40 protein-coding genes and 2 pseudogenes (2 of these 42 cut by a window edge) are annotated in these 57,671 nt (G+C 38.4%); 30 read left to right on the forward strand and 12 right to left on the reverse strand.

What is annotated here, in order from left to right; all coding sequences use genetic code 11:
• The 10 genes from N4G44_RS02710 to N4G44_RS02755 form a co-directional block, all read left to right on the forward strand.
• Nucleotides 1-2,480 carry the 3' portion of a hypothetical protein gene (locus N4G44_RS02710; protein ID WP_474924517.1) on the forward strand. It extends 685 nt beyond the left edge of the window, so only the last 2,480 of its 3,165 coding nucleotides appear in the window; its start codon lies off the left edge, out of view; the stop codon is at nt 2,478-2,480.
• A gap of 24 nt (nt 2,481-2,504) precedes the next feature.
• Nucleotides 2,505-4,085 (forward strand): hypothetical protein, encoded by a 1,581-nt coding sequence (locus N4G44_RS02715; protein ID WP_474924518.1) that lies wholly within the window; start codon nt 2,505-2,507, stop codon nt 4,083-4,085.
• Nucleotides 4,086-4,096: 11 nt separating this feature from the next.
• A complete protein-coding gene (locus N4G44_RS02720) occupies nt 4,097-4,576 on the forward strand; it encodes a hypothetical protein (RefSeq protein ID WP_474924519.1) in 480 nt (159 codons plus the stop codon).
• Nucleotides 4,577-5,020: 444 nt separating this feature from the next.
• Nucleotides 5,021-5,602: a DUF4840 domain-containing protein gene (locus N4G44_RS02725; RefSeq protein ID WP_474924520.1), complete on the forward strand. Its 582-nt coding sequence runs from the start codon at nt 5,021-5,023 to the stop codon at nt 5,600-5,602.
• Nucleotides 5,603-5,699: 97 nt separating this feature from the next.
• Nucleotides 5,700-6,266 carry an RNA polymerase sigma factor gene (locus N4G44_RS02730; protein ID WP_474924521.1) on the forward strand — a complete coding sequence of 189 codons (567 nt, stop codon included), beginning with the start codon at nt 5,700-5,702 and terminating at the stop codon, nt 6,264-6,266.
• Complete coding sequence (locus tag N4G44_RS02735; RefSeq protein ID WP_474924522.1) at nt 6,259-7,650, forward strand: outer membrane beta-barrel protein; 1,392 nt, start codon at nt 6,259-6,261, stop codon at nt 7,648-7,650. Before N4G44_RS02730 ends, N4G44_RS02735 begins: the two co-directional genes overlap by 8 nt.
• 35 nt (nt 7,651-7,685) lie before the next feature.
• The gene (locus N4G44_RS02740) at nt 7,686-8,648 is read left to right on the forward strand and encodes a T9SS type A sorting domain-containing protein (RefSeq protein ID WP_474924523.1); all 963 of its coding nucleotides are present in this window, start codon (nt 7,686-7,688) and stop codon (nt 8,646-8,648) included.
• A 184-nt stretch (nt 8,649-8,832) separates the two neighbouring features.
• The gene (locus N4G44_RS02745; RefSeq protein WP_474924524.1) at nt 8,833-10,368 is read left to right on the forward strand and encodes a YifB family Mg chelatase-like AAA ATPase; all 1,536 of its coding nucleotides are present in this window, start codon (nt 8,833-8,835) and stop codon (nt 10,366-10,368) included.
• A gap of 365 nt (nt 10,369-10,733) precedes the next feature.
• Entirely contained in the window at nt 10,734-13,832 is a 3,099-nt protein-coding gene (locus N4G44_RS02750; RefSeq protein WP_474924525.1) for a non-ribosomal peptide synthetase family protein, read from the forward strand.
• Between the two features lie 138 nt (nt 13,833-13,970).
• Entirely contained in the window at nt 13,971-15,338 is a 1,368-nt protein-coding gene (locus tag N4G44_RS02755; RefSeq protein ID WP_474924526.1) for a head fiber protein, read from the forward strand.
• A 38-nt stretch (nt 15,339-15,376) separates the two neighbouring features.
• On the opposite strand, the gene N4G44_RS02760 is transcribed toward N4G44_RS02755, so the two are convergent.
• Both N4G44_RS02760 and N4G44_RS02765 read right to left on the reverse strand, forming a co-directional pair.
• Nucleotides 15,377-15,853, reverse strand: coding sequence for a YdeI/OmpD-associated family protein (locus N4G44_RS02760; protein WP_474925038.1), 477 nt, complete (start codon nt 15,851-15,853; stop codon nt 15,377-15,379).
• A gap of 73 nt (nt 15,854-15,926) precedes the next feature.
• Entirely contained in the window at nt 15,927-18,137 is a 2,211-nt protein-coding gene (locus N4G44_RS02765; RefSeq protein ID WP_474924527.1) for a S46 family peptidase, read from the reverse strand.
• Nucleotides 18,138-18,324: 187 nt separating this feature from the next.
• Here N4G44_RS02765 and N4G44_RS02770 point away from each other — a divergent pair, with 187 nt between their 5' ends.
• Nucleotides 18,325-18,657: an META domain-containing protein gene (locus N4G44_RS02770; protein WP_474924528.1), complete on the forward strand. Its 333-nt coding sequence runs from the start codon at nt 18,325-18,327 to the stop codon at nt 18,655-18,657.
• A gap of 112 nt (nt 18,658-18,769) precedes the next feature.
• Here the strand turns inward: N4G44_RS02770 and N4G44_RS02775 are convergent, their stop codons facing one another.
• The 4 genes from N4G44_RS02775 to N4G44_RS02790 all read right to left on the reverse strand — a co-directional run bounded on the left by N4G44_RS02775 (nt 18,770) and on the right by N4G44_RS02790 (nt 23,103).
• Nucleotides 18,770-19,195, reverse strand: a complete 426-nt coding sequence (locus tag N4G44_RS02775) for a hypothetical protein (protein WP_474924529.1) — start codon at nt 19,193-19,195, stop codon at nt 18,770-18,772.
• A gap of 6 nt (nt 19,196-19,201) precedes the next feature.
• Nucleotides 19,202-21,748, reverse strand: a complete 2,547-nt coding sequence (locus N4G44_RS02780; RefSeq protein ID WP_474924530.1) for a beta strand repeat-containing protein — start codon at nt 21,746-21,748, stop codon at nt 19,202-19,204.
• A gap of 4 nt (nt 21,749-21,752) precedes the next feature.
• Nucleotides 21,753-22,235 carry a T9SS type A sorting domain-containing protein gene (locus N4G44_RS02785; RefSeq protein ID WP_073062176.1) on the reverse strand — a complete coding sequence of 161 codons (483 nt, stop codon included), beginning with the start codon at nt 22,233-22,235 and terminating at the stop codon, nt 21,753-21,755.
• A 160-nt stretch (nt 22,236-22,395) separates the two neighbouring features.
• Complete coding sequence (locus N4G44_RS02790; RefSeq protein WP_474924531.1) at nt 22,396-23,103, reverse strand: LytR/AlgR family response regulator transcription factor; 708 nt, start codon at nt 23,101-23,103, stop codon at nt 22,396-22,398.
• Between the two features lie 203 nt (nt 23,104-23,306).
• On the opposite strand from N4G44_RS02790, the gene hflX reads away from it, so the two are divergent.
• The 9 genes and pseudogenes from hflX (at nt 23,307) to N4G44_RS02835 (ending at nt 32,935) form a co-directional block, all read left to right on the forward strand.
• Nucleotides 23,307-24,533 (forward strand): GTPase HflX, encoded by a 1,227-nt coding sequence (gene hflX, locus N4G44_RS02795; RefSeq protein ID WP_040993238.1) that lies wholly within the window; start codon nt 23,307-23,309, stop codon nt 24,531-24,533.
• Nucleotides 24,533-25,162 carry a DUF4919 domain-containing protein gene (locus tag N4G44_RS02800; RefSeq protein ID WP_474924532.1) on the forward strand — a complete coding sequence of 210 codons (630 nt, stop codon included), beginning with the start codon at nt 24,533-24,535 and terminating at the stop codon, nt 25,160-25,162. The genes hflX and N4G44_RS02800 overlap by 1 nt, the downstream gene beginning before the upstream one ends.
• Before the next feature lie 20 nt (nt 25,163-25,182).
• Nucleotides 25,183-26,468, forward strand: a pseudogene (locus N4G44_RS02805) (cation:proton antiporter).
• Between the two features lie 50 nt (nt 26,469-26,518).
• A complete protein-coding gene (locus N4G44_RS02810) occupies nt 26,519-27,238 on the forward strand; it encodes a DNA alkylation repair protein (RefSeq protein WP_474924533.1) in 720 nt (239 codons plus the stop codon).
• Between the two features lie 125 nt (nt 27,239-27,363).
• The gene (locus N4G44_RS02815; protein WP_474924534.1) at nt 27,364-27,990 is read left to right on the forward strand and encodes a hypothetical protein; all 627 of its coding nucleotides are present in this window, start codon (nt 27,364-27,366) and stop codon (nt 27,988-27,990) included.
• Between the two features lie 15 nt (nt 27,991-28,005).
• Nucleotides 28,006-30,027: a zinc ribbon domain-containing protein gene (locus N4G44_RS02820; protein ID WP_474924535.1), complete on the forward strand. Its 2,022-nt coding sequence runs from the start codon at nt 28,006-28,008 to the stop codon at nt 30,025-30,027.
• Nucleotides 30,028-31,218: a hypothetical protein gene (locus N4G44_RS02825; RefSeq protein WP_474924536.1), complete on the forward strand. Its 1,191-nt coding sequence runs from the start codon at nt 30,028-30,030 to the stop codon at nt 31,216-31,218.
• Between the two features lie 75 nt (nt 31,219-31,293).
• Nucleotides 31,294-31,632 (forward strand): DUF6122 family protein, encoded by a 339-nt coding sequence (locus tag N4G44_RS02830; RefSeq protein ID WP_474924537.1) that lies wholly within the window; start codon nt 31,294-31,296, stop codon nt 31,630-31,632.
• Between the two features lie 232 nt (nt 31,633-31,864).
• The gene (locus N4G44_RS02835; protein ID WP_474924538.1) at nt 31,865-32,935 is read left to right on the forward strand and encodes a calcium:cation antiporter; all 1,071 of its coding nucleotides are present in this window, start codon (nt 31,865-31,867) and stop codon (nt 32,933-32,935) included.
• A gap of 67 nt (nt 32,936-33,002) precedes the next feature.
• Here N4G44_RS02835 and N4G44_RS02840 read toward each other — a convergent pair whose 3' ends face one another.
• Nucleotides 33,003-33,383: a group III truncated hemoglobin gene (locus N4G44_RS02840; protein WP_474924539.1), complete on the reverse strand. Its 381-nt coding sequence runs from the start codon at nt 33,381-33,383 to the stop codon at nt 33,003-33,005.
• A gap of 395 nt (nt 33,384-33,778) precedes the next feature.
• Here N4G44_RS02840 and N4G44_RS02845 point away from each other — a divergent pair, with 395 nt between their 5' ends.
• The 8 genes from N4G44_RS02845 to N4G44_RS02880 all read left to right on the forward strand — a co-directional run bounded on the left by N4G44_RS02845 (nt 33,779) and on the right by N4G44_RS02880 (nt 49,811).
• Complete coding sequence (locus N4G44_RS02845; RefSeq protein WP_474924540.1) at nt 33,779-35,158, forward strand: T9SS type A sorting domain-containing protein; 1,380 nt, start codon at nt 33,779-33,781, stop codon at nt 35,156-35,158.
• A 10-nt stretch (nt 35,159-35,168) separates the two neighbouring features.
• The gene (locus N4G44_RS02850) at nt 35,169-35,444 is read left to right on the forward strand and encodes a hypothetical protein (protein ID WP_474924541.1); all 276 of its coding nucleotides are present in this window, start codon (nt 35,169-35,171) and stop codon (nt 35,442-35,444) included.
• Nucleotides 35,445-35,500: 56 nt separating this feature from the next.
• The gene (locus N4G44_RS02855; RefSeq protein ID WP_474924542.1) at nt 35,501-45,556 is read left to right on the forward strand and encodes a SpvB/TcaC N-terminal domain-containing protein; all 10,056 of its coding nucleotides are present in this window, start codon (nt 35,501-35,503) and stop codon (nt 45,554-45,556) included.
• The gene (locus N4G44_RS02860; protein WP_474924543.1) at nt 45,553-46,083 is read left to right on the forward strand and encodes a hypothetical protein; all 531 of its coding nucleotides are present in this window, start codon (nt 45,553-45,555) and stop codon (nt 46,081-46,083) included. The genes N4G44_RS02855 and N4G44_RS02860 overlap by 4 nt, the downstream gene beginning before the upstream one ends.
• Before the next feature lie 646 nt (nt 46,084-46,729).
• Nucleotides 46,730-47,698 (forward strand): T9SS type A sorting domain-containing protein, encoded by a 969-nt coding sequence (locus N4G44_RS02865; protein ID WP_474924544.1) that lies wholly within the window; start codon nt 46,730-46,732, stop codon nt 47,696-47,698.
• A gap of 227 nt (nt 47,699-47,925) precedes the next feature.
• Nucleotides 47,926-48,897: an ion channel gene (locus tag N4G44_RS02870; RefSeq protein ID WP_474924545.1), complete on the forward strand. Its 972-nt coding sequence runs from the start codon at nt 47,926-47,928 to the stop codon at nt 48,895-48,897.
• Complete coding sequence (locus N4G44_RS02875) at nt 48,897-49,385, forward strand: YkgJ family cysteine cluster protein (protein WP_474924546.1); 489 nt, start codon at nt 48,897-48,899, stop codon at nt 49,383-49,385. The genes N4G44_RS02870 and N4G44_RS02875 overlap by 1 nt, the downstream gene beginning before the upstream one ends.
• Nucleotides 49,386-49,499: 114 nt before the next feature.
• Nucleotides 49,500-49,811: a hypothetical protein gene (locus tag N4G44_RS02880; RefSeq protein WP_474924547.1), complete on the forward strand. Its 312-nt coding sequence runs from the start codon at nt 49,500-49,502 to the stop codon at nt 49,809-49,811.
• A 41-nt stretch (nt 49,812-49,852) separates the two neighbouring features.
• Here the strand turns inward: N4G44_RS02880 and N4G44_RS02885 are convergent, their stop codons facing one another.
• From N4G44_RS02885 to N4G44_RS02900, 4 genes and pseudogenes are all read right to left on the reverse strand, one after another.
• Complete coding sequence (locus tag N4G44_RS02885; protein WP_474924548.1) at nt 49,853-50,329, reverse strand: iron chaperone; 477 nt, start codon at nt 50,327-50,329, stop codon at nt 49,853-49,855.
• A 20-nt stretch (nt 50,330-50,349) separates the two neighbouring features.
• The gene (gene gdhA, locus N4G44_RS02890; protein WP_040993259.1) at nt 50,350-51,708 is read right to left on the reverse strand and encodes an NADP-specific glutamate dehydrogenase; all 1,359 of its coding nucleotides are present in this window, start codon (nt 51,706-51,708) and stop codon (nt 50,350-50,352) included.
• A gap of 189 nt (nt 51,709-51,897) precedes the next feature.
• Nucleotides 51,898-53,007 carry a DNA-processing protein DprA gene (dprA, locus tag N4G44_RS02895; protein ID WP_474924549.1) on the reverse strand — a complete coding sequence of 370 codons (1,110 nt, stop codon included), beginning with the start codon at nt 53,005-53,007 and terminating at the stop codon, nt 51,898-51,900.
• A 198-nt stretch (nt 53,008-53,205) separates the two neighbouring features.
• A pseudogene (locus N4G44_RS02900) lies at nt 53,206-53,972 on the reverse strand (rhomboid family intramembrane serine protease).
• Nucleotides 53,973-54,229: 257 nt separating this feature from the next.
• Here N4G44_RS02900 and N4G44_RS02905 point away from each other — a divergent pair.
• Together N4G44_RS02905 and N4G44_RS02910 are read left to right on the forward strand one after the other, a co-directional pair.
• Nucleotides 54,230-55,156 (forward strand): DUF3078 domain-containing protein, encoded by a 927-nt coding sequence (locus tag N4G44_RS02905; RefSeq protein ID WP_474924550.1) that lies wholly within the window; start codon nt 54,230-54,232, stop codon nt 55,154-55,156.
• Between the two features lie 259 nt (nt 55,157-55,415).
• Nucleotides 55,416-56,288: a DUF3078 domain-containing protein gene (locus N4G44_RS02910; RefSeq protein WP_474924551.1), complete on the forward strand. Its 873-nt coding sequence runs from the start codon at nt 55,416-55,418 to the stop codon at nt 56,286-56,288.
• 204 nt (nt 56,289-56,492) lie between these two features.
• Here N4G44_RS02910 and sufD read toward each other — a convergent pair whose 3' ends face one another.
• Nucleotides 56,493-57,671, reverse strand: the 3' portion of a protein-coding gene (sufD, locus tag N4G44_RS02915) for a Fe-S cluster assembly protein SufD (RefSeq protein WP_474925039.1). Its footprint extends 129 nt past the window's final position; only the last 1,179 of its 1,308 coding nucleotides appear in the window; the start codon falls outside the window, past its right edge; it ends in the stop codon at nt 56,493-56,495.

A 57,671-nucleotide genomic window follows, 5' to 3' on the forward strand; every position in this document is an offset into this window, starting at 1 on the left:
CAACTGAGAAAACCAATAGGATCATTGCAGAAAATACTGAAACCAATATCGAAGGTTATACGAGTATCGGGGGAGTAATTGTTCCCATGGCAAAGGCCGCTGCTGTGCCTTTCACTTACCAGCTGTGTCCAAAAGATTTATACAGATATTATGGACTCAATATGTCTTTAAATGTTCCTGATGCCTCTTGGGATATTTCAGGAGTACATCATGAATTAACTAACGTTGCTTTCCCTCTCAAAACAGGAAATGATTTTACAAAATCCAGAAATGGAAATACCATTTTCTTAAATAATCTTTTAGGTCAAGGCATAGAATTCTCACAATTTGAAGGCTCGTCTTTTTATATTGAAATATATTTCACTAATGGTCAGGTAGCTAAATTTAAAACACCGAACATTACTGTTAAATCCTGTATTTCTTCCAGTTTTGAACTTGAAGTAGAAAACACCGAAACTCCTGTTATTATTGATGAGGAACAGAATTTTATTCCTTCAGGCTTCGGATTCAAACAAATCGGAATTGCTGATTATTTGAAAGTTGAGCAGAGTACTCATGCTTATGTGGAAGGAGAAGTGGCTCACATTGAGAATATCATGGCAAGAGAATATCGTGAAAAATCTACCCGGAAGTTAAGAAGAAGCGAAAATACAACAACTTCATCTTCTGATACGGAAATAGAACAACTTTCAGATACCACAACAGCCAACCGTTTTGAAATGCAGTCTGAAGTTTCCAAATTGTTGCAGGAAGCTAATGATTTTGCAGGGTCGGCCAATGCAAGTTATGGAGGAAAAATGTTCTCCATAAGCGTAGGAGCGAACTATGCGAATCATCGTTCAAAAGATGAAAGTACCAGACAGGCGGTTACCCAGGCTCAGGATATTACGGCTAGAGCAATGGACAGAATTGTCACCAAGGTTCATGAAGAAAGAATCGAAAAGATTATTGATGAATTCGAGGAAAACAATTCTCATGGATTTGACAACAGAAAAGGAGATAAAAATGTAGTAGGGGTTTACCGATGGGTGGATAAGCTCATGAAGAACCAGATTTATAACTATGGCAAGCGTATGATGTTTGAGTTCATGGTTCCGGAGCCTGCTAAACTGCATTTATTAGGAATGGTTTCTCAGAAAAATCCAGATCAGGTTAATTTAATTAAACCGGAAGATCCAAGAAGATCCTTGGTAATGCCGATGAAGAATTATGGAGATCTTAGTACCGATGCTGTTTTAAAATACTGGGTGTCAAAATATAATGTTGAAGTGCCTGAAAGGCCGGTAGAAACTTACAGTATAGGAAAATCATTAAGCGGTCAGTTTACAGGTGAGCAAAGTGCTATTCAGCATGCAGCCTTCAAAGACGAGATTCAAATCCCGGACAACTATGTGGCAGTAGGTTGCAGAGTGGGGTACAGTGCATCTGGCGACGGTAGTGAATCGGCCATGTGTATTTTAGTTGGAGATATTGATTTCTATCTTCATGGATATTATTCTCAGCTTGAAGTTCGTAAAAGAGAAACTTTTGCTAAGCCTTATTCTAAAACAGTTCCTATATCAGCTACTTTCTATGAGATTTTCTCCGGGTCAGCGAATTGTGTAGTAGATCTTCAATTGACACAGGAAGCTAGAGATGCTTGGTACCAGAAAGTATTTAAAGCTATTATAGATGGTTATGAAGATGCATTGGTGGAATATAATAATAAGCTTTCTGATGAAAAGAACAAAGCCGTAGAGATTAAAGGATCCAACCCAATGTTCTACCGCCAGATTGAAAATACAATTTTACGTAAAAACTGTATTTCTTATATGGCAGACAGAACCGCGGGGTCTACACATGGATATGGTCTGGATGGACTGACCAGTGGATCGTCTTTCAGTAATTATGAGACAGTTTTAAGCAGCAATCTTGATAAATATACAGCTTTTGTGAAATTTATGGAACAGGCTTTTGAATGGGAAAACCTTTCTTATAACCTGTATCCTTATTATTGGGGCAGTAAGCAGAACTGGATGAATCTTTACCAGTCTGAAGATATCGATCCTTTATTCAGGGCCTTTATGCAAAGTGGTATGGCAAGAGTAGTGGTAACTGTACGTCCTGGATTTGAAGAAGCTGTACAGTTCTATATGGCAACCGGAAAGATCTGGAATGGCGGCGAAGTCCCTGTCATTGGTGATGACCTTTATTTGTCAATTGTTGATGAAATGAAAGAGCCTAAAGGTTTGAAACAAGGAAAAGCATGGATCACAAGACTTCCTACTGCTCTCAATATCCTCCAGGCGGAAAGCATCGGCTTAAAAGTAAAACATGCCCTGCCATTCAGTACAGAGGATCCGGAAGAATTCGAAGTGCCGTCTGATGTGATTACAGAAGAGAAATTCAACTTTGAATCGAATACTAATCTTCTAGGTATTCAGGAACCTGCAACATCTTCTACGAGAGTGATTTCCGGGGATTGGCAGCAGATCAATTAATCATAATTAACCAAAAACAACAATATGTCTAATATAGGAAAAATTATTAGGGTAAATGAATTACCTCCGCAGGGAGAGAGAGAGACAAATGTCATTTATCAAGTAGCTGCACCCGGTGCAGCTACTTATACAGACTATGCCATCGATGAAAATGGGGATATGAAAACTCCGGCATTAGGTGCCGGGACACAGGATATTAGTGATGATCTGGTCAAAATGTCTGATCCTGATCTGGTGTCCGAAGGATTTTTAACTCAGGCACAGTTCAATCAAAATGTAAATGAACAGCTGGAACAAAAACTTAATACTCCGCTGAGTGACGGAAACGTACAGGACTTTACAAAAATTGTAGGGCTGGATGCTAATGGGAATACAGCAAAACTGCCTGCAGGTGATTTAGGAAAAAACGTTGCCAATTCCTCTCTGATTACGGTGCCCGGTGCAGGATTGACACTGGGGGCCAACTGGGAACTGAATACTTCAGGACTTTATTATTCAATAACAGGATTGAGTGATGGTTCCAATGATTCAACAGTCAATATGGTACTTGCACAAAACTCTGTTGGTAGAATTTTCAAAACTAATGCTAAAGAAATGTTCAAAAAACTACCAGCAGTTTTAACACAAGCAGAAAAAGAGCAATTCGGAATCGCCTGGAATAATCAATATAGTAACGGAGCTTTGAATGTTTATTCTATTGCGCCTAATATTTTTAAAAACGATAACGCTGTAAAGTATCTCGTATTACAAGGGTTAAATTTGAATGTCAATCCTGCATTTACTTCGGTCAGATTTATTCTTGTGGGAAATACTATTGGTATCGGCGAGATCGATTGCTTAGGCTTTCAAACTTCAGCAGATGGTAAGTCTATGATCGTGACTATTGAAGGTGACGCTTTACAAGGGGGATCACAGTATAATATCATAATAAGAACTACTTCACCAACGATTCAGACCCATAGATCAGTATCATTCGTCAATGTTGTAGGGAATATAAATAATATTGATATCAGTGCAATTACGTGGGAAACAAAAGCCTATACTGCCGGTCAAGAAAATGTCATTTTCAGTACTAATGGAGGGCTAGTGTCATACAGTTCAAATACAAATAACAAGACATATGCCTATGAACCGAACGTAATCGTTGGAGCAGCCAAAAGTAGTGTGTTATTTGGGGCAGGGTCGAATTTCTATTTAGAAATGAACATAACTCTTTCTACCACTGGTGATGGAGCCGGAGATTTATTTGATTTTTATGCTTATCTGGGTCTACTTCAGAGTACAATTCCCAATACGTTGGCTGATAGTTCATTTATTAGAACTGTGATGACATCTTTCCGCAGTGGGGGTTATCATTCTTCTATTCTATGGAATAATATCATTACAAACCCAAATAAAATAGAGCTGTCAGGAGCTATATTGAACGGAAGTGTAATCATTACCAGAATGGGAAACATATGCACTCAAACAATTACAGTCGGTGGTGTGTCAATTATCCAATCCGTATCCACAACGACAGAAGCGGTGGCCTTATCTCTCGCCATTTCCAACGGGACAATTTCAAAAAATATTAATACATCCATAGTCCAAGCATTTACATTTTAAATACAATTTATATGAACGAACAATTAAACATATCAACGCAAGTACAAACCTTAATCAACGATATCGAAAATGTTGAATTAAATCTTGCAGAATTACCATTATCTGAACATCCAAAGCTTCCACAATTTAATAGGAGTATTCGTGTTCTGGATATTGATGCCAAATCTAAACAGCAGTTTATTAGTTTTAACTATGAACAGGTGCTGAAAGATAAAGAAACCGGCGAAGAAATCAATATTTCTCTTCCTGCACCGGAGTGGGTAGTCTACAAGGACACCTGGAGCTATCTACGCGATCATAACAATAATCCTGTTGAGCAGCCCTTAGCTGAACCTAAAGATGATATGATCGTCGACAAGGTAAAAGTTCCCAGTTATCAGTATATGCTTTGGCTGCTAAAGAATAATAAGGTTGATTTCACAGAGCTTCTGGCTTCTTATCTGGATGAATTTGTGAAAACCCACAAAGAAGAGCTGGATAAACTTTCCTAAGAAGTATTATTAATGGCAGAGCGTAATGCTCTGCCTTTTTAAACACTAAAAAAACATACAATGAGTTTAGAAATATTAAATAATCCTTTACTAGGAAATTCAGTGAATTCCTACTTAAAGAACGATCCTGCAAAAATTTCCAGCTCTTCATTTCCGGTCCTTGCATCTCCCCCTGAACTTAAACAGCTTACACAATTTAAAAGTGATCTTTAATGAACATGTACGGAATTGATATAAGAAGTTAGAGGGAGTCCTAAATACCAAAACCAGCGTGAAATCCACGCTGGTTTTTTTCTCTCAAATTGCAAATTTTATCCACAGTAAATCAACGGATTGCAAAATAATTTCACTTTTTTTCAAATCTCTACGCAAGATTTCCCAAAAACCGGATTTTATAGATGAGTACTCAATACAATTAATGTTTAATGTTAAAAAAATAATGAAATGAAGAATTTAATAGTACTTAAAGTGATTACCGCCGTTTTGGTTATCTCAATCCTCTTTTCCCTGTTCTCATGTATGAATGAGGACAGGATAGAGGTGCCACCGGTAAAGCTTGAAGATGTTAACGGCAATTATAAAGGAAGGCTGATTACGGTACAGGGAGAGCTCAAAGCAGAGAAGATTGTTGACTTTAAAATAAAAAAAGATACATTGACCTTTCCGGAATTTCCCTTGAAAGAAATTGTAACGGCAGTAGTAAAAGACCCTGTAAAAGTACAGAATGCCTTAGCAGCAATGGGAAAAGTGAAATATAACCTCAACTATAGTTCTGTACTAAATGCTGATAAAAACTGGGTAGAGCTCACTTTTGCACCCAAAGATCTTGAACTTCAGATCCCAGTAGACGGAGTCAGTAAAAAAACAGTTGTGACATTGGTAGCGAAACAGAAAGGATATTTTGCAGGATTGGACCACACATTGAGATTTGCCATTGCGGCGGAAAAGATTATGGTAAACGGAACGGCTCTCAGCCCTTTTGAGCCTATTTACTATAATTTTCCATACTGCATAAAAACGAATTAATATTCATAAAATATAGACAATAGATTGTGGTTTGCCGGATGCAGTCTATTTTTGCTTTAAAATTTTAATCGGTATCCAAACCGGATCTTAATCATACATGGAAGAAAACAAGGAGCAGATTTTGATAAGACGCCTTCTCACGAAGGAAGAAGCTGCCTGGAAAGAACTTTTCGGAAACTATTCCGGAAACCTTGCCGGAGTCTGTTCCCGTTATCTTTCAGGTAAGGATGATGTTCATGATGTTCTTCAGAACAGCTTTATCAAGATGTTCCGCTCTATAGAAACATTTGAATACAGGGGCAATGGTTCATTGAAGGCATGGATGATCCGGATTACCGTAAACGAAGCTTTAAAGCATATAAGACAGCATTCCGGCATTACAACAACGGATGATCTTGCAGAATATCCCGATATTCCCAATGATGAAGAACCCGATCTTGAGGAAATTCCTCAGGCAGCTATTATGAAGATGATCCGGTCGCTTCCGGATGGGTACAGAACTGTTTTTAACCTGTTTGTATTTGAGAAAAAAAGCCACAAAGAAATTGCCGGACTGTTAGGAATAGCAGAAAACTCTTCCGCTTCCCAGTTTCATAGGGCAAAAGGACTGCTGGTCCAGAAAATTAAAGAATTTAAAATGTCAAAAAAAGCACAATATGAATAATCAGTGGCTGAATGACCTGCACAGGAAAATGGAAGACCACGAAGAGGATATTCCGGATGGGCTGTGGGATGATATTAAAGATGAACTTTTTTCAGGAGAAGACGATAAAGGAATTGCCGGAGGTTTGCTGTTGGAAAATGATGACAAAAAAGAAGACAAAACGATTCCTGCCGGTAAAACAAAGCCTTTGCTGTACCGTGTTGGCGGAATTGCAGCAGCTATTGCCATGTTGTTCTTTACAGGAAAATTCCTGCTGGAAATGAATGCAGATAAAAAAGGCCCCCAAATATCAAAAAAGGTTGAAAACACAGATCATTTTAAGCAAACCGATATAAAATCGACAGAGAATATAAAAGCAAATACAAGCGATCCAATCAATATTGTTCCCGGTGAGAAATATAGCAGCCAGGGACAGCAGCCAGCAGGGAAAACGAGCATTCATAACATTTTAGATCATGTATTGGGCAAAAAAATAACAGATAGTCCTACAACAATTCCGGGACACGGAGAAAAAGAAAATGGAGCAGCCGTTTTAGCTAAAAAAGAAACTCCCGCTTCCGGCTTTCCTTCAATCAATGAAAATCCGGTACTGAAGAATGAGCAAGCTCCAGGGGAAAAATTTAATAACGAGGAACTTACGGAAAAGTTTGCCGCTAATGATAAGCCTAAAGTTTCTGTCCGAAAATCAAGGAAATGGATGCTGAGCATGCTTACAGGAAATGTTTCGTCAAATTCTTCCGAGCAGAAATTCCCGGGTTACACTTCCATCAGCGGGACTCCTATGGCTTTTGGCGATATGTGGATATCAGGGACAGACCCGGATCCGCTTACAGAAGTCCTTCTGGCTAATCAAAGTAAAGAAGTGGAAGCCAGAATAAGACATAAAGTTCCGGTTACATTTGGAGTGTCTGCATATTATAACCTTGGGAAAAGATGGGGAATAGGAACAGGGGTGAATTATACAAAACTTACGTCTGAACTTCACTCGGGAAGCAATTCAAACTACATAAAAGGAAATCAGAGCGTCCATTATATAGGAATTCCGGTACAGGTCAATTATAATGTGATTCAGAAAGGACGTTTTACAGGATACATTACCGGAGGTGTGCTTGCCGAAAAAGCAGTGTCAGGAAAACTTAAAACCCAATATATAGTAGATAATGAGGTACAGGATACCCAGGAAGAACGGCTCGATATAAAACCCGTACAGGTTTCCGTGAATTCAGCGGTAGGATTACAGGTGAAGATTATCGATAAGATCGGGATATATGCAGAGCCCGGGATTGGGTACCATTTCAAGAATGACAGTCAGCTTAATACCATTTACAAAGAAAAACCTTTAAACTTCAATATGAAATTCGGGATCAGGCTTTTATTAGACTGATGCCTCAAAATACATCAAACCTTAAATATTTACATATGAAACCAAAACTGATTTTTTTGGCTTTCCTTTTCATGGCCCTAATGAATATGAAAGCGCAGTGTAATCCCACCATTACAAGTCCGAGACTGGGCTTAAAATATCCTGATAAAGTTCTGTTCTGCAACACTGAAACAGAAGTGCTTTCAACGCAGGCATTCGGGACTTATCAGTGGTATAAGCAAGAATGGACCTGGCAGACACCGAATAACAATCCGTGGATTGCAATTCCCGGAGCAACTTCACAAACCCTTACCATCAATGGAAATGATGACCAGCTTTATTATTTTAAAGTAGCGGTTACCCAAGGCGACTGTACAGCGGAAAGCCCTGCAATAATGGCAGACGGATTTGCCTATGCACTTCCTGCAATGATCAGCACGATGGCTCCCGGAACCTTTGAGGTGGTAGGAGCGGGAGAGCTTAATGTATGTACAGGAGCGTCCGTAAAGTTCGATGATGCTTTTCCTGATCTGTACGGAAACCATGTCTGGTACAGATGTATTCCCAGCAGCCCGCCGCCTTCCCCGGGAGATCCATGCGTTATCAATGGAGTAACGGGGGATAGTTATGTGGCAACGGAATCGGGAGAATATGGATTTTATGCATGTACAGAATATTGCCCGGATCAGTGTGAATTTTTAGGAACCGGAAACTTTGTTAAAGTGAATTTCGGAAGCTGGGAATTCTGCAGCCTGGGAACTGACGAAGTAAAACGTAAAGAAAATAGCCTGAAAGTATACCCGAATCCTACGGCACAGTTCCTTTATATCGGAAAAGAATCCGATAAGATGTATAAAGAGATTTCTATTATGGATATGTCAGGGAAAATAGTCCTGCAAAAGAAAGATCACCGGTTCAATGATGCTATTGATGTAAGCAGGCTTGTACCCGGCAATTATATTATTCTTTCCAAAGATTCAGAGGGAAAAACCTATAAGAATAAATTCATCAAAAAATAATGGTATATAGATTCCTTAGTTAGTTTTTTTTTAATCAATGGTAAGCCGGTATGGAGACAATCTGTACCGGTTTGTCTTTTTTAAGAATAATTTCTTTTAAAACATATTTCAACCATAAAACTATCCATACAAAAGTGAATTTTTTGAAATAATATATTATTTATTTTTACAAAAAACACCAATCATGTTAGTTAAAATTTATGGCAGTGCAATCCACGGGGTTGCTGCGCAAACCATTACCATTGAAGTCAATGTAGACACCGGTGGAGTAGGGTATCACCTTGTTGGGCTTCCCGATAATGCCATCAAAGAAAGCAGTTACAGAATCTCTGCTGCATTGAAGAACGTGGGATACAAAATTCCGGGAAAGAAAATTACAATCAATATGGCGCCTGCAGATCTCCGGAAGGAAGGGGCGGCCTATGATCTCTCCATTGCTGTAGGCATTCTTGCTGCATCAGACCAGATCCTTGCTGAAAATATTCATGACTATATCATTATGGGTGAGCTTTCTCTTGACGGAAGCCTCCAGCCGATAAAAGGAGTGTTGCCGATAGCCATTCAGGCGAGGGAAGAGGGTTTCAAAGGAATCATTCTTCCTATGCAAAACACCCGGGAAGCTGCAATTGTTGATAATCTGGACGTTTACGGAGTAGAAAATATTAAAGAAGTCATTGATTTTTTTAATGAAGGAAAGCCTCTCGAAAAAGTTACCCTGGACACCCGAAAAGAGTTTCAGGAAAAAATGAATGATTTTCCATTTGATTTTTCTGAAGTTAAAGGCCAGGAAACAGCAAAAAGAGCCATGGAAATAGCAGCTGCCGGCGGTCACAATATCATTCTGATAGGTCCTCCCGGAAGCGGAAAAACCATGCTTGCCAAAAGAGTCCCTGGTATTCTTCCTCCTCTAACATTAAAGGAAGCCCTGGAAACAACAAAAATACATTCGGTGGCCGGTAAAATGGGTGCCGAAACCTCTCTGATGACCATCCGTCCCTTCCGTTCCCCGCATCACACCATTTCAGACGTTGCATTGGTAGGAGGCGGAAGCTATCCCCAGCCGGGAGAAATTTCGCTAGCCCACAACGGAGTTTTGTTTCTGGATGAGATGCCGGAGTTTAAAAGAACAGTCCTGGAAGTGATGAGACAACCCCTCGAAGACCGGGAAGTAACAATTTCCAGAGCCAGATTTACCGTAAACTATCCTGCAAGCTTCATGCTGGTAGCCTCTATGAATCCTAGTCCCAGTGGATTCTTTCCGGATGACCCGGGAAATACCTCATCCGTTTACGAAATGCAACGGTATATGAACAAGCTTTCCGGACCTTTACTAGACAGAATTGACATTCATATTGAGGTACAGAAAGTGGAATTCGAACAGTTGGCAGAAAAGAGAAAAGGAGAAAAAAGTTCAGATATAAGAGAGCGTGTCCTGAAAGCACGCAGTATTCAGAATGAACGGTATAAAGATCTTAATATCAGTTATAATGCTCAGATAGGACCTAAAGAAATTGAAGCATTCTGCAGTCTGGACGAGGCTTCCCTGCAGCTTATTAAACGGGCTATGGAAAAACTGAATCTTTCAGCAAGAGCTTACGACCGAATCCTGAAAGTAGCCAGAACAGCAGCAGATCTGGAAGGTGCAGAAAATATATTATCTCATCATATTTCAGAAGCCATACAATACAGAAGCCTGGACCGGGAGTTCTGGAATGTATAATGTTATCCCGATTAACCTAACTCTTGAAAAAATGCTCTGATTCACTTGATATTTACTCCATTTCCAGAATGAATATTTTTTGACTATAGGAATAATAATGCCTCAGTCTTAATTTGATAAAGTTTAATCATTTTTTGTTTATATTAAATATTATGTTAAATTTGATTACCAAATTATTAAAAATATTGCATTATGAAAGAAGAATTCACCAACACTGCCTGATCATTTAAATTTTGAATGAGGATAGTATAAGAACTAAAGTATTCTTAGCTATTTAACTTGTACCAGATATATTAAAATGTGTCTGGAGGCTGCGCAATGCAGATCATTTGACCCTTTTATCACCAAACCAAACAAAAACTAATATGCCAAATACAATACCAGCACCAGCGGGGAAACCTGCTAGTGTATCTGTTCTTTTATCTACTGAAGACAGAGAAAAACTTCTTAACCATTTTAATGAAACAAACTGGGAGTATCCCAAGGAAGAAACATTGATTTCTCTTTTCAAAAAACAGGTATTGCTTCATCCGGAAAATATTGCTGCTGTTTATCAGGACAATCAGATAAGTTATCGGGAGCTTGATCAGAAAAGCAATCAGCTTGCGAATACTCTTCTGAAAAAAGGAATAAAAGAAGGAATGTTTGTGCCGGTATGGCTGGATCGTTCATTGGAGTGGCTTATAGCCATCCTTGGAATTTTAAAAACCGGTGCTGCTTATGTTCCTGTAGACCCTGCTTATCCGGTAAAACGGGTAGAATATATCCTGGCAGACACTTCAGCAGAAATTATTATTACCGATACTCCGCATGGAAATTTATTAACGACTAAGACTGAAATATTTTATCTGGATTATCAGGAAAGCCTGGACTATTCACCCGCTGAACTGCCTGATATTACTTTACATCAGGATGCATTGGCCTATACCATCTACACATCCGGCTCAACAGGAAATCCTAAAGGAGTTATGGTTTCCCATCATAGCATCCAGCACCTGGCTATATGGCACAATCAGTATTTTCATGTGGATTATACCTCACGGCTTACCCTTGTTGCGGGTCTTGCATTTGATATCTCCGTATGGGAAACCTGGTCAGCACTTACTGCCGGTGCTGCTATTTTTATAGCAGACAATGAAGACAGGGTAGAAGCATCAGCGCTTGTAAAATTTTACCGCAAAAACAGAATTACCCATGGGTTTGCACCTTCGGTTCTTGTGCCGTCTGTTGTGGAGGAAACCCGGACATATAATGATTTAGATCTTCGATACCTTTTTACAGGCGGAGAAAAGCTCAAGCCGGTGCTTACCGGCGAATTGAGTTATGAGTTAATTGATTATTACGGACCTACTGAATGTACAGTCTATGCCACTTTCAGAAAAGTTAAAGACATAAACGGGCAATACATTTCTTCAATCGGTAGGCCAATAGCCAATGCACAGGCTTACATTTTAGGAGAAAACAATGAATTGTTACCTGTAGGAGCCGTGGGAGAACTATATATAGGAGGGACTCTTTTGGCTAAAGGCTATCTTAATAATGAAGAGCTTACCGCTTCTAAATTCGTTGAAAATCCATTCAGGGAAAATGAAAGACTATACCGCACCGGTGATCTTGCCCGCTGGAAATCTGATGGAGACATTGAATTTTTAGGGAGAATAGATAATCAGGTAAAAATCAGAGGTTTCCGTGTGGAATTGGGAGAGATTGAACGCAGCCTTACCCGTCTGGAAGGAATACAGGATGCTGCTGTCATTACAAAAGATCATGGGAGCAATAAATATATTGTAGCTTTTATCTTGCTGAAATCCGGAGAAAAATCAGATGCTGCATGGGTAAGGCAACAGCTGAAAGAAGAGCTTCCGGGGTATATGATTCCCGCCCAGATCATAATCATTGATAAAATACCCCTTACTCCTAATGGAAAAACAGACACTCATTTGCTAAAAGAACTTGCAGATAAAGAGGCAAAAGAGCTTATTTCTACAGAACCTCCTACCAATGAGACCGAAAGGATTATAGCAGATATCTGGGCTGAAGAACTGGAGCGTTCGGTCATTAATATTACCGATAATTTCTTTGATATAGGTGGAAATTCTCTGCTTGTTGCCATCGTGGCCACTGCCTTGAATTCCAGATTGGAAGCCAAAGTATATACGCGGGATATTTACCAGTTTCCGATCCTCAAGCAGCTCTCCGATGAATTGATTACAAGGGCTAAAAGAGCCCGGGAGACTGCTGCCGAGGAAGATGTAGAGCCGTATGTAGCCCTTCAGCAAGATGTTTATCTGGCTCCGGGGACCATTTTTGCAGGAGGCTTTGATCCTGAACAGCTGCAAAACCCTAAAAACATATTCCTGACCGGAGTGACCGGATTTGTCGGAATCCATTTGCTCCAGGAACTTTTAGATACTACACCCGCTGATATCTGCTGTCTCGTAAGAGCTCAGGATGAATTTCATGCCGTAGAGAAAATAGACCGGTGTTATAAGCAGTATAAGATAGATAGAAAAGAAGAGCAGAAACCCAGGATTATCCCGGTAATACGGGATCTTTCTCTTCCGTTATTGGGCCTTTCTGAAGAGAAGTTCAAAAAACTTGCAGGGATGCTGGATCTTATTTATCACTCCGGCAGTTCTGTTAATTTTATAGAACCCTATTCTTATATGAAAGCGCCTAATGTAGAAGGATTAAGGGAAATTATAAAGCTTGCGGGTGCCGAAAAGACCAAATGTCTGGCACTGTTATCTACCATTTCTGTTTACAGTTGGGGCCATGTTTTTACCGGGAAAACCGTGATGCTGGAAAGTGATGATATCGCCCAAAACCTAATGTCTGTAAGCAAAGACATTGGATATGTAAGAAGTAAATGGGTCATGGAAGCTGTGGCTGATCTTGCCGCTAAAGAGGGCCTTCCGTTAATTACTTGCCGTCTTGGTTATGCCATGTGCCACAGCCGGACAGGGGCCAGCGCTCCTTACCAATGGTGGTCTGGACTTGTAAAAAACTGTGTTGAATTTAAATCTTATCCTTTACTTACAGAATTAAGAGAAGGGCTGATCACGGTAGACTATATGACCAGATCCATGGTTCATATCACAAAAAATAAAGAGGCGATTGGTAAAAAGTTCAACCTGATTGCAAGACCGGAAACCAATCTTACCCTTGAAAGTTTCTTTATGCTCCTGAAGAAATATTATCCGCTTACTCTTGAAGGACTTCCTTACAAACAGTGGAGAAAACAGTGGGAAGATGATAGTAAAAATCGCCTTTATCCATTAACAAGTTTGTTTAAGGATAATATGCATGAAGGGCTTTCTACGGTGGAGCTTTATCAGCATACCTATATCTGGGATTGTTCGAATGTCATTCAGTTTCTGGAAGGGTCTGGTATTGAGGAGCCGGTTTTTGATAAAAAGTTACTGGATGCTTATCTGAAGTATCTGGGAATCCCAACGTCATAACTTTAATTGTTGAGATAAGGCCGGAAATAAACTTTCCGGCTTTTTTATTAAAATAATACGTCGAGTTTTGTCGCAGATGTGAGTGATATTTACATTATAAGAACAATGTTTAAAATTAACCTTTAAATAATTAATGAAATGTCAACAAAAAATGAACAAACAAATTCTTCGGCTGTTTCTGCCACTAATAATCTTACCATTAACTCTTATGATGTTACAGATTTTGGGACTTTAGGAACATCTGATGACAGTGCTGTTTTTCAGGATGCAATTGATCATGTAAAAACAAATGGCGGCGGACAAATCAATATTCCTTCAGGAACATACTATGCCAATATAATTCTTGACTCAAATATATTTTTGAATGGAGCCGGACCCAACACGACCATTTTAAAATCTGTTTCAGGAAGTAATCTGGATGTAATTCAGGGAAGAGATTTCGCTTTACTTACTGGTACTCCAAAAGCAAATCCGGAAATAAGAGGAGTAAGATATGCAGGGGTAAGCAATCTTTCTATAGATGGAAACAAACAGAATAATAGTGCAGGCTATGGAATGAGAATATGGGGATGTTCTCTATATGTTAATAACATTGTCGTCGCCAATTGTAAAGAAGATGGAATATACACTGAATTTACAACTCATGATTATCCTTTAAGTGATTTTTCTGCGACATATGATGCCCTGGAAAGTAATTTCAATCATATTAAGACCATTGCAAATAATGGTAATGGCTGGACATACAAAGGACCTCATGATTCTGAGATTAATGACTATGTATCATTTCGGAATGGAGGATGGGCATTATATCAGGAAAAAGGATCATTAAATGGCGTACACTGGAATTCCTGGCTTAATGCAAATAGTTTTTATTTCGGTGATGTGGTAAAACTGGATAATATCGTTGCTAGCGGAGAAACGGGAACGGGGATTGAAATTTATGAAGATGTAAGCAGCTGTTCAATCACAAATTTAACAATTGGAGGGCATTACACCGGAATTATACTAAGAGGGGAGCGACATAAAATTTCAGGGTATGCAGGAACCATAAAAGATGTAGCAATTATTAATGATAATGCAGGTATGTGCAATATTGAACTAATTATGTATGATATTAAAAATATATATCAGCAAATAAACAATGGGAGTCATAATGTTTTCAAAATTCAGGCAAGATTAAAAGCAGGTCAGAATATAGGAAAAAATCAAGATTGGGTCCCGCATATTACAGAGCATACAGAAATTATGGTATATAATGAAGGTTCAGCAAGCTATACAACAATTTTCAGAGTACCCAACAATACACTTTGGAAAAACGGATGGCAGCCTGAATTACCGGATAGCAATTCGAAAATTATTTGTGCAGATTCTTTTGCATCAACGAGTGAGACAGGAGTGGTTAAAAAAGCAATGAACCAGAATGATTCTTCTGCAACGACTGTTACTGAATTGGTTTCAGATTTTAATGCATTATTATTAAATCTGAAAAATGCAGGTATGATGTAAACAATTCTCTCAGAACTCTTTTATTTAGAGTTCTGAGTTTAGCTAAACTCCTTTTTTCCACTCAAAATCATTTCAATCATCCTGATCTTTCTGTTTTCCCTGGTTTCAGGCTTTTTCGCTTCCTCAATCCAGCGGATGTATTCTTTTCTGTGGGTATAGCTCATGGCGTCAAACAGATTTTTGGCATCGGGATTTTCATTGAAAACAGAAGCGATATCATCAGCAATGGCAATAGTTCTTTCTTCTTTATCTTCGATAAGACTTATTAAAACTTCATCGCCAAAAGTCTTTCCCAGCTGCTTCCGAATGTCCTGGGTTAATCCTAAAATATGACAGTCGGATTTCATTTTGGCAAGGCTGCCCCGGTATTCAATCCTGTCATCAAATAACGCTTTGATCTTTACCTGGCCCTTTTTGCCAAACAGCTCTTCCGTAGAAAAAGGGAATTCTACAAAAGCAGCATTCATGGATCCGTTTTGCTTTATAATTCCCGTAAATTCTATTTTCTGTTTCATCATTAGGATTTTAAATCAAAAATAAAAAAAACCGTGAACGTAAATTCACGGTTTTAAAATATATCAAAAAAGATTATTTTACTTTTTTTGCTTTTTTAGGCATTTGGGTAGTCCCTGAATTTTTAGATTTTGTATCAGGAGGTGTGTTTTCTCCTCTTACAAGCTTTAATTCATCGATCAGCCTTCTTGCTCCTGCATATTTGTCGATTGTCCAAAGAACAAAACGTACATCTACGTTAATAGTTTTCTGCCAGTCCTGTTCAAATACGATATCACCACTTAATGCTTCGCTGTTTCCGTCGAATGCAATACCGATAAGGTTTCCGTCTCCATCAATTACAGGAGAACCGGAGTTACCACCCGTGATGTCATTGTTTGAAAGGAAGTTTACCGGCATATATCCTGCAGCATCAGCATACTGACCGAAATCTTTAAGGTTATAAAGATCGATCACTCTTTGAGGAAGGTCGAATTCTTCGTCCCCTTTCTTGTATTTTCCTACAAGACCGGTCATATCAGTATAATAGTTGTCAGTAACTCCGAAGTAGTTTCTGTCATTTCTTACAGGAAGTTTATCTACTGTTCCGTAAGTTAATCTCATCGTAGAGTTAGCATCCGGATAGAATTTTTTCTCAGGCATAGCTTTCATTAATCCGGCTAGGAATAAACGGTTATTCTTATTAAAGTTATCGTCAACTTTAGAATACTTTTCCGTCATCATTTTCTGATCGGCAACGATTCCGTTGGCGATTTTCCAAAGTGGATCTGCATCAAGTTTCAATGCATCCGGGTTCAATAAGAAGTTTGTTGCAGAAGTCTTGTTTGCAAAAATTGAAGCATAAGCTACGTTAGAAAGAGTTTTGGAATCTAACCCTAAAATAGTAGCAGATGCCACTTCTTTATTGGTTACTCTGGATTGGTAAAGACCAGCCATAGAAGCAAGCATTTCTCCTTCCAGAGATGGGCTGAAGTTTTCATAAGCTGCTTTGATTGCCGCTTCAGTTTTAGGCTTCATTGCCAATCTTCCCTGCATATCCTGAGCTGCATAAGCTTTAAGAACAGATCCCAGCTGTAGGGCAAGAGTAATATATTTGGCATTTCTGGAGAACTGGGTAGCGTAGTTTCTTTCAACATTTCTGTCGGAAACCTGCTTGTAATAAGCTCCGATATCTTCTAAAACACCGTCATATTCTGAATTTCCAGGTAATGCAGACCATTTTCTGTAAGTATCCTCAATCTTTTGCTTATCAGAGATCGTTCCGTTTTTGTCTACCGCATCGATAGTTCCCTGTCTGTTTTTCCAGTAGTTAGCTACAGAAGCATATTGAGAAGCGTAATTAAGCTGAGTTGCTTTATCCTTGTTCATATACTTTTTCATAACATCCATAGCCAGTTTGGAAGCTTCTACCCAAGCCGGATAATCTTTGTTAACCATCTGCTGGATTCCGTAAGAAGTAAGGTAACGGTTTGTTCTTCCAGGATATCCCAGGATCATAGAGAAATCTCCGGGCTTGATTCCTTTAAGAGAAACCGGAAGGAAGTGCTTAGGCTTCAATGGAACGTTGCTTGGAGAAAATTCTGCAGGATTTCCTGCTGCATCTGCATACACTCTGAAGACAGTGAAGTCAGCAGTATGTCTTGGCCATTCCCAGTTATCTGTATCACCTCCGAATTTACCTAATGATGAAGGGGGTGCACCTACCAATCTGATATCTTTATAATCCTGATATACGAAATAGTAGAATTCGTTTCCGTTGAAGAAATCTTTTACCACTACCGTATATTTTCCGTTTTCAGAGTTTTCAGTCTGGATGGCTTTAGTTTCAGCATCAATAACTGCTTTTCTCTCTGCTCCGGTCATATTGTTGTTAAGCTTGGAATTGATTCTCTGCGTAGCATCATCCATTCTTACCAAAAATCTTACATAAAGATCCTTTGCGTTGAATTCATCCTTCTGCTTCATAGCCCAGAAACCGTTTTTCAGGTAATCTTTTTCAGGGGTGGAAGCAGCAGCAACGGCACCGTAACCACAGTGGTGGTTCGTGAAGATAAGTCCTTTGTCAGAAACAATTTCTCCTGTACAGAAGCCTCCAAAACTTACGATAGCATCCTTTAAGCTTGAATTGTTTACTGAATAAATTTCTTCAGGTGTCAAATGCAGTCCTTCTTTTTGCATATCGACCCCGTTAAGTCTTTTGATGAGCATTAACAGCCACATCCCCTCATCCGCCCTCATCTGGGCAAAGCCCAATAAGAAAGTGAACAGTAGAAATAGTCTTTTCATTTTATAAAATAATTTTTGTGTCGCTAATTTACTAATTTTTACGATATTCTATCCCGGAATGGTATGAAAATGGAAGGATACCCCATATGAAAAAAATACTTACAGCATTTTTTGCAGTTTTATTTTTGGGAGCATTGATAAACTGCTCTGCGGTTCCTGAAAAAATCCGTCCCTTCAAAGACAGTGGATGTTAGTTTCTTTTGATCTGTTTTCCAAAGAAGAACTGATTAAAAATAAGGCCGAAATTAACCTGACAGGGACTATGGAAAAAGGAAAAATAAAGGGATCTGCCGATATGGGATGTAACAGCATGTTTTTTACTTCCGAATTCAAAAACGGAGGAAAAGTAAAAATTTCAGGAATGGGAAGTACATTGAAAGCCTGCCAGAATATGGAGCTGGAAACAGCTTTCAGTCAGAAATTCGATAAAATGACTCATTATTCCATAGAAGGACATTTCCTGACCCTATCTGATGACAATGGAAGTTCTATGAAATTTGTAGCAGCAGACTGGGATTGAGAGTTTGGTTTAAATTCAAAACAGGCAAGCTTGAGTATCTAAATTACTAAGCCTGAAAAATATAAAAAGTCCGCGCTGGAGCGGACTTTTTGCTTGAAATCTGGTTATGTTATTAGTTTTTTGGAATGGTTTTCTTGATTTCTTCCAGGGTTGCCGTGTTCGGCAAACCTACAACATTACTGTTTGTTTTTCCTGGATTTGCTGTACTCGTGCGAGATACCTGCCTGTTGGGAATTGATGCTTTTATTTCAGCCAATGTTGCCGTATTGGGCAGCAATTTTCCTGAAGAATTATTTGAGCTGGAATTCTGGGCTTTTGTTTCCTGTTTTTTTACTTCAAGTCCCTGTTCTGATGCCAGAGTTGTCACAGCTTGTTTTTTAGGAGTATTTTCCTGAAAATCTTTTGCCTGTTGAGCTTCCCATTCTCTGAGCTGTTTCACGACCTGCGCCTGATCCTCGGATTCCTGAACTTTCTTGTTTTCCTGAGCATAAACAGACATGCTTAATGCTAAAAATGCAATGGTATATAGTGATTTCATGATCGTTTATTTAATGTTTACCAATACTTTAATTTTACCAATAGAGTTCTGGTCATAGTCCTGAAGGGCTTTTCCAATCACCTGTCCTATTTTTACCTTTTTAGGATTGGCTTTCATGGCTGTTCCTGTTTTTGATGAAGTAACCAGAAGATCTCCTCTTTTAATTTTACCGCCTTCAAGGCAAACCTTTGTAGGGATCACCCCAATAACGCCCATCGGAACTTTTCCTGTAAGCTCAGAATCTATATTCTCTTCAGTCAGAAGCACACCCGGTTTTGTTGCGTACACTCCGGCTACGAGGTTAGAATAAGGTTTTGATGATTTCTCTACCGTACGGTCTGAGTTGGTTGAAATAATTAAAATGTCACCAGGTTCATATTCTGAAGTGTTTCCTTCCACATCAAATGCTTCAGCAACGTCTGCGCCACTGTTTTGTGTTCCGCCATTGAAAAAACCTGTCCCGGACTTATTTACCCTTGCCACATTGGTACCCACATTTCTCATGATCAGTATATTCCCTGATGAACCTCTGTGATCTATTATTGCAGCAGCTCCGGTACCATCATTACGAACATCCAGAACGGTTTGGCCATTGGCCGTATTGAAATTGGTAAACCGCCCGGCTCTTCCTGTTCCGAAGTTGGGAACCCATCCGTAAATTGCTGATCCTGATCCATCTACAGTAGCTTCTACACCATCACCGGTATTGGATGCATTGGCGGTGATCCCGTTTCCGTTTCCGTCTGCAATGGCAATCAGGGCAGGTCCGTTTCCGGCAGGATTGCTGGCATAGAAAAGACCGGCGTAACCTCCTGTTCCTGAAGATAATCCATAGATACCTGCAGTCCCGAAATTGGCAAACTGTGAATTTACTTCGCCTTTTACAGCAGGTGAGGTACCTGTTACCTTGTCAACCTTGAAATTTCCTGCAGTACCATTACCTACGGTGGTTACTGTTATAACATCGCTGGTATTGGCGTCATTGAAAATGTTGAATCGTCCTGCACGTCCGGTTGCAAAAGAAGGAACCCATGCATAAAGTGCATTTCCTGCTCCGTCTATATTGGCTTCTACGGCATTTCCGTCCTTGCTGGCATTTGCGGTAATGGCATTTCCGTTTCCATCGGTAATAGCCACTAATGCTGGCCCATTCCCGGAGGTATTGCTCGCATGAAATAAACCTGCGAAACCTCCTGTTCCGGATGAGATACCAAAAATACCAGCAGCACCGAAGTTCCCAAAAATTGTTTTCACTTCACCTCTTACTGCAGCACCTACACTGTTCGTATTATTTACAAGAAATGAAGATGCATTACCCTCTGTATTATCAGGAATGTTCCCGGCACCATTGGTTTCCACCTCTAAAGTATTAAAATCATTCGTTGCATTAACGTTTTCGAACCTTCCTGCTCTTCCTTTTCCGCTATTAAGGCCAACCTGTCCGAAGACACCGATGGAAGTACCGGTAGTATTCGTTGCTACAAAACCTCTTACACCATAGCCTCCTCCGTCATTACGTCCTACCACCGCACCTGCAATATCACTGGTTGTTCTTCCTACCACCGCTTCACCATTTCCGTTATTGTCACCTACGACACCGGCAGAGGTTTGTGCACTTGTAATTCCGTGCAGACTGAATCCGGCAGCAGTAGAACTTCGGACTCCGGCTCCGTTGCCTGTAGTGGTTACATTCACAACAGTTCCGTTTCCGACACTTGAAACATTGAGGGCATTATTGTTATTGGCATTATTGAAAATAGAAATGCTTGCAGGAATTCCGTTATTACTGGTTGCAGTAAGTCCGGTTCCTGTGTTGCTGTTGGCATATACTCCGGTTCCGTTGGCACTTGCATTTCCATATACTCCCAATCCGTTAGGTGTAACGCCGTAGACCCCCCAGCCGCTTCCGTTTTGACTTCCCCAGACCCCAACTCCGAGTCCGCCGGTTCCATTATTGATACCCCGGACACCACTGGAAAATCCACCTGGAGATACATTATTTACAATCCCCCTTACCGAAGAAATACTTGAGGTGGTTGTATTATTGATCCCCTCCACAGAAGTTCCATCCCCGTCATTAATCAGAGAAAATAAAGTGGAAGCATTGTTTACAGTGTTGGTATAAGGGATCGTGAAGCTTCCGCCGGTTCCGCCCGCAGATTTGGCATACATGGCATAAGGTACACTTAACAGCTGACTTGTTCCTGTTATTGTATAATTGGTACCACCGGCAGGGTCGGTCTCAGTTTTTAGATAGTAACTTCCTGTGGGCCAGTCTATGGCAGAGAAGGTACCTGAAAGTACAGTTCCTGTTCCTATTTCCATGCTGATCAGCCCGTTAGGATTTGTGTTTCCGGTCAGTCTTTCAGAATAAACCAGCGTTCCGGCAGGGGAACCCTGTAAAATGCTTACTTTGACGGCAATGCTTTGATTGATAAGAAGTTGACCCGACCCATTTCTCATGACAGCCTGGTAGCTCATTTTTTCCGGAGCCTGTGCCTGTGCTATGAATAAGCCCAGCATGATCCCCAGAGAAAGTAATATTTTTTTCATGGCGTTATTTTTTGATGACTTTAAATGTTTTTAGATTTTCTCCCTTCTGATTGATCCTGATAATATAGACCGCTGAAGGAAGGGAAGAAAGATTAAGCTCAGATTTCGACTGTGAGATCACATCTTTTTTGACCAGCTTACCTTGTGCGTCATATAGCTGATATTCTGATCCTTTGTAAGGAAGCGATGTAAAATCTATATACAGGTAATCTCTGGTCGGATTCGGGTAAAGTAAAATACCTTCTTGCTTTGATAAGGTTTCGCTGGTAGAGAGCGCTATAATTTCATAGCCTTGCTGTACACCCTCCAATATTTCGGAATTTGCTCCCTTATACAGATATGCTGTTTGGCCTACGCTGTACGAAACCGAGCCGTTGCCTCCTGATGCATTTGTTCCTGTGGCCAGAACTGCTGACTGAGCATTCAGAAGACTGACGGAAAAGGTAAACAGAATGAGAAAGAAGCAGTGAATAGATGTTCTTTTCATGTAAAATAATTTTGTGGTTATTAATTGGTTATACAAGTTTTCAGGTGAAAATTTGTGAACACTAAATTACCACATATCGTAACCGGATTGAAGGAAAATAGACTAACGTCAAAAAAATCGACCAACAGCATTTTATTGTAAAAATGTGGGTATGTAGAAGTTATGGATTAAGAAAAGAGAGGCTTTCCTTATAAGTTCTGCCTATAGGAAGCCTGATCTGATGGATCAGCTCTATCTCATTGCTGCTTTTTCCACGGATGAAATGACGAGGAACGGCATAACTGCGATGTATTCTTATAAACGAGTCGAAGAAGCTGTTATGAAGAAGGTTCCCGAGAGAGTCCAGAACACAGTGTTTTTTTTCATGGGTAACAAGCCGGGTATAATCTTTCAAAGCTTCCAGATAGAGAATATCGGTAAGCCTTATCTGGGAAATATTGCCGTTTTCTTTTATTCTAATACAGTTTTCACCGAGAAGGGCATCAAAGCATTCGCATTTTTCTTTCATTTCAAAAAAACTGAAGACTTTCTCCATGGAATGCTGAAATCTTTCTGCTTTAAGGGGTTTTGTGATAAAGTCGAGCACATCAATTTCAAAAGCTTCTGCGGCCAGTTCCGGTTGGGAGCTTAAGAATATGCAGACAGGGATTTTGTGGGCTAATTTTCTGAATTCCAAACCGTTCATGCCTTGAAGTCTGGTTTCGCAGATCAGAAGATCAATAGGGAATTCCAGATAGGGAATTGCCTTTTCTGCCGAATTAAAAGAAGCAATAATCTCAATATGATCATATTGCCTGATATGATGCTGAAGAACCAGTCTGTCCAGTTCATCATTGTCGATGAGCATACATTTAATATGGGAATTCATGATATGGATGTTAGTTTTTACAAAATTTACAATTTTTATTGTTTATTATTTGTAAATCTGCCTCATAAAGGTATTAATTTTTTATAAATGAATAGTATTATAAACTTAATTTAACATTAAAATATGATGAAGATTAAAAAATGATTTTGTTTTTTTTCCTGAAAATTGGTATCTTGTGAAAATCACAACATAGACAGAAATTAATGCTAGATAAGAAACAACATAATTACGAAAGAGCAGTTTTAGTAGGGGTTATTACCCAAAATCAGGATGAGGACAAGCTTACGGAATATATGGATGAACTGGAATTTTTAGCCTTCACGGCCGGTGCAACAGTTCAAAAACGATTTACTCAAAAACTAACCCAGCCGGATTCCAAAACTTTTATAGGAAGCGGAAAGGCACAGGAAATAAAAGAATACGTAAAGGAAAACGAGATCGGCACCATTATTTTCGATGATGAGCTGTCTCCTTCCCAGCTTAAAAACCTTGAAAGAGAAATAGAAGTTAAAATACTGGACAGAACCAATCTGATTCTTGATATTTTTGCCCAAAGAGCACAGACTTCTTATGCGAGAACTCAGGTGGAACTAGCTCAATATCAATATCTTTTACCTCGTCTGACAAGAATGTGGACTCACCTTGAGCGTCAGAAAGGGGGAATCGGGATGAGAGGACCCGGAGAAACAGAGATCGAAACTGACCGCCGTATTATCCGTGACAGGATTTCCCTGTTAAAAGACAAACTGAAAGTCATTGACAAGCAGATGGCTACCCAGCGTAACAACCGGGGAAAAGTAGTTCGCGCAGCTTTGGTTGGGTACACAAACGTTGGAAAATCTACCCTGATGAACGCGCTTTCCAAGTCTGAAGTTTTTGCCGAAAATAAATTATTTGCAACGCTGGACACTACGGTAAGAAAAGTAGTTATCGGGAATTTGCCGTTTTTGCTTACTGATACGGTAGGATTCATCAGAAAACTTCCTACACAGCTTGTAGAATCTTTTAAATCTACTTTGGATGAGGTTCGTGAAGCAGACCTGCTTATTCATGTGGTGGATATTTCCCATGAAAGCTTTGAGGATCAGGTGGAATCTGTTAATCAGACTCTTATGGAGATCAATGCGCATCAGAAGCCAATGATTATGGTTTTTAACAAGATTGATGATTTCAGCTACCACAAAAAAGATGAAGACGATCTTACACCATCCACCAAAAAGAATATTTCGCTGGAAGAGTGGAAAAAAACGTGGATGGGTAAATCCAAATATCCAACGGTATTCATTTCCGCGTTGACAAAAGAAAACTTCCCGGAAATGAAGAAGATGATTTATGATGAGGTCATGAAGATCCATATCTCCAGATTTCCATACAATGATTTCCTTTTCGAATATTTCGATAACGACGAGGAAGAAGAAAACAACGATTAATGAAGTACCACTTTTTCCTGTTATTGGTTTTGTTTTCGGTTTTTGGCTTCAGCCAGAAATCAAAAATCGATTTAAAAAATATTGAGAAAAGCCTTAAAAATCCTGATTCTCCCTATAATTATGAGAAACTGATTTTCAAATACAAAGGATATCCTAAGTCCCTGGACAGTATTGAAGCACAATATCTTTACTATGGAAGAAATTTCAGGGATGGTAAAGTTTCTACACTGGATGACAATTTTAAGGAGCTGGCGGATGCTTTCAAACAAAATAATTTTGAAGAATGCATCAAACTTGGCAAGGTGCTCTATGATAAAGACCCTACGAACCTGGATATTCTTCTTGTTCTTCTCAGGGCATACGATTCCATGAAAGACGGAAATAATTTTATGCACCACCTGAACCAGTTCCGCTCCCTGACAGAAGGGATAAAGAATTCCGGAGACGGAGCTTCTGAAAAAACGGCCTATCTGGTAAATTCTGTAGGGGATGAATATATTCTCCTGAATATCCTGAATATCGGGAAAGATTATGTAAGAGGATCAAAAATAGCCAAAGACGGAATGTTTGATATCTGGGAAAAAGACGGACATAAGTTGTACATCAAAATACTTTATTTAAACCTGTAAATTAATTAAAAAAACACTTAGTGGAGTTATATTATTCATTTTCAGCCTTAATAGTACTGGCATCGATTTTTGCTTATCTTAATTACAGATTTCTGAAACTTCCGAGCACTATCGGAATCATGGTGATCGCTATCGTAGTTTCAATTGTTCTGGTAATGTTTGGAGAATCAGTCCTTCCAAAAACTTTCAGGCATCTTAATAATTTAATGAACAGTATAGACTTTACGGAGGTTCTGATGGGGGCCATGCTTAATTTCCTGCTTTTTGCAGGGGAATCCATATCAATATCAATGATCTCAAAGAGCAGTTCCGGCCTGTCCTTATATTTTCAACGGCCGGTGTAGTGATTTCCACTTTTGTGGTAGGATTCGGGATGTTTTATCTATTGCCTTTTTTAGGAATCCATCTTCCGTTTATTTACTGTCTGGTTTTCGGAGCACTTATTTCGCCTACCGATCCGGTGGCAGTTTTAAGTATCCTGAAACAGGCCAATGTTTCCAAATCCCTGGAGACAAAAGTTGCGGGAGAGTCTCTTTTTAATGACGGTATGGCTGTAGTGGTTTTTACTGTCGTTATGCAGCTTGCCGTTGGAAAAGAAGTGGATCTGGGAGTAGAAAGTATCGGTCTGCTTCTGATGAAAGAAGCCGGCGGAGGGATTTTGCTCGGAGTTTTATTGGGATGGGTTACTTCCAGGCTGATGCGCGAAGTGGATGATTATATTATTTCCGTTCTGGTAACGCTTTCCGTAGTGATGGGAGGGTATCTTATTGCAAGACAGATGCATATTTCCGGACCTCTTACGATGGTGGCAGCCGGTTTATTCATGGGTAATTTCAATGTAAGGTTTAAAATGAAATCTATTACCCAGGATTACCTCATCAAATTCTGGGAACTGATTGACGAAATTCTGAATGCCGTGCTGTTCCTGTTTATTGGGTTTGAGCTGTTGATGATCAAAGACTTAAGGCATTTTATGGTTCCGGGGCTTCTGGCGATCGCAGTAGTTTTAATTGCCCGTTTTATTTCGATCTGGATCCCTACAAAATTTATGTCTCTCAGAACAAGATTTAGTCCGCAGACGGTAAAAGTTCTGGTTTGGGGAGGAATCCGGGGAGGAGTTTCTATAGCATTGGCCATGTCGATCCCTAAAAGTGAATACAGCGAAATTATTTTAAGTATCACCTATTGTGTAGTCGTATTTTCTATTATTGTTCAGGGACTTACCATTGCTAAAGTTGCTAATCCGAAAGCTATTGCAAAAGAAGAAGAGGAAAAGGAGAGTATTATTGCTGATGAACATGCTTAAAGGCAATTTATTGACCGGAATTATGCAAGTTTCCTAAAATAAAGATCTGTATGGCCAATATCATCAAAGAAATAGAAGAAGCATTAGCTGTTTTGTCCATTCCGGAAAAAGCAGAGTTCTTCCCGAAATTTTTCAAGACCGGAAAAGGAGAGTATGGGGAAGGCGATGTGTTTTTAGGGGTAAAAGTTCCGGATCAGAGATCTGTTGCTAAAGAATATTATTCAAAAATAAGCCTGGACGATCTGAGTATCCTGCTGTCTTCAAAATACCATGAACATAGATTAACTGCACTTTTTATGCTGATTTCCAAGTTTGAAAAAGCAAAGGATAAAGGCACTAAAGAACAGATGATACAATTTTATCTGGATCATCTTCCCCATGTGAATAACTGGGATCTGGTGGATTCAAGCTGCTATAAAATTTTAGGCAGATATGCTTTTGAGAATGGAAAAGAAGAACTCTTAAGAAACCTTTCGGATTCTGAGGAAATGTGGCATAAAAGAATGGCGGTAGTGGGGACTATGCATTATGTGAAAAAAGGATCGTTTGAACTGACTAAAGAGTTCGTGATCAAAAACCTGAAACACCCGCACGACCTGATGCATAAAGCGAACGGCTGGCTGCTGCGTGAAATGGGGCAAAAGAATGAAACGGAGCTGATTAACTTTCTGGATAAGCATTATAAAGATATGCCGAGAACCAGCCTGAGGTATGCCATCGAAAAACTGGACGAAGAAGTACGACAGGATTACCTGAAAGGAAGGATTTAAAAAATGGTTGTTTTCAGTGAAATAACAGGGTCTATAAAGGATTTTCAAACGGAATTAAGTAGTTTTGTGCTTTAAAGCCGAATTATGAAAAATTTTCTGAAGCTGTTCATGCTTTTTTTCCCTTATTGCTGCTGACAAGCTGTTTTGATATTTTAGATAAAGTAAATGTCAAAGCTGACGGAACAGGAGAATACACCATCATCCTTAATGCCAGTAAAAGCAAGACAAGACTGGCTTCCATTTCAAAAATGGAAACCATCAACGGGAAAAAGGTTCCTAAAAAGGCCGAAATTGAAAGCAAGATCAATGAAGCGGCTAGGATTTTTAAAGGAACTCCGGGAATCAGCAATGTGAAAACCTCCATGGATTTCGACAATTATATCATCAAACTGAGCTGTAATTTTAAGAAAATAGAAAATATCAATGCCGGGCTGGAACAGCTTAAAGCCAAAAATATTCTCGGAAAAATGATTCCGACCCAGATTTACAGCCAGAACCTTGAGAAAAAAACGCTCACCAGAAACAAGGTCAATACCTTTAAAGCAGATTACGACAAGTTGGGAAAGGCAGATAAGGAAATTTTTAATAACGCCAGATACATCTCTGTCATGCAGTTTGAAAATACGGTAAAGTCCCAAACCAACAGCTCCTATCTCCTGGCTCCGAATAAAAAAGCGGTGAAGCTGGAAGCGGATATTTTAGACCTGATCTTTCAAAAGAAACAGTTACAAAACACTATATTATTTCAATAAATTCTACACTCGACCATGAAATCTATATTATTAAAAACACAAACCCTTAGCTTTGTTCTTTTCGGTTTTATGCTTGTTTTTGCCCAAAAAAGCATGAAGCTTCCCGCAGATGCCGTATTTTATATGGAAATTAACGGAAAACAGCTTAATCAGAAAATTAATTGGGAGAAACTCAATCCGCTGCTGCATGAGCTAAGTAAAAAAAGCAAAGAGAAATCTTCGTGGAATGATTATTCCAAAACGGGAATCAAGTATGATGCAACGCAGTATCATTATGCAAGCTTTAATGACTCCATAAAAACGTATACCACTCATTTTATTGTAGATAACAAAGAAAAGTTCCAGGAATTCATCAATTCGACCAAGAAAAAAGGACTGGAAATTTCAAGGAAAAAGAATTACTCTTATGTAGATATTGATGATAATATTTTTGTTGCCTGGAACGGCGACCGTGCTGTTTTGAGTATGGTAAGCTATACAAAGCCTTATAAAGATATCTGGAGCGATGATGTTGTAACGGATAGTGCTGTAGCTGTTGCAGACAGTGCTGCAGTAGCTGTTGACAGTGCTTATGCTATAGAACCGGAAAAGCCTTTTGATTATAAAGAAGAAATAATAAACCTGAAGGAGGAAATTAAATATTTAAAAGACGAGATCAGGGATAATAATAAAGAAATTACCAGAATTCAGAAAGATATCAAGTATCTGGAAAAGAACCATAAATATCCAAAGGAAAATGTAGATACCCAGCATTCCGAAGGTGAAACGGAAGTGTATCCGAGAGAAGAGGAATATGCTGAAGCAGAAATAGATACGGCGTATCAGAAAGAGCTTGATTCTATGCGTATTGAAAATTTCAAAATTGTTAAAAAGATTGCGGAAGACCGTTTCGACCAGTATTTTAACTCAAATTTAGAGCTTGATGTTCCAAAGGCGATGCTCAGCTTCAGAGATCCGAATTCCGATGCCTTTGTTTATACGGATTACGGAAGAATGGTCAATGACGGAGTTTATGGGAAAATGATGAAGCATTTCGAATTCGGACAGTTCCTGAGAAATGCATACGATTCAAATTCATACTACAATTTATATTTTGATAAGGACAAAGTAAAGCTGGTGAACAATTATCAGCATAAAAATCCAAATATCCAAAAAACAATTTCATCCGTTTATAAAGGGAAGAAAAATAAAAAACTGGCTGCACTTATCAATGAAAAGAGCATCGGTTATTATGTGATGAACCTCAACGGAGCAAAAACTTTTGACATGATGTATGACCTGCTTCAGGATTCCGGAGACGGCGAATACAAAAAAGAAATGGAGCTGATGATGGAAACCATGAAGATCGTTCTGGATGAAGAGGCTATCACTAAAATAGCTCCCGGAAACGGAATTTTTGTCCTGAATGAGCTGGTATCCAAAAAAGTAGACTACACGGATTACGAATATGATGATGATTATAATGAAAAAGAAGTTAAGAAAACCAAAGATGTAGCCGTTCCCGATTTTACATTTGCCTTTGCAACGGAAAACGAAGGCTATTGGAACCGTGTTTTCAATGTATTGTCTACCAATAAGAATTTAGCTAAGAAATTCTCGAAGAACGGCAATATTTACTCTTTTAAGGATGAGAAAGGAGACGGGTATATGGATCAGCTGTACTTCGTTGTAAAAGATGGCATTGTATACCTTACAAGCTCTAAAGAGAACCTTACTCCTCAGGCACAGTCCGGGGTTTCTAAACAGTGGGCGAAAGACTCATCGAGATATCCTTTATCGGGAAGGCTGGATGTTCAGAGGCTGTTAATTGGTCTGGAAAAAGAATTCAAAACCCCTTCCGAGAGAAAAACACTGGATCTGTTCAGAAAGAATGTAGGGGAAATGTACTATAAAACGGAGGTAAAAGGAGACAGCGTGGAGACAGAAATAGATTATAACATTAAAAACTCTTCCGAAAACAGCCTAATGTACTTCTTTGATCTGTTTGATGAGATTTTTAAAATTAAAGAACAAGAAAAGAAGCCTCAAATATTATAGATGAACAAAAAGAAACTTGTTGTCCCGTTATTTGTTTTACTCGCAGCCGCGGTCTATTTTGTGTTTTTTTATAAAAACAAAACCCTGAAGTTTGTTCCTGAAAATGCAGATATCGTTGTTTTAATTGATGTAAAAAAACTGACGGGACAATATATTTCAAGCTTAGTTGCCCATCCATCCAAATGGTCAGAAAGCAAAAAGAAAGATAAAAAAACAATTCCGTTAAAAGATTCAGGAATAAAGATCCCGGATTTTCTGCAGGTTTTCCATCTGAAAGGAACTCAATTTTCCGAATGGTACAGCGTGTTGGAACTGAAAGACCCGCAAAAATTTTCAACCTTTTTGAAAAGCCATCAGTTTATCAACAAAGACCAGAACATATTCCGTAAAGACCAGGTATTCATTAAAATAGAAGGTAAAAACTGCATCCTGGGAACCTCAGAAACAGCTTTTGCAGCTATAGAGCAGTTACTTTCCAGGCCTTCCGGAAAAAAAACTTTTACTGCAGACCGGTTTATCGGCAGTTCTTTAGGAAGTGTATCCTTTATTTCCGGACAGAAAATCCAAAACTTTTCCATTGAACTGAAAGCGGATGAAATTGAAATCAAAAATACGGCAAAAGCAGTATCCTTCGGAGCAGCACTTTATGATATACAAAGGAGTAACCATTTTTTAGAAGCCGAATTAGACGGGGAGAATGTGAAAAACTGTGCCCGTTTTTTTAATAAAAATCTGGCAGATTCAGCTCAGATCCATTATTTTAAAGCAACCGCAGATCTTGAGCAGGTGAATGATACGATTATCAGTTACGGGTACGACGATAATTTTAATGAAACGGAAAAAAAGACCGTTCAGAAGATCATTCAGCCTAATTATATTATCGATCTCCGCAGCTCCGCTCCTGGAAAAACCTGGGCTTATTTTCAGCATAAAAAATGGATCAATGCCCAGAACCAATTCACTGCGATTCCTTTTCAGCCTAATCAGATTGAAAGAAATGAAAGCGGTGTTATTATAAAATCTACCCGGAAACCTGTGGCATTGTCTCCAAAGCTTAAGGAAAATTATATCTTTATAAGGAATAGTCCGCTGTTGCTGGCTTCTTTAAGTACTTTTACCTCAACGGAGAAAAAATCCTTTCTGATATTGAATATATATTCTATGGAAATAAGGGACAGAACTATCGGGTGAATATCAAAGCTAAGAAAGGAGAATTACCACTGATTTTGAGATGGTAAATCTGCAATCCTAAAAATATAAATATGAATGGCCCTATCTGAAATTGCACTGCTGAAAACATGCACCCATTATTTTTTACATCTGGTTTTTCCGGTTTTCATTGCGCTGATCTTTTTCCGCGAAAACTGGAAGAAGGCTTATGGTATCATGCTGGCTACCATGCTGGTAGATCTTGACCACATTTTTGCCAATCCTGTTTTTGATCCTTCAAGAAATAGTATCGGTTTTCATATTTTACATTCCTATTATGCCATTGCGGTGTATTTTTTGCTGCTGTTTTTCAAAGGAAATATCAGAATTGTAGCCGTTGGTCTGCTATTTCATATGCTGACGGATTTTCTGGATTTTAACCTGTGGATGCACTAAGAGGGAAGCCGGAAGTTAGTATTGAGCATTTAAAAGTATTACAAACATAATTTAATGAAGCAGTTTAGAAGAATAAAAGGGATCACAGTCATCTTTGAATAACTTCCTTCTTCAAACTTCCGGCTTCCTTACATTATGCAGACAAAAACAGAGTGATTCTGATTAAAATATCATTAATATTTTCTTTTGATATTTCAAATTTAATAGATTTTTTGTATTTTGTAGACGCTTTATGAGATTAAAAGAATTTTTACATTATACGTATATTTTCCCTGTCCTGGCTGTGGGGTATTATTTTTCCGGATTAATGGGAACCGGGGTATTGTATGATCTTATTGCAGGGCTTCTGCTTACGGGAAGCGTATTATCTGCAGTACATCACGCAGAAGTGGTGGCTCATAAAGTAGGAGAGCCGTTCGGAACCATTATTCTTGCACTCTGTATCACCATTATTGAAGTGGCGCTTATCATCTCGCTGATGGTAGCCGGCGGAGATCAGGCGATCACGCTGGCCAGAGATACCGTTTTTGCAGCCGTCATGATCATTCTTAACGGAATTCTGGGGATCTGTATCCTGATAGGTGGCGTAAAATACTATGAACAGTTCTTCGCAAGAACCTCAGCAACCACTTATCTGGTAAGTATTGTTTCCATTCTCGTGCTTACCCTCGTCCTTCCCAATTTTACCTCAAGTGTCAACGGACCTTTCTATAATGAAGCACAGCTTATTTTCATTTCTATCGCATGCCTGGTCATATATGGTGTTTTCCTGATGGTGCAGACTGTGCGTCACAGAAGTTACTTTATTGTTCCGGATGAACATCCCGAAGAACATTATATCCCTTCACTGAAAAAAACACTGATCAGCTTTGGCTTTCTGGTGGTGTGCCTGATTATTGTTGTACTGATGGCCAAAGGACTTTCCGGAACAATTGAAAATATGGTGCAGAGCATTGGCGCTCCGAAATCCCTGGTGGGGGTAATTATTGCAGGAGTCGTGCTCCTTCCTGAAGGGGTGGCTGCTATCCGTGCGGCAAGAAGCAACCAGATACAGTCCAGCTTAAATCTGGCATTAGGGTCAGCTTTAGCAAGTATCGGACTTACAATTCCTGCAGTATCAGTTGTATGTATTCTCTATGATATCCCATTGGTATTGGGGCTTGATAAAAAGGATATTATCCTGCTTTCCCTGTCTGTATTCATAGTCATGCTTTCTTTAAGTCGGGGAAAAACGAATATTTTATATGGAACCGTTTTACTGGTCAACCTTGCAGCCTATATTTTTACAGTTATCGTTCCCTAATTATTTTTACGTCCCGAACCAACCCGTACTCTATAACTCGAAACTCGTAACCCGAATCCCGCAACCATTACAGTCTTCTCGCCAGCTCCATTTTAAAAGCCATAAGCTTAGCAATATTCTCGGATTTATAAATAGCCATGTCGGCATTTTCCCCGACGAAATTTTCTTCAACCGTTGTTTTCCAGAGTTCAAGCCAGCGGTCAAAATGTTTTTGCTCCATTGCCTGGATTTCATTAATCGGAAAATGAACTCCCATAGGATTTCCTTTATAGCTCATCTGCCCAAAAAGGATGGATTCCCAGAATGAATACATTTTGGGAAGATGCTTGTCCCAGTTTACTTTCGCCACCTCATTAAAGAAGAAACCAATGGTATCGTCCTTAACGACTTTCGCATAAAATGAATTCACCAGATGCTCAATATCTTCTCTTGATTCCAACTTTTTCATATTTCAAATGTACAGCAAAATCAAAATAAAAATTTAAAAAGCGGCTTGATAAATTTCATTTATTGAAAGTTTATTGATCGTTAAAGCTGAATTGTAAAAGATATTAAATCACTGATAAAGCAGTATTCATGCATCAATACGGTATAAACAAAATGTACTGATATTCAGCAAAGTGACTATTCGTTAACATTTTTTTGTATTTTTTATATTTTTTTATGATATGTTGTTTTTTTTATAAATTTGAATTTAAATAAACAAAAACACTAAGAAACCTATGAAAACTAAAACTACTTTTTTACCTGATAAACGATAGTTTTCCAAACTATTACAACAATCTTAAGTCCTAAGATTGTTATACTTCATTTCTTTTAATGTTCCACATAATTCCAATTATTATGTCAAAATTTCTGTGCCGTAAAACGGCGGCTTTGCTGGTATTGTTGTATTCAGCCAGTGCTTACTCTCAATTGGTTGGATCCGATGTCCAGATATGGGAAAAGTCAAGGCCGACCCTTCGTGAAGTCACCAATTTAAAAGATGAGAACTTGCTCAATTTCCATTATGGAATTAAGGATAAGATCCTTAAAAAATATATTAAACACAGTAAAAATAAGAGTCATACCTTAAGTCTTGTCCATACTTCCAGGGAAGATGAAAAGATATGGGAGAACGAAGGGCAAAAGATCTCTTTAAGTAACAATGTTTATGAAAAGAAAAAGGCAGACAAAAATATCAAAATCCGTAAAAGGCCAAGTATTTTTACTTTTACAGATAATGCTGAAAAACCAGACGGAAAACCGGACAGCATTAAAATAAAATTGGAAGACCGCAATCTTTATGAAATGATTTTCATTCCGAGAAGAGCTAAGAAAATGGATCTTAATAAAATCCATTCTTACCTTTCGATTAAGTATGGAATTTCTTTGGAAAAAGGGAAATATTACAGCAGTGATGAAAAAGTAATCTGGGATCCTGAAAAGCATAAAGAGTTCAGATACAGGCCTACCGGATTGGGACGGGACGATGGAAATGAGCTGTATCAAAAACAATCTTCCAATCAGGAAGACCGATTCTTAACTATCGGAAAAACAGATATAAAAAAGACCAATGTAGAAAACCCTAGTCTTTTTGACCACAATAATTTTGTCATGTGGTCGGATGATAATAAAGAAATGGCAATGAAAGCGGAGGGCAACTTTAAAATCCTCGAAAGAAACTGGGAAATTAATTTTATAGGACCTACCATTCCAAAAACAGATTATAAAGTAAGGGTTAATAAAAAGATCATTAATCCCGATTCGCTCCCACTTGTTTACTGGATGTTTCTAAAAAATCCGGCAGGTGAATTAACGAAGGTGCAAGGTGTTGAAAACGAAAACTATATAGATTTCAGTAAAGTAGATTTCTATAAAGAGAAAGGAGAAATTTTTAATCAATTTACATTTGCAGTTAGCCCTTTAAGAGATGGAGGTAAAGATAATGAGCTCAACTCAGGCTCATCATCAATTAATGAAAATCAGCTTGCTTTAGATATTGATAAAATTGTTCTGTATCCAAACCCTGTTAAAAAAGGACAAAGCTTTATGATAAAGTTTCCTGAGATGGAAAACTTATCTATCGCAATTTATGATGGTGGAGGGCGACTGGTTAAATTAGAGAAAATAGACCATCATGCAAGATCGTACAGCAGTTCGCTTGACATTCAAAGTTCGTATCTGGTAAGTCTTACCCAGAACGGAAAAATCATCAAAACATTCAAATTAATCGTCGACTAAAAACCAAATCATGAAAATAAGATCCTTACAACTTCCTTTTACAAAGAAGTCAGTTCTGCTGGTGTGTTTTTTTGCCACTATGTTTGTTTTTGCAAGTTTTACGAAAGAAGACAGATATAAAGTACGTGAATGGAGAAAACACCTGATAAGCAAGCTTACAGATAAAAAAGATACAGATCTGCCAATAGCCGTTTCAGATAAGATTGTATCTGAACATCAATCTGATATAAAAAAACAGATCAATATCCATCTGATTCCGATTCTTATAAAAATTCAGAAGATTTAAATGTAGATCCTGTACCTGGTACAGTAGCCGGTTCGGAAGAAAAGACACCGGATATCATGAACGTTTATTCTGCTAAAGAAAAAGAAGGAACGGTTGGAGTATTTTCAGATCAGGAAGAAGACCGGATTTCGGATAACTTTTTTACCATTGATATTCCTGCTTTAAATAAAGAGAATACCGTTGCTTATTTAGAGTATGATCTGTTTGGTCTGGCATCGCATCAGTCGGTACCGAGATCCCTGAATCATAATCTGGCGATCGGGGGTGAGATTATTGTACCTCAGGCAGCCTGGAGCCATCAGAAAGAAGAATTAAGCTCAGAACTTATTAAGCAAGGAATAAATACCGTTCTGTTTACTTCACCCTCCACAGGAGTAAAGTACAAAATCAAAAACCTGAAAGTTGTTTTTGAAAAAAACAGAAATGCATCCAAAGATTTAATCGTTAATGCTGTTCTTTCAGGTGATGAGCTCTATGTAAAAGGAATGAACAGACGGTTCCAGGATCTGAATATAAATAGTAATTACGTTACTACTGCAAACGGGGAATTTGAAAAAATCATCCGTTTATCAGAAAAAGATAAGCTGGCCGGAAATTTTTCGGTAACAGCTAATGGAATTACTCAATCCTATAAAATTCCTGCAGATGTAAAATCATTTAAAACTTTAAATAATAACTATTTTAATTCCAAAAGGATTGCTGTTTCCAATGATAAAGAATTTGATGTTCAATATGAAGATTTAAATTTAAAAATAGAAAAGGAAACTTCTGAAGGAGCGAATATTGAAATTTTAAAACTAAGAGAAAAAGATATTCCTTCCACTTCAAGCGGTCTTAAAAATATTACTCCGAATAACACAGCGTATCGTTTTTCAATAATTTCAGGAAAACTGAATAAAAAAGTTAAGATTACAATTCCTTATGACGAAAAAAAATTAGGTCTCTTTTCTCCCAAAGAGATCAAGATTTTTTCATTTGACTATAACAGAAGACAATGGAAAGCTGTAGAAACATCAAATGTAGATCAGAAGAATAAGATGGTAACATTTGAGGGTAACGGAGACGGCGATTATATCAACGGTATTATTTCGGCTCCGGAATCACCACAGCTGAATTCTTTTACACCAACCACGATCAGCGGTCTGAAAGCAGCAAATCCGGTGAGTGCTCCCTTAATGGAAGCTCCTTCTGCAAGCCAGACAGGAGATGCCAACATCAATTATCCGTTAATGTTGCCGGCAGGTACCTCAGGGATGCAGCCATCATTATCTGTTACTTATAGCAGTGGCAACGGCAACGGCTGGATGGGGGAAGGCTGGAATATAGGAGGTTTATCATCAATATCTGTAGATACAAGATGGGGAACCCCAACCTTTACAGCAGGCCAGGAAACAGAATTGTACTCATTGGATGGAGAAATGTTGGCATATCCTGAGGGCTATCTTCCTCACAGGCATAATAAAGTAAATCCGAATGGCACATTTGATACTTCCCGGCAGGCAAGAAGCGGAGCCAAAACCTTCTATCTGAGAAAGAACCATGATTTTACAAAAATTGAGAGATTTGGAACCGGTACGACGGATTATAGATGGGTTGTGACCTCTACAAACGGGACAAGAACCTATTACGGCGGCGATCAGTCGACACTTGTTGACAATGCCGTGCTGAAAAATACGAACGGGAATATTATTCAGTGGGGAGTATGGAAGGTAGAGGATGTTCACGGGAATAACATGATTTATGAATATAAAAATCAGTCAATCAATAACTTTACAGGAGATGACCAGAACCTTAATGCAGGATGGGTATTCCATATTGATAAAATTTTCTATTCAGGAAGAAATGGTCAGAAAGGACCTTATATTATAACATTTTTTAATGACACCCCAAGGCAGGATAAACAAATCAATGCGAAGGGCATCCTTAAAAGAATTGAGCCTTACTTGCTTACAAAAATAAATGTTGATTTTAAGAATGCGAGCAACCAGCAGCAAAACATACGGTCTTACATTTTTACCTATAATACCGGAATATTTCAGAAAAGCCTTCTGACCAAAATGAAAATGAAGGTAGTTAATCCGCGCACGGATGGTGCAGCATTTGACTATAATTTTGAATACTACGATAACGGGACCGTTTTCGGATCTCCTACCAATATAGCAACCCCGGGTACCGATGCTTTCTCTGATGTGGTAAGTTCCATCACTACTCCTTCCAAAATAAGTGCTGACAATAATTTTGAATGGGGATGGTCCCTGAGAACCGGAGGTGGTTTGGCATTATTCAGACCACAATTGGGAGGGGTAAAAAACTTTATGCTCTCCCTGTTCGGAGGAGCTTCATATCCACGGATGAAAAGAGGGCAGGAACTGATAGATTTCAATGGAGATGGAATCGCAGATATCCTGTACCGAAAAAGAAATGGCGATAATGGGATTAAATTGATTCCCGGAAGTATTGACAGCAATGGCCAGCTGGTATTCAACAGCCAGCAGCAATCCGTAGGAAACCTGAACAGTAATTTTTCACATTCAACAGGAACAACATGGAATCTGGGAGGAAGTGTTGTATTTAACTGGTTTAAAATAGGATTTGACTTTTCCTATATTAATTCTGAAAGTGAAAATGAAACCCCTATTTATATGATGGATGCCAATTCTGACGGACTGCCGGATGTTATTAAAGATGATAAAGTATGGTTTAACCGAAGAAATGGAAATGCTCAGGAAATGGTGATTACCAGTGATTTAACGGAAAACATGGTCATTACCGATAATGATCCTCAGCCTTATACAGAGCCTGAAGAGCCCGATGATATTGACCCTGTAAAACCAAAAAATGATGTGGTTAAAGTCTGGATTGCGCCTAAAAACGGATTTATAGAAATTTCAGATGAAATCGCTATTGATCTTGGTCAGGACCCTTCTGCAAGAGCAGTCTACTCCATAGAGATTAAAAATCCGAATGTTGTATCAAAAAACTGTAGGTTATATTTAAAGGAACTCATTAACACATCCAATCAAAGTATTACGATACGGCAGTATGACAGCTATCCGGGAACTCCGCTGGGAGTAAGTAATTCTTCCAGGCTCTATGTAAAGTCCGGGGAAAAAGTGTATTTCAGATTGCATAAAAGATCCGGAACCAATTATATTGTAAATACCAATCCTGTAGTCACTTATACTGATAGTGGAGGACATCCTTTGCAAGATGAATTTGTTGAGGAACAGGATGGCTATATGCCGAATCAAACCAATTATAATGATAAGTTCTTTTTGAACAACCTGACGAAGTCTCTTAAATTTACGGAACAGGCTGACATCCACATTACAATTCCTGAATTTACCATATCTGCACTATCCGACAGGGTAAAATATTCCATCGTCCTTATTAAGGAAGATACCAGTGTGGCACAGAACCAGCAGACGACCACTAATGTTATTTATGAAGAAACTATTGATCCTTCACCAGGACAGCCCGTAACGGTTTCGCCGGTGGATCTTAATTATTCTGTTCCTGCTCTTAGTGCACCGGGAGAAGCTTGGCACCTGAAATTTTTAGTGGAAACCGATTCCCATATCAACAAAGAAATTGAGTGGAATGATATTTTGGTTGAAGGATATCCTAACGCCTCTCACAGACATTATGCTGTAGCTCAATATCCATCTTATCATATCAGAAACCTGAAAAATAAATTTGATGTTTCCACTCTGAATAATTTACCGAATGGTAATGATGATTATTCAATATCCATCAATAAGAACTTTAGCTTCAATCCTTCTGTCCCTGGCAGATTTATGTATGTGATCAAGCAAAAAGGCCTTTTTCTTGATAAAAGAATTGTAGAAATATCCAATGGCAGCTTACAAGAGTATACAATAGATCATAATCCTATTAATGGTGATGATCCGATACCTTTTTATCACGGAGATCCTTCACACGGCGTTAATGACCATGAAAAGCTGAATATCCTGATTTTCTGTGATACGAATAAAGACAGGCTTGCGTATGAAGCTCTTAAGCTTCAGCTGAATGATAATATCTTCAATATTTATAACCAGTCAGGAAGTTCTCTTTTAAATCATACCACCGAGACCTCAATCAACACAGGAGAGTATAACGGAGTAAGTGCTGTTTATCACAACTGGGGGCAATTCCTTTATAATGAAGCTAAAGATATTGTTCCTGCTCCGGGAAGCACCAATCAGCAGCCTCCTTTGACTCCCGGTTGTGAGCCACGTAAGGAAAACGACTGTATTATTATCCCGACAGGGCCTAGCGGAAGCACTGCTCCGGCCTATACGTCTAACCCTAATACACCAAAAGATCAGTATGGTGCATTAATTAATGATGCAACACTTGAAAACCCTTTTCAGTTTAATTTAAACTTTCCTTCTTGTGCCGGGATTACCAACTCCCAGCAATATGGAGAGTGTGTAGGAGATCAGCTTGCCAATGAGTTTCAGAACAATTATGCCAATAACCAGGTATTTGGAGCTGCTTCTCCTTTTACGCCGCTAAATCCGCTTAAAACCGAAAATGTAAGGGAACATAAATGGATCAACCAGATGTTTCATGAGCAATATTCAAAAATTGGCAGCTTTAGAGATGATGAAACGCCAACCTCGCCATTTTTAGACAGTGATACCGATGAAGATGATATTGAAGTAGCCAATAATCCTAATACAAGAATGTTTGCTATTTCTAAAAAACAGAAAAGCAAATCAAAAGCGAAAAATGCAGGAATAGGTATCGGTCTAAGCTTTACAAACTCAACTTCAGAGCTGAGAAATATCGGGAATATCCAGACTCAGGACTTCTTTGATGTAAACGGAGATAATTATCCTGATATGCTGTACAGAACCCAATCCCAGCAAACCAGCATTCTGGGTGGTTTGAAAGGGGCTCAGCCAGGCATAGAGGGCTCAGATAAAGTGATCACAAGAACGGAAGACTTTATGAACACCAAATCTGTAGCATTTGGCCCTTCAGGAAGCAAATCAGTAGGGAGAAAGACTGGTAATAATGATAGTAATGCCACAGGAGATACATCGGTTTCATGGTCTATGAGTGTGGGAACATCCAATTATCCGAATTCCTATAATAAAACTTCAGAATATTGGATGGATATTAACGGAGATGGCCTTCCTGATAAGATCGAAGGAAATAATTACAAACTGAACTTCGGAACCGGATTGGTGAATGGAAGTATTCCGGGATCAACAGGAGCTTTTGCAGGCTTTGAAGAACCAGTATCCAAACCTGTATATTCTTCATCTTTTGGAATCGGAGGAGGTATAAACTCTGTCATTGATGCAGTTCAGGGAGTGGAACTGGGAATAGCTATTTCCGGAGGCGTTGGGGGCGGATCCTCTACTGCCACTTCAAAAAGATCTTTCCTGGACGTAAATGGTGACGGACTGGTAGATATTGTCCAGGTAGATGAAAATAACGGACAAACCAGTGTGAAATATAACCTAGGTAACCGCTTTGCCAGCCCTGTGAGTTTAAATGCCAGCCTTGCAGAAGAATCAAAAACGCACAGCGGGTATGCAAACTTAAACGGGGGATATTATATCAATATACCTTGTATCGTTATTTTTGGTATTCCTATTTTATATGTAAAACCTTTCGGGGCGGATCTTTCTGCAAACGTAGGATTATCAGTATCTGAAATCAATAAAGGGCTGAGAGATGTGAATGGTGACGGTCTGCCTGACCTTGTAGTCAATACTAATAATGGCTTAAGAATATACTATTCTCAAATCGGCAAAACCAATAAGCTTAAAAAAGTTTCCTATGCAGAATCCTATGGCGGTGATGCTCCATCAAACCTTGGTGCTGCTTTTACCATTGACTATAAATATTCTACACCATCCTATAACGACCCGCAGGCAAAGCTGGTGATGTCTGAAGTGACCATACCGAACCCTGATGCCTTCTCCGGTACTTATACACAGAATACAACCGGTAAAGACATAATCAGCCGGTTTGATTATGAAAACTCCAGATATGACAGAAGGGAACGCGAAAAATATGGATTTGGAAAAGTTAAGACCTATGAAATGTCAGATAATTCAACGATCTATCGTACAACGGTTCAAAACTTTTATAACCAGAATTATTTTATTCGCGGCTTATTAAAATCAGTAGAGACTTATGGAGGAACAGGGACATCAAATCTCCTGTCAACTTCTGTCAACAGCTATAAACTTTATCAGTTTAATGCGTCTATGAGCGACTTGGTAGAGTTGTCTTCAGCTCAGTTTGAAACTTATGATGTAGGTGGAACAGAAGGTAAAAAAATGGGCCGTGTATTATTATCCGGTACTACAAAAACAACTTATGAAAGCGGAAATTCGATTTCTACACAAAGCCAGTTATTTTATAACAGCAAGGGGCAGCTTACCAAATACCAATACACAAGCCCGTCCGCGAGCTATAACAGTGTGATATCTTATCATACCAATCTCAATAACAATATCCTGAATGCACCTAGCATTATCACGGTTTATCCGGGAACAGGCTCTGTGAATCCTTTGCGTAAACGTTCAACAGAGATTACAAATTTAAACACCGGAGATATTTCTAAGTTTAAAGTTTGGCTTAATTCAGGAGAAATTGCTGAGACAGATCTTACGTACGATATTTTTGGAAATATTAAAACGGTTAAATATCCGCCTAATGAATTTAATGAAAGATCTGAACTGGAATATTTTTACGATCCTATGGGTAAATATGTAATCCAGGTGAAAGATCCTATTTTTAACCTGTCTTCTTATGCTACCTATAATCTTTTTATGGATACGGTCGTAGAATCTACTGATGCTACAGGCAATAAGATGACTTATGAGCATGACGGATACGGAAGACCCCTTAGAATAGTCAGCCCAAATGACTGGCAGTCGCAGGCTAATACCATTATGTATCATTATTTTGATACACCGGTAACCCTTAGTAATGGTAACAAAATATACCTCTTCACAGCCCAGACATCGCATCTTGATCCGTATCATCCTGGTAACGATATTGAAACCATTTCCTTTGCCGACATTACAGGTAAAGTAATCCAGGTGAAAAAAGATATTGAGATTGATGACGAAGAAAAAATGTCGGTTTCAGGTAGGGCAATCAATGATAATTTGGGAAGAACGGTTCTGCAATATCATCCGTTATTCGAAAATAAGGATACCGCACTAAATAATAAACTTAGCCTTACTGTTGCTCCATATCATACTTCTGCAAGTTATGATTATAAAGACAGGAATGTTTCTTCTATTGATGAAGACGGAAACTCTATTGACAACAGATTTTTTATAGAAAATGGAAGGTTCAAAACTGAAACTACCCAAATGCAGAATGCATCGGATCAGATCAAAACAGAAGTTTTTACCAATGCCGAAGGGAAGACCGTAGAGACTAGAAACTATTTGCCGGCAGAGGTTTTACATACATTTTTCTCATATAGTCAAATAGGAGAAATCATGAACGTTACAGATCCTGAAGGTCTGGAAACCAGTTTCAGCTACGATATGGGCGGAAGGAGATTAACTCAGGCACATCCGGACCGTGGTGAAACTTCGTATACCTACAGCAAGGCAGGACAACTTACTTATGTTTTGAACAACAACCTTAACAACAATGGAGGTGTTCCGATTCATTATAAATATTCTTACAACAGGCTGACTAATATTGATCTACCGGACATACCATCAGGTACAAATCCTGCCAATGTATCGTATACTTATGGTAGTTCAGGTTCAGGAAACAACACGGGTAGAATTATAGAAAAACAGGACGGAACAGGGACAAGCCAGTACGAATATGGCAAGATGGGAGAGTTGATTAATGAAATCCGGTATATCTATGGTTTTTACATGCCGAATTTGAAGTTTGATACGTCTTACGACTATGATAACTGGAACAGGATCCGAACTATCAATTATCCTGATAATGAAAAAGTACAGTACGAATACGATTTAGGAGGAAATTTGAAGAAAATATCCAATGATGCGGGTTATGAATATGTAAAATCGATTAAATATGATCATTACGAGCAGCGTACCAATATTGTTTTCGGTAATGAAACATCTTCCACATTTACCTATGAGCCTGCTATGAGGAGGCTGCAAAACCATGTTCTTCTTGATGCTAACAGTACAGCGTTATTGAATGGTGTTTACGAGTATGATTATGCAAGCAATATTACAGGAATTGAAAATACAAGCGAGACTACAAACGCAGGTTTTGGAGGTAATTATGGTCTTCGATATCGATATGACACTCTTAACAGGCTTGTAAGTTCTTCCGGTAATGCAGAGCCGGGAAGAAAAGAAGGTTTACCACCAACCCCGGTTGTAGGAAGTATAAATGCAACGTATGGAACTGCCTTATCTTATAATATGAGCAGTGGAATCAGTACAAAGAGACAGCATCATGAACAAGACGGAATAGTAAATACAAGTAATACATATGAAAACATATATACCTATGTTAAAGGAACTCATATGGTAGATAAAGTTACAGATGCTTATACCGGAAATGAAGAGTACTTTAAATATGACGGTAATGGAAATGTGATCAATCAGACCACGGTACAGACAGGTCCTACTGATTTTTACTGGGACGAACAGGACAGATTGAGGGCTATTCATACACCGGAAATAGGCTCATTCCAATACTATGTTTATGATGACAAAGGCGAACGTACCATCAAAGCTAATTTGAAGAATGACGCAGAACTGTATCAGAATGGTGAAATGGTAGATAATGGTTTAGTGTTTGATAACTTTAAGGTGTATCCTAACCCTTATGCCGTATATACTTCAGATGGTGTACTTACGAAACATTATTTTGCAGGAGAACAGCGTATAGCGAGCAATATTAAAGATGTAGGCGGTATGTTTAATAACAGACAGGCATCATCTGTAGGAAATAAAGAAGCTTCTGACCCTAAAAATCAACAATCTATTGCCGAAAATGACTTTAAAAACTACCTGTCAAAAGCAGGCTACGAAAAAACGGAAATAGAGAAGGAATTTGGCAAAGCTCCTATTGCACCTGTGGGTGGTATTTATTACCTGCACGGCGATCATTTAGGTACGGCAACATATGTGACTAACGAATATGCAGAGCCTACGCAATTTTTCTTAAATTTACCATTCGGGGAAACTATGGTGGAGCAGCAGGAACCAACAGCCTACGCCAACCCATATAAGTTTAATGCGAAAGAACTAGACAGCGAAACAGGTCTTTATTATTATGGGGCAAGGTACTACAGTCCAAGATTGAGTATTTGGTATGGTGTGGATCCATTGGCAGAGAAGTATTCGAGTTGGAGTCCTTATGTATATACATTTGATAATCCTATTAGTTTAATTGATCCGAATGGTATGGAGCCGGTAGACCCTACAGATATTATAACTAAAGTAATAAATCAAACTACATCTAAGAGTAATGGTTATACATCATTTAATAGGGATCTATCAATAACATTAACAATGGCAGTTTATAATCCAGAAAATTTAGATTTAAGTCATACGGCGTTTGCTGCTGGACAAGGAACTATCAATGTTGGCTCTTTCCGAGGTCCTGCTTCTGATTCTTATGGTAAATTTGTTCAAAATGATAATATTAAAAATCTTAATATTGTGTATAAAGTAGTTACCGATTTAAAAGATATTCCTTCTCAAGCTCATGTTATGACTGTAACAAGTGGAGACATATTACCTAGTCCTGGAAGCAAGGTGAATCCTGTTGGTAAGGCAGAGAAAGGGGGAAGAGTTGGAGCTGTAGAGTATACAAAAAATGGATTTAATTCTTTAGTATTACATGAAATAGGACATTGGTTTGGTTTGGATGATGGTTATGATACTGGAGACAATCAATATCCAAATGAAAATACAAATACAGTAATGGATTGTCACGGATGTACAACAAATAAGTGGAAGGTAACAACGAAACAAAGAGCTACCATTTCTTTAAGTTCAGATTTAGGAATTGGACCAGCAACATCTAGTGGGAATGTATATAAGCAATCAAAATCAGGTAGATGGAATAAAACATCTATACAGAATCAAGTTATTAATTTTAATAGAAAAAATATAAAATGAGAAAAATAATATTATTTCTATGTTGTTTTTTGTTACTAGCTTGTAATAATGAAAATGAAATAAAAATCAATAACATCAGTTTTAAAGCTCCTAAAGATATTGAAATAGTAAAAGGTTATGCTATTGATAGTGAAATATTTTATCTTCAAAAACATTCCAAAAGGATAGCCACTTGTTATTATGGGATAAATTACTCTAGTTTTTCAGAAAATAAAATAGTAGTTCCCGTAGAAATTTATAAGATATTAAAAGATAAAAAAAACGCTTTTGTAATTAGAGATAGCATAAATGACTATAAAAATGGTATTTTTAACAATAATTACTATTATTATGATACGATAAATAAAAATATTGCTCAAATAATGCTTCCCAAAAAACCTGATAAAGGATCAATAGGAATTTATTTTGATAGTGTAGATCTACATAAAAATAAGTTTGCAATAATTAGTAATGATTTGAGTGAGGAAAATAAAAGGCTATTTTTAGAAATCTTTAAAACAATTAAAATAACCAAAGCCACTCATTGAGCGGCTTTGGTTATGGAAAAAGAAATAAAAGTAGTAAAAGTATATATAATATAATAAGTTGAAGCTTGATAAAACAGTAAATCCTGATAAACTAATAATGAAACCTTCGAACCGTATAATTTTTGTTCTAATTAGTTTCACTTTTATTTAATTGTCAAAATAAAACACGAGATAGAATTGTTATCTTTTGAGTACACAATTTATATTTTTCTTTGTCAACTGCAAACCGAAATAGGTTTACTTTGATTCTGATTTGCAAAATTATAACCCGTTACCCCATAAGAAAAGCCAACATACAGTTGGCTTTTCTCGTTTATTGTGCAGCTACATTTAAAAAACATGATTATGAAATAGAAATAAATAATTGGACATTTCATAACAAAACCATCTAATTTCTAGCTTCTTACAAATCCAATCCTTTTGTATTTCACGAATTTTGAAAGATAACTTCTTTTAAATAGCCCAACTGAATGCTAATATTGTTTTCATTAATTTAAATATTGTCATACGATATGAAAAAGAATTATTTTCGTTTCTTGAAGCTTTTAGCATTTTGTCCAATCATAATTGGAGCGCAGGTTAACCTTCCTTACACTGAAGATTTTGGGGGAGTACAACTCAGTCTCAATGGGATTATTCTAATCCTGTGACAATCGTTGTTGAAAATACATCAGTAGATTCTCCCGATGGAGGAACAGGAGGGAGTTTAATGTATAATTTCTATAATAGCCAGGGACTTTCCACTTATAGTGTCAAATCTCCGGTGTTAAATAATCCTAATAATGCACCTGTCGGGGTTTCATTTCAATTTGCGGCGGCCAATAGGTATACTATGCCTGCAGCTCTTCAGACAGTTTTTGCAGATGATCATATTTTACTGGAGTACTCAACCGATGGAGGACAAACCTACACGTTAATGCACGATTATGAGATTGGCAGGACAGGAGAATTGAATACGGGTGGTACGATTCCTTCTTTCTTTACACCAACGTCCCAGCAGTGGATAACCAAAAATATACTCCTTCCTGCGGGAACGAATAGAGTCAATTTTAAAGGAATAAAAAATAATGTGAATCAGGCGGGAAATTTTGCCTTTTTAGACCATGTGATTTTTCAGATATGTGATGGAAATACTCCGGCTCCTACGGGAAACTCACCACAAAATTTTTGTTCATCCCAGACCTTGGCAAACCTTGCCGTTACAGGCACGAACATACAATGGTATGATGCTCCGTCAGGAGGGAATTTGCTTCCTGGTACAACCGCGTTAGTAAACGGTACAACCTACTATGCTTCTCAAGTCGTAGGAGCCTGCGAAAGTACCGGTCGTTTGGCTGTTACTGTAAATTCATCAAATTGCCTGTCTGTAAACGAAGTCTCCACTGATAACGATTTTAGTTTTTATCCCAATCCGGTAAATGATATTCTATATATTAATTCAAAAATAAATGTTGTGAGAGTCGTCATTTATGCTGTTGATGGTAAGTTAGTTCAATCTGTGCAGGACAATAAGATCACTTCAATAAATATGAATAAATTGATCCGTGGAAACTATTTCGCAGAATTTATTTTTGAAAATGGGAAAAAGATTCACCATAAGATTATTAAAAAGTAAGTTAACAGGATTATAATATAATACTAAGCATAAGAGGTGCTTCATGATAAATTCAAAGTCATGGAGCACCTTTTGTGTGATATGAGGAAGTATTGGATTGATCAATACCTGCTATATTTTGTGTTAAAGCATTGCCATTATAGATAAATAAGTTTATCAAAAGCTTTTGATAAATTTCATAGAAACATTATTTTATCTTTGCACTGTAAAAACTAAATGATATAAAAATGGCAAGAGGCTTCAGACAGAAGATCCGTCAGAAAAATACCGAAAACAGTGGTTTTGGGAGCAATGCATCCGGAAGATTCATCAACAGGGACGGTCTTCCGAATGTAAAAAGAAAAGGAGTGAATGTATTTAACCGGCTGAGTTGGTATCACACCATGCTCAATCTGTCCACATTCCGGTTCTTATCCTATCTGATTATCGCCTATGTTCTTGTTAACCTGTTGTTTGCACTCGTCTATTATCTGATTGGCGTAGAGCACCTTACCGGAATTGACAAAAGTGATCCGCTGAATGAGTTTATCGATGTATTCTTCTTCAGCTCGCAGACTTTTACCACGGTGGGATACGGTAGAATAGCACCTGTTGGGTTTTTGGCAAGTCTGGTGGCTACTTTTGAAGCTTTCCTGGGATTGCTTACCTTTGCCATTGCAACCGGGCTTTTTTACGGAAGATTTTCAAGGCCGAGAGCCTATTTAAGGTTTTCAGATATTGCGGTGGTGGCTCCCTTTCAGGATGGAACCGCTTTAATGTTCAGACTGGCTCCTTATAAGAATAATGCACTTACAGATGCTGATGTCATTCTATCCACAGCTATTGAAGTGGTTGAAGATGGGGTTGCAAAGAATAATTTTTACAGACTTGACACTCACCTTAGCAAGATCAATACATTGGCGCTCAACTGGACGGTAGTTCATAAAATAGATGAGAATTCACCATTTTATGGCTTTTCTGAAGAAGATTTTAAGAGCACCAATATTGAGATTATTGTTCAGGTCAGGGCGTTTGATGAAGTTTTTTCCAATACCGTGGTTCAAAGGACTTCTTATGTTTCGGAAGAAATTATCTACGGAGCCAAATTTTCCCTGATGTATTATCCGGATAACAGTGATCTTACGACGATACTGGACCTGGATAAAATTAATGACTATCAAAAAGCAGATCTTCCGGTTATAGCTGGAGATCCCGAATAATGGATTTAGACCTTTATAAAAAACAGGCTTTACAGAAGCAGAAAGAACATAAAAAGTTTCTGGACGGATTGAAGAAAAAGCCGCCCAAAAACCTTGACTATATAGTTCAGGAAACTCATGATGAGGTTTTCGATGAAGTGGATTGCCTTCAGTGTGCCAATTGCTGTAAAACAACCGGGCCTTTATACACGGAAAAAGATATTGAGCGTATCTCGAAGCATTTGAGAATGAAGCAGGCTGACTTTGAGGCTAAATTTTTAAGAGTGGACGAAGATAATGATAAAGTGCTCCAGAACCTTCCCTGCTTTTTTCTTAATAATGACAATACCTGCTCGATCTATGAAGTAAGGCCGAAAGCCTGCCGCGAATATCCTCATACCGACCGCAAAAAGATTTACCAGATCAATCATCTGATGCTGAAAAACACGGTAATATGCCCCGCTGCATTTGAATTTGTGGAAAAAATGATGAAGAATATTTCAAAATAACCCTCGGTGGTAAAATATCTTAAATAATTATAAAGTACGTTAAATAAGACTATTACGCATAATTTAGTAAATAAAGTGTCGTTTAAGTTAAACAATCATTTAAAATATTACATTATGAAAAAATTAGTTTTAACAGCAGCGTTTACTTTAGTCGGCGTAATCGCAGTATCGGCCCAGACTCAGACTCAGAAACCAGCCGATACGTCTAATAACCAGACCACTCAGACTCAGACTACAACTTCTACAGATGCCAGTGCACAAACACAAAATACCACAGCAACTGCTACGGTAGATGCGGCCGCTCCGGCAGCTGCAACTGATGTTACAGCTACAGTAAGTGCGGAACCTGCTGCAGATGCTACAAAACCGACAGAAGCAACTAAAGAAGAAAGAAAAGCTAAGAAAAAAGCAAAGTCCTCTAAGTAAATATTGAACAAAGTAGAAAGGGAATCCTGAGGCATTAAGTCTCAGGATTTTTTCTGATCAATTTCACCAGCTCTGAAATGTACAATTTTCTTTACCAGTTCCGCAGGGATATCCTGATCTAAAGGAAACTGAACGGCCCCTTTTGAAAATTTATAGCCTTTTTGCTTAAAATCTTCTTCAAAAACTTTTATGCCTTCAGCTCCAGGATAAAAACCAATATGCTTTTTATAGCCTGCAAAATAAACCAAAGGTTTTCCCTTATACCTGAATGCCGGCATCTGGTAACCAATATATTCCTCAAGGCAGGGAACTTCAGCGTGAATAATTTCTCTTAACTCGATAAGCTTCTGCTGAACTTCTTCAGGAAACAAAAGGATATATTCATTACTGTTTTTAAACGTATTTTTCATAGTATAAAAATAAAAAAAGCGCTGTACGAATACTGCGCTTTCTCCTTTCATTTTACTTTTTTCCCATTTATCCCGGGAACAGGCTGTATCAAAAAAGGCTGGGAACATTCCCAACCTTTGTTTATTTTTTATACGACTCCCTGAGCCAGCATTGCTTCCGCAACTTTCACGAATCCGGCAATATTTGCCCCTTTCACATAGTTTACGTAGCCATCCTCGTCTTTTCCGTAGTCTCTGCAGGCTTTGTGAATTCCGATCATGATCTCCTTCAGTCTTGCATCAACCTCTTCAGAAGTCCAGTTAAGACGGATAGAGTTCTGCGTCATCTCAAGACCTGAAGTGGCAACACCTCCTGCGTTGGAAGCCTTACCTGGCGAGAACAATACTTTATTATCTAAGAAATAGTTGATCGCATCTAAGGTAGAAGGCATATTGGCAGCTTCAGTAACACACAGACATCCGTTTTCAACCAAAATCTTAGCATCTTCAAGATCCAGTTCGTTTTGGGTTGCAGATGGGAATGCTACATCACATTTTATACTCCAAGGACGTTTTCCTGCGTGGAATTCTGCAGAAGGATATTTTTTAGCATAATCTTCAGCTCTGTTGTTCCCTGAAGATCTCAGTTCTAATAAATAATCGATCTTTTCACCGCTGATACCGTCTTTATCGTAGATATATCCATCAGGACCGGAAATTGTTACCACTTTAGCACCAAGCTCAGTTGCTTTTTTGATAACTCCCCAGGCTACGTTTCCGAAACCTGATACCGTTACCGTTTTTCCTTTGAAATCCTGTCCGATAGTTTTAAGCATCTGCTCTGCAAAATATACTACTCCGTATCCTGTAGCTTCAGGACGGATCAGTGAACCCCCGTAAGCAAGTCCTTTTCCTGTAAGTACTCCTGTAAACTCGTTTCTGATTTTTTTATACTGACCGAAAAGGTAACCGATTTCTCTTGCTCCTACACCAATATCTCCTGCAGGTACATCTGTTTCAGGACCGATGTGCTTGCATAATTCAGTCATGAAAGCCTGGCAGAAACGCATTACTTCCATGTCAGATTTACCTTGCGGATCAAAATCTGAGCCTCCTTTACCTCCACCCATTGGAAGAGTAGTTAATGAGTTTTTAAATACCTGCTCGAAAGCCAGGAACTTAAGAACGGAAAGGTTTACAGTAGGATGGAAACGGATTCCTCCTTTGTAAGGCCCGATCGCAGAGTTCATCTGGATTCTGAAACCTCTGTTTACCTGGATTTCTCCTTTATCATCAACCCATGGAACTCTGAAGATTATAATTCTTTCAGCTTCAGCCATTCTCTCAAGAAGCTTCATTCCTGTATATTCCTTCTTAGTCATAATAAACGGAATTACAGTCACAGCTACTTCTTTTACGGCTTGTAAAAATTCTGGTTCATTAGGATTTTTTGCTTCAATCTTGGCAATAAACTCCTGGATTTTCTGGTCAATATTATATTGTTCCATATATTAGGGTTGAATATTATTGTCAACAAATTTAATTTTTTTTCAAGATTCACAATACCATATTTCAACATTGCTGAAAATTAAATAATAATGTGTCGAAATATTATTAAATTGATAATTCTGGTTTAAATTTTATTAAAAATTAAAAGTTACGTCTCAAATAATGCAATATTAAGAAATCGTTAAATCTCAAATTGCTGCAAATTGTCTCCCGGAAAATGATTTTACTTTCCCCAAAAGCTCCAATTCCAAAATTGCAGGAAGAATTTTGTAAGATGGTATTGAAATCTTCTCTGCCAGATCGTCCAGAGATACCTGAGGATGGGCTTTGATTGATTGATATACAACATGTTGAATATCAGTGAGTTGAACCTCCGTTTCACTGTATGGAAACAGCTCACCCGTTTTTTCTTTTACGAGGTTGAAACCCAGTGAATCCATCAGATCCTTAATGGTGGAAATGGCAGTTGCTTTATTCTGGAAAATCAGCTGATTACACCCCTGGCTGTGAGGATCTGTGATCTTTCCGGGAAGGGCGAAGATCTCACGGTTATAATCATTGGCAAAGGATGCCGTACTTATTGAGCCGCCTCCAAACCCGGTTTCCACTACTATGGTTGAGGGAGAAATTCCGGCTATAATCCTGTTTCGCTGGATAAAATTTTCACGGTCCGGTTTCCGGGAAGAATTGAATTCTGTAATCAGGGAACCTCCTTCCTGGAGAATTCTTTCGGACAGTTTCCTGTTTTTGGAAGGGTATAAGGTGTGAAATCCGTGGGCAAGAATTGCTATTGTCGGAATGTTATGGTGAAGAGATTGTTCGTGAACTTCTTTGTCCACTCCAAGAGCTAATCCGCTCACAGATATATATTTACAGGATCGGGATGCTTCAAAGAAATCCTCAATGAATTGTTTTCCATAAGAAGTCATGTTCCGGGTTCCTACGATACTCAGCTTTTGCATGGAATCGTCGAAATTTCCTTTTTGGTAAAGGATTGCGGGAGCATCATCACATTCATTAAGCAGACTGGGAAGCTCTTTAAGATGGCGGAGCCTGATCCGGATATTATTCTTTTCACAAAATTGTAGCTCCTTTTCTGCAAATTCCAGATAATCTTTGTTGCCGATATCGGCTACGGTTTTTCTCCCCAGGCCGTCAGTTTTTGAATAGTCTTTTTTTGCTTTTTTCCAGGCTTCTTCAGCACTTCCGAATGATCTTACAAGTTTTTGAAAATTAATATCGCCGATCAGGCTGCACTCGCGGAGGGCGATTGCATAGAGGTATTCTTCTGTGATCATGTGTGTTTTTTCCAAATGTAATAAAATATCCTGAGTTGAATGGTGTCAGGAAGTTAGAAGCTGCAGGAGGAAGTTATTGAGGTCTAAAGAATGAATACTCCCCAATTTTTTCTTTTAAAGCCATTAATTATTATGACTGTGATAGATACCGAAATCCAATATTAACTTCCATCCTCTCTCTTCCATCTTCCGGCCCCTCTATTTCCTTCTTAATTCATCTAAATGATCCCAGATATCATCTCTTTTCTTATAAGGCAATTCCAGAAAGTCGTCAGGATTATTTTCTTTGTATTCCTGCCAAAGTTTATCATCTTTTTCGCTGTAATAGTTTGGAAATTCCCAGATGTATTTTTTTTCCTTTCTCCTACATTTTTAAAAGCAAATGCAATAATGCTTCCCACAACGGCTCCCGAAAGGTGGGCCTGCCATGAGATCCTGCTCGGTTCCTGGAGATTATAAAACAATTCTTCAGGAAACATGCCCCAAACCAAGCTGCCATAGTAGAGAACAACAAGCATAGATATGGTAAGCAGTTTCATATTCCATTTGAAAACCCCGCTGAAGAACAGGAAGAAAGCAAGAACGTACACCACACCACTGGCTCCAATGGTACAGGTATACATATAATCGCCGGTAAGAATGTCTATCGGAGGCAGAAGCCATACCAGGAGTCCTGTAGCCAGCCAGCCAATGATAAAAACCTTATTGGCTACCAAAGGATAAAATTGGTACAGAAGAAACAGAAGCACAACTATCGGGATAGAGTTACTGATGATATGATCCATATTCCCATGCAGCAGGGGAGAAGTAATAATTCCCAGTAAACCTTCCGGTAAAAGAGGGATGATAGCCCCAAAACAGCTTTGAAAAAAGCCCTGCGTCTGTAGAAAGTAACCGAACCACATTGCAGAAAGCATCAGCAAAGGGGTTATAACAGCTCTTTTGGAAATTATATTTTTAAACATGATCAATTTACGTCAAATCAAAAGCCAATGATAAATTTCGGAAAATTTGTCGATGTATTTGAGGGAGAGCGGTTTATTTTAAGACAAAAGGTTTCAGTTTTTAAAATTCAAATACCTGTTTTACCACTAAATGTATGAAAGTGGCTTGTTTTTGGTTCCCTGAAGAAAAAAAGATGCCGATTGGGGCTTTTTATAGGCCAATTTTTGCCTTAAAGAAAATTATATTAATATTTTTGTAATGAAAATCATGTAAAATAATGAAGAAGTTTTTATTGATTCTTTCCTTTTCTATGGGGATTTATGCAAGTGCACAAGAAGAATTGAAAAAAGATTCAGTAGTCGTGGATACGGTAAAATACTGGTCGGTATTAGGAAAAAACACTCTGATGATCAATCAGGCCGCCTTTTCAAACTGGGTGGGCGGAGGAGCCAACAATGTAGGCTGGCTTGCCGGAGTTAATTATAATATTACCTATGAAAAAGACAATGATCTTTGGGAAAATATTATCGTGATGGATTATGGACAGAATGATACCAAAGGGCTTGGAGTAAGGAAAACGCAGGACGCTATCAATGTTTCCACCAATTACGGGAGGAAATTTTCTAAAAGCTGGTATTTTTCTCTGGGAGCAGGTATTCAAACACAGTTTGCCGCCGGATATGAAGACGGAAACAATCCTGAAGCTAAAAAGATCTCTAATTTTATGGCACCCGGTTATCTGAACCTTGGTATGGGGATCACGTACAGGCCAAATGATAATCTTACGGTAACATTACGCCCTACCAATGCCAGATGGACTTTTGTTCTGGATAAGGAACTGCAGCTTGCCGGAAGTTACGGCTTGAAAAATGACGGCGATACTTCACTTTTACAGTTCGGTTTTCTGGGAACAGCTCTATACAAGGTAAAGCTGATGGAGAATGTTCATATCACCAATACGGCCTCCATATTCTCGAACTACCTTGATCATCCGGAAAGGCTGGTTCTTGCTTATGGTGCTGTTTTAAACTTTAAAGTCAATAAATTTATATCTTCCAATATCACCCTTGATCTGTTGTATGATCATAACCAGATCCAGAAAACACAGCTTAAGCAGACGCTTGGGATAGGTTTTGCCTACACTTTGAATAATGGTGTGAAGCGGTCTGACCGAAAAGACAGCCAATGGTGGATTAAAAAATAAGTATCGGTTTATTTAAAACTAAAGCACTTTCATAAGAGGTGCTTTTTTTATGAGTAAGGAATATTTTAAGTAAAGATAAGTTCATTTTGCGTGTTTTCAGATGTATTTTACAGTCTTTTAATGTGTTAAATAGTAATTTTATATTTCAAAAGAGGGTGATTAGTTTTTTACCAAAAATTATATGTATATTTTTGTAACGAAAATCCTTACTCTATGAAAAAAATTTATTGGCCGCTTCCATTTTTTTGGAATCAGTGCAATGGCTCAGGAAGTTAAGCCTGAAGCTGCTACAACAGATACTGTAAAAGCATGGTCCATCCAGGGCCAGAATACATTGATGCTCAACCAGGCTGCCTTTTCAAACTGGGTTGGCGGTGGTGCCAATAATGTGGGCTGGCTTGCCGGAGTAAACTATAACCTTACCTACGAAAAAGGAAAAGACCTCTGGGAAAATATCATCATTTTAGGATACGGGCAGAATAATACAAAGGGCATCGGAACTAGAAAAACTCAGGATGTGATCAATCTGTCTACCAATTACGGGCGTGAATTTGCCAAAAACTGGTACCTTTCCGGTGGAGCAAGCTTGCAAACTCAGTTTGCCGGCGGTTATGAAGACGGAAATAACCCTGATGCCAAAAAGATCTCCAATTTTATGGCTCCCGGATACCTTAATATAGGTGTCGGAGTTACCTACCGCCCCAATGATAACTTTACGATGACCCTTCGTCCTGCGAATGCAAGATGGACGTTTGTGCTGGATGAAGATCTTCAGACAGCGGGAACTTACGGGCTTAAAAACGACGGAGATTCTTCCCTGTTCCAGTTCGGTTTCCTGGGGACAGCCATCTATAAGGTTAAAATCATGGAAAATATTAACCTGACAAATACAGCTTCGGTATTTTCAAACTATCTTGATCACCCGGACCATTTGGTGCTTGGATATAGCGGAGTGCTCAATATGAAGATCAATAAGTTCATTTCAACGAATATTACACTGGATCTGCTGTATGATCATAATCAAATTCAAAAAACACAGTTAAAACAGACTTTGGGAGTAGGATTTGCCTATAATATAGATAACGGAAAAAAACGTTCCGATAAGAAAGAGAACCAGTCCTGGCTGAAATAATAAAAGCGTCGGAAGCAGGAAGAGGGAGGCCGGAAGTTACTACTAGACGACCAATGATTTCTAGCAGTTACCATAAAGGATTAGCTTTTTAAAATGACAAAAAGTTTAGATTCGGCTTCAATAACTTCCCACTTCTAGCTTCCATCTTCCAATAAAAAAAGCACTTCTTTTGAAGTGCTTTTTTGGTATCAATTTATATTAGTCTTAAAATTCTATATCAACCTGCAGCTTTTCAGCTAAAAGTTTTGAAATTTTTTCTTTAAGCGGTTCAATATCAATGTTTTGCATTGCATCATTGGCAAAAGCATAGAGAAGTAATGCCTGGGCTTCTTTTTTGGAAATTCCTCTTGCTCTTAAATAGAACAGAGCATCTTCATTAAGCTGGCCTACGGTACATCCGTGGGAACATTTTACATCATCAGCAAAGATTTCCAGCTGAGGCTTGGTGTCAATAGTAGCACCTTCACTTAGCAATACATTGTTGTTCTGCTGGTAAGCATTGGTTTTCTGGGCAATTTTATCTACGAAAACTTTTCCGTTGAAAACGCCGTGTGCATTTCCGTCAAAAATACCTTTATAGTTCTGATAGCTTTCACAGTTCGGGAAATTGTGGTGAACTGCGGTATGGTGGTCCACAAGCTGATCTTTTCCTATGATCGTGATTCCGTTCATGAAAGAATTGATATTGCTTCCGTTATGAATGAAATCCAGGTTGTTTCTTACCAGTTTTCCTCCGAAAGAAAAGGTATTTACAGTGGTTAAGCTGTCTTTTTCCTGTTTTGCGAAAGTATTGTCGATAAGATAGGACGTGTTGTTGTCATTCTGAAGCTTGTGCCAGTCTGCTTTTGCATTCGGATAGGTAAAGATCTCTGTCACAGAATTGGTAAGTACATACGTACTGTCAAAATTATGGTGACTTTCTATAACTTCCACTTTTGCTCCTTCTTCTACAATCAGTAAGTTTCTTGTATTGTAGAATGTGTTTTCTTCCTGATTCTGAGAGATGTAGAAAATGTGAATCGGTTTTTCAATGACCACATTTTTCGGAACTTTCAAAAAGAAACCATATTTGCAGTACGCAAGGTTCAGGTTGGTGAAAGCTGTATCCTTAGAAGCAATGGTATTGAAATAAGTATCGAATACTTCTTTATGTTTTTCATCATTCAAAGCATAGTTGAATGAAAGAAATTCTACATTTTCGATAGAAACTTTTGAAAGCTCTTTATGAAGTTTGCCGTTCACAAAAACAATCCAGTCAAAATTTTCTTCACCCAAATGCAGCTGATCCAGCTGTTCTTTAGTGATATTGTGACTTTCTTTAGGGAAAAAATTATAATTCTTTTCCGTAATTTCTTTTATGCCGGTATATTTATATTCTTCGTC

It is taken from the genome of Chryseobacterium sp. GTID13 (assembly GCF_056172655.1).

What these genes read in the sequence shown, in the direction of transcription:
- N4G44_RS02715 (WP_474924518.1), top strand. Translation starts at nt 2,505, where the DNA reads ATGTCTAATATAGGAAAAATTATTAGGGTAAATGAATTACCTCCGCAG.
- N4G44_RS02720 (WP_474924519.1), top strand. Translation starts at nt 4,097, where the DNA reads ATGAACGAACAATTAAACATATCAACGCAAGTACAAACCTTAATCAAC.
- N4G44_RS02725 (WP_474924520.1), top strand. Translation starts at nt 5,021, where the DNA reads ATGAAGAATTTAATAGTACTTAAAGTGATTACCGCCGTTTTGGTTATC.
- N4G44_RS02730 (WP_474924521.1), top strand. Translation starts at nt 5,700, where the DNA reads ATGGAAGAAAACAAGGAGCAGATTTTGATAAGACGCCTTCTCACGAAG.
- N4G44_RS02735 (WP_474924522.1), top strand. Translation starts at nt 6,259, where the DNA reads ATGAATAATCAGTGGCTGAATGACCTGCACAGGAAAATGGAAGACCAC.
- N4G44_RS02740 (WP_474924523.1), top strand. Translation starts at nt 7,686, where the DNA reads ATGAAACCAAAACTGATTTTTTTGGCTTTCCTTTTCATGGCCCTAATG.
- N4G44_RS02745 (WP_474924524.1), top strand. Translation starts at nt 8,833, where the DNA reads ATGTTAGTTAAAATTTATGGCAGTGCAATCCACGGGGTTGCTGCGCAA.
- N4G44_RS02750 (WP_474924525.1), top strand. Translation starts at nt 10,734, where the DNA reads ATGCCAAATACAATACCAGCACCAGCGGGGAAACCTGCTAGTGTATCT.
- N4G44_RS02755 (WP_474924526.1), top strand. Translation starts at nt 13,971, where the DNA reads ATGTCAACAAAAAATGAACAAACAAATTCTTCGGCTGTTTCTGCCACT.
- N4G44_RS02760 (WP_474925038.1), bottom strand. Translation starts at nt 15,853, where the DNA reads ATGAAACAGAAAATAGAATTTACGGGAATTATAAAGCAAAACGGATCC.
- N4G44_RS02765 (WP_474924527.1), bottom strand. Translation starts at nt 18,137, where the DNA reads ATGAAAAGACTATTTCTACTGTTCACTTTCTTATTGGGCTTTGCCCAG.
- N4G44_RS02770 (WP_474924528.1), top strand. Translation starts at nt 18,325, where the DNA reads ATGTTAGTTTCTTTTGATCTGTTTTCCAAAGAAGAACTGATTAAAAAT.
- N4G44_RS02775 (WP_474924529.1), bottom strand. Translation starts at nt 19,195, where the DNA reads ATGAAATCACTATATACCATTGCATTTTTAGCATTAAGCATGTCTGTT.
- N4G44_RS02780 (WP_474924530.1), bottom strand. Translation starts at nt 21,748, where the DNA reads ATGAAAAAAATATTACTTTCTCTGGGGATCATGCTGGGCTTATTCATA.
- N4G44_RS02785 (WP_073062176.1), bottom strand. Translation starts at nt 22,235, where the DNA reads ATGAAAAGAACATCTATTCACTGCTTCTTTCTCATTCTGTTTACCTTT.
- N4G44_RS02790 (WP_474924531.1), bottom strand. Translation starts at nt 23,103, where the DNA reads ATGAATTCCCATATTAAATGTATGCTCATCGACAATGATGAACTGGAC.
- hflX (WP_040993238.1), top strand. Translation starts at nt 23,307, where the DNA reads ATGCTAGATAAGAAACAACATAATTACGAAAGAGCAGTTTTAGTAGGG.
- N4G44_RS02800 (WP_474924532.1), top strand. Translation starts at nt 24,533, where the DNA reads ATGAAGTACCACTTTTTCCTGTTATTGGTTTTGTTTTCGGTTTTTGGC.
- N4G44_RS02810 (WP_474924533.1), top strand. Translation starts at nt 26,519, where the DNA reads ATGGCCAATATCATCAAAGAAATAGAAGAAGCATTAGCTGTTTTGTCC.
- N4G44_RS02820 (WP_474924535.1), top strand. Translation starts at nt 28,006, where the DNA reads ATGAAATCTATATTATTAAAAACACAAACCCTTAGCTTTGTTCTTTTC.
- N4G44_RS02825 (WP_474924536.1), top strand. Translation starts at nt 30,028, where the DNA reads ATGAACAAAAAGAAACTTGTTGTCCCGTTATTTGTTTTACTCGCAGCC.
- N4G44_RS02830 (WP_474924537.1), top strand. Translation starts at nt 31,294, where the DNA reads ATGGCCCTATCTGAAATTGCACTGCTGAAAACATGCACCCATTATTTT.
- N4G44_RS02835 (WP_474924538.1), top strand. Translation starts at nt 31,865, where the DNA reads ATGAGATTAAAAGAATTTTTACATTATACGTATATTTTCCCTGTCCTG.
- N4G44_RS02840 (WP_474924539.1), bottom strand. Translation starts at nt 33,383, where the DNA reads ATGAAAAAGTTGGAATCAAGAGAAGATATTGAGCATCTGGTGAATTCA.
- N4G44_RS02845 (WP_474924540.1), top strand. Translation starts at nt 33,779, where the DNA reads ATGTCAAAATTTCTGTGCCGTAAAACGGCGGCTTTGCTGGTATTGTTG.
- N4G44_RS02850 (WP_474924541.1), top strand. Translation starts at nt 35,169, where the DNA reads ATGAAAATAAGATCCTTACAACTTCCTTTTACAAAGAAGTCAGTTCTG.
- N4G44_RS02855 (WP_474924542.1), top strand. Translation starts at nt 35,501, where the DNA reads ATGAACGTTTATTCTGCTAAAGAAAAAGAAGGAACGGTTGGAGTATTT.
- N4G44_RS02860 (WP_474924543.1), top strand. Translation starts at nt 45,553, where the DNA reads ATGAGAAAAATAATATTATTTCTATGTTGTTTTTTGTTACTAGCTTGT.
- N4G44_RS02870 (WP_474924545.1), top strand. Translation starts at nt 47,926, where the DNA reads ATGGCAAGAGGCTTCAGACAGAAGATCCGTCAGAAAAATACCGAAAAC.
- N4G44_RS02875 (WP_474924546.1), top strand. Translation starts at nt 48,897, where the DNA reads ATGGATTTAGACCTTTATAAAAAACAGGCTTTACAGAAGCAGAAAGAA.
- N4G44_RS02880 (WP_474924547.1), top strand. Translation starts at nt 49,500, where the DNA reads ATGAAAAAATTAGTTTTAACAGCAGCGTTTACTTTAGTCGGCGTAATC.
- N4G44_RS02885 (WP_474924548.1), bottom strand. Translation starts at nt 50,329, where the DNA reads ATGTTCCCAGCCTTTTTTGATACAGCCTGTTCCCGGGATAAATGGGAA.
- gdhA (WP_040993259.1), bottom strand. Translation starts at nt 51,708, where the DNA reads ATGGAACAATATAATATTGACCAGAAAATCCAGGAGTTTATTGCCAAG.
- dprA (WP_474924549.1), bottom strand. Translation starts at nt 53,007, where the DNA reads ATGATCACAGAAGAATACCTCTATGCAATCGCCCTCCGCGAGTGCAGC.
- N4G44_RS02905 (WP_474924550.1), top strand. Translation starts at nt 54,230, where the DNA reads ATGAAGAAGTTTTTATTGATTCTTTCCTTTTCTATGGGGATTTATGCA.
- N4G44_RS02910 (WP_474924551.1), top strand. Translation starts at nt 55,416, where the DNA reads ATGGCTCAGGAAGTTAAGCCTGAAGCTGCTACAACAGATACTGTAAAA.